This window comes from Mycobacterium sp. IS-1496 (assembly GCF_001499995.1).
Taxonomy (GTDB): Bacteria; Actinomycetota; Actinomycetes; order Mycobacteriales; family Mycobacteriaceae; genus Mycobacterium.
The window spans coordinates 55,267-108,610 of record NZ_LQIU01000009.1 but is presented as its reverse complement, the minus strand read 5'-3'; the positions used below and the strand labels follow the sequence as shown (position 1 = coordinate 108,610).

Below are 53,344 nucleotides of genomic sequence, written 5' to 3'. Positions count from 1 at the left end.
GTGGACGGCCGGTAGCGGGGTTCGGGTGGGGCGTCGCCGGGGTGGATGATGGGGCGGATCGTGGCGCGGTCGAGGAAAGCGGCGAGCACGGTGGGGTTGGTGACGCCGGCGCCGAAGACGAATGCCGGTGCCGGGCAGGCTGATTGCCGCGGCGCGGACGCCGACTTCGGAGCGGTGTTGTCGGTCGCGGCCTCCGGCTCGGGTTCGGGCTGGACCTCGTGCTCGGGCTCCGGCTCGGCGTCAGACTCCGGCGCATCGTCACCCGCAGCCTCGGCCGTTGAATCTCCAGCGGCGCTGAGGTCTTGAGCTTGGGAGAGGGTGTCTTGGGTGGTGATGACGTGCATGACGACGTCTTTGGTGGGGCGCGCGTCGGTGGTGGCGGCGGGGCAGTCGGGGTTGTCGCATTCGCAGCGCAGCGTGGTGCCCGTGGCAATGGCGGCGAGGGCGTCGTTGCGGCGTTCTTTGGGGCTGCGGGGGTCGTCGGGGCACAGGGTGCGGGCTGCGTCGTGGACGCGTTGTTCGAAGGCGGCGCCGTCGGGGGCGTACATGCGGGCCCAGACGGTCATGAAGCCGGCGGCGTCGCCCATGAACCCGAATTCGATGTCGCGGTCTTGTTCGGCGGCCTGGGTGCGGCGCAGTGCTGCGGGGTCGTGGGATTCGACGACGGCGTCGATGGCGGCAGCGGTCTTCTTCTTAGATTTAGGGCCCCAGGTGGTGATCTGGTCGGCCAGGGCGGTGTCGACAGCGGCGATGGTGGCGGGGTCGGTGATCAGGGCGGTGCGGGTGACGATGGCGCGCACGAGCAGGTCGTTGATCTGGCCGGCCTCGAAGAGGGCAGCGACCTTGGGGAGCCGGTCGCCGAGCATGACGGCGCGGTGGGTTTGGAACATCGCCAGGGTTTCAGTGATGTTCTGGGTGGCGGCCAGTTCGCTGATGACGCTGGTTTCGGGGTCGACGAACCAGTTGTTGCGGTCGTCGGCGTGGTCGAGGCCGGTGCGGCGGCGGAACACTTCGGCCATGGCGGCCAGTTTGCGGGCTGCGGCGGCGGATTCGACGCGTCCCCATCCCGCGGCGGCTGCGACCAGTTCGGCGTCGCTGAGCGCAGGCATATCGCCGGTCTCGGGAAGCGAACCATCGAACATGTATTCGATTGTGTCACGCGGCGCCGACAGGAAACGCCGAGAAAGCCTGCCCTGTGGATGAATTCGCCGTTGTGGATGAATCCCGGCAGAAGTCAGCGATTACGTCTGGCGTCGACGAATACCGTGTCCTTGGCCGTGTCGGTGTCGCCGTGGTCGCCGCACCGTCCGTACCGCGTCATCAGTTCCTGCGCGCCGATCGTCGTGACCTGCCAGCCCCGTGCGGTCAACCAGTCGGCCACGCCCGGCCCGACCGCCTCGACGGCCAACCGGCTCCCGGGTGGGCTCATCTCGTGGATGCGGTCGAACAACAGGTGTGGGCCGTCCGCCATGTACGGAAGTAGTCCCTCGACCGCCCACGCCGTCGGTTCCGAAGCGTCGAATCCGGCCTCGATCAACGTGTTCGTCCACTCGTCGAACAGATCAGCAGGTACCGGAACGTAGCGGGACACCGAAGGACTGTCGCCGTGTTCACGCAGGGCCTCGTTCTTGAACTTCAACACCCCGGGGTGGTCGATCTCGTAGACCGCGGTGCCGTCGACCCAGGGCAGTCGCCACGCTCGTGCGTCGAGTCCGGCGGCGACGATCACCATCTGCTCGAGCCCGTGCGCGCCTGCGGCGATGAAGAACTCGTCGAACCACTTGGTGCGCGACGACGCGTAGTTGGCGATGCCGTTTATCCGTTCGGCCGTCTCGTCGCTGGGGAGCTGACACCCCCGGTTCAACGCGGCGTCGATGAACACCTGCGCGTACGGGTCGTCGAACAACGGACAGTCGGCGTGCGACTCACTTTGTCTGGCCAGCGCGACGGCCAGTGCGTTCACGATGCCGTCAGGAGTCGTCATGGCCGCGGTGTTCCCTTTCCGCGGCGACTTCAAGCATCTCGTCCCTGGTCAACAGGTCGTCACGGATGTTCTGCTCGTGGTAGGCGAGTTGGCCCACGCGATTGGCGATCACCGGCGCGGTGATGACCGTGAAAAGTCCGGTCAGAATGAGCATCCCGACGTCGACGTTCCCGCGCAGCCGGATGGCCGCACCCGCCAGCACGAGGAGCAGACCGAGCACCTGCGGCTTGGTCGCGGCGTGCATCCGCGAGAGCGTGTCCGGGAACCGGACGACGCCGATCGCGGCGGTCAGAGCCAGCGTCGATCCGCCCAGCACCAGGACGCTGGCGACGATGTCGAAGGCGCTCACGATGTCCTCCGTGACCTGTCGGGCCTACGGACATCAGGTACGCGGAAGCGCGCCACGCTGACCGACCCGACGAAACTGATCAGAGCCAGAGCGGTCAGGCTGTAGGTCACGGTGGTGTTGAGGCTGAACGCGGCCCACGTGCCGATCGCGCACATGGTGACTGCGACGAGCGTGTCCAGCGCGACCAGCCGGTCCAGCGTGCTCGGTCCGGCCAGCAGCCGGAACATCGTCGCGGCCGCGGCGGCGCTGAGCATCACCCCCGCGATGATCCACACCCAGTTCATGCGCGATCCGCCTTCGCTTCTCGCTCGGCGTTCATGCTCGATCCGCCTTCGCTTCTCGCTCGGCGTTCATGCTCGATCCGCCTTCGCTTCTCGCTCGGCGTTCATTCGGGATCGGCCTCCCTCTCCGTCGATGGCCGCCAGTCCGATTCCCGTTCGAACGCGGCGATCAGCAACCGCTCGAACTGTCCGATCTGGCGGTAGAAGCGACTCAGTGCGCGGTCGGAGCCGACGTCGATGACATGGACGTAGACCACGCGCCTGGTCTGGTCGATCTCCAGCGCGATGGTGCCCGGCGTCAGATTCACGATGTTCACCGCGAGCGCGAGCACCAGGTCCGACTTCACCGCGAAATGCGCCCGCAGCACCGCGGTCAGCGGCGGCGGGCCCGGTTTGACCGCCAGCCACGCCACCTGCACCGAGGACACCACCAGGTAGTACGCCACGGTGGCGATCAGGCGCAGCAGCGACAGCAGGTGGACCCGGCCCTCCACAGGCACCGGCGGCAGGGGCAGCAGCAGCGTGATCATCAGCGCGATGGCCAGGCCGCTGACGATGTTGGCCGCAGACAGCGTGCCCCACAACAGGATCCACACCAGTGTCAGCCAGCACAGCACCCATGCCCGCAGCGCCAGCCGACGTGGCGACCACCGCGTACCCTCGAGAACCTTCATGGCCGCTCACCCACCACCGCGGTGATGTAGTGATCGCGGTTGATCACCTCGTCGGCCGCTCGGCCGCTGTAGGCGAAGATCGGCCCCGCCGCCACGGTCAGCGCCAGACCGACCGCGATCAACGCACCCGTCGGCGCCAGCATGCCGACGGGCATGCGGCCGACGTGATCGCGGTCCACGAACTGAATGTCCTCCGATTCCGCGGTGTCGTCCAGCAGCGCCGCCGGGGCGGTCGAGGACAGGTGCCCCTCCGGTGCGTCGTCACGCGACCGCCAGAAGGCCTTCGTCCACACCCGGGCCACCACGTAGAGGGTCAGCAGGCTCGTCACCACACCGCCGGCCACCAGCGCCCAGGCCAGCGGTGTGCCGTTGGACGCGCCCGCCTCGAGCAGCGCCACCTTGCCGATGAAGCCCGAGAACGGCGGTATGCCACCGAGATTCAGCGCGGGCACGACGAAGACGAAGGCGAGTAGCGGGCTGGCGGCGGCCAGCCCGCCCAGGCGCGTCATCGTCGACGCCCCGGCCTGGCGCTCGATCAGGCCCACCACGAGGAACAGGGTGGTCTGCACGACGATGTGGTGCGCGACGTAGTAGATGGCGCCGGCCATGCCGAGGTCGTTGGACAGCGCGATACCGAAGACCATGTACCCGATGTGGCTGACGAGCGTGAACGACAACAGTCGTTTGATGTCGCTCTGCGCGATGGCGCCGAGGATGCCGACCACCATGGTCAGCAGCGCCGCCCAGAGCAGCACCTGGTCCAGCCCGCCGCCGGGGAACAGCAGCGAATGCGCGCGGATGATCGCGTAAACACCGACTTTCGTCAGCAGGCCGGCGAACACCGCGGTGACCGGCGCCGGTGCGGTCGGGTAGGAGTCGGGCAACCACGTCGAGAGCGGGAACACCGCCGCCTTGATGCCGAACGCCACCAGCAGCACCGCGAACAGCGCCATCCGCGTGCCCTCGGAGACGTCGTCGAGACGCACGGCCAGTTCGGCCATGTTGAGCGTGCCGGTGGCCGCGTACACGAGGCCGATGCCGAGCAGGAAGATCAGCGACGACACCATCGACACCATCACGTACGAGATGCCCGCCCGCACCCGCTCGGCGCTCGCGCCGATGGTGAGCAGCACGAAGCTCGCGGACAGCAACACCTCGAACCCGACGTACAGGTTGAACAGGTCACCGGCCAGGAAGGCGGTGCACACACCGGCCGACAGCACCAGGTAGGTGGGCAGGAAGATCGACACCGGCTGACGGCCGTCGCCGTCGCGGATGCCCTGCCCGATGGCGTAGGCGACCACCGCCAACAGCACGATGGACGACACCATCAGCATCAGCGCCGACAGCCGGTCCACGACCAGGGTGATGCCGAGCGGCCCCATGCCGGGGACGCTCTGGCCCCACCCGCCCACGTGCACCGCCAACGTGCCGTCACGGTCGGTGAGGTAGACCAGCACCGCGCAGACCGCGACGACCGCGACGAGCGCCAGCTGGGCGAGCACCCGTTGCAGCACCGGGCGACGGCCCGCGAACAGCGTCAGCGCGGCGGCGATGGTCGGGATGAGTACGGGCAGCGGTGTGAGCACCGTGGCCAACGTCATGCGCGATCCGCCTTCGCTTCTCGCTGCGCGGTCACCGGGAACCCTCCCGACCCGGGAGCGCGTCGAGCTCGTCGGGCAGGTCGGTGTCGATCGCCAGATCCGGCTCCGGTGGCCGGTCCTCGTCGAGGGCGGCGGCCTCCTTGGCGGCCATCTCGGAGACGCGGGTGTCCTCGGGGTCGTTGCCGACCTCTTCGGCGGTGGTCAGTCGGTAGGACCGGTAGGTCAATGCCAGCACGAACGCCGCGATGCCCATGCTGATCACGATCGCGGTGAGGATCATGCCCTGCGCCAACGGATCAGCGGTGGACGTCTCGCCCGCGCTGGTGCGTCCGCGGACCGGCGGATTGCCGGACGGCCCGGCCACCGTGAGGACGAGCAGATTGATCGCATTGCCGATCAGCAACAGCCCCAACAACATTCGGGTCAGATTGCGCTCGAGCAGCAGGTAGACGCCCACGCTGGTGAGACCGCCGATCAGGATCAGGGGAACGAGGTAGGTGGTCACCGCGCACCCACCTTCGCCGCCGACCTGCCCGAACCGGGATTCGGCGCGGACATCTCCACGTCGACCTGAGCGCCCAGGCTGCGCAGTACGTCGAGAACCAGACCGACGACGATCAGATACACCCCCAAATCGAAGAACAGTGCGGTCACCAACTTGACGGTGCCGAGGACCGGCAGGTCGAATTCGATGACCGCCGAGGACAATGCGGGCGCGCCGAGGAACAGCGAGGCCACCGCCGTGCCCGCGGACAGCGCCAGCCCGACGCCGAGGATCTTGCCCGCATCCAGCGGCAGCGTCTCACCCAACTCGTAACGACCGCCGGCGAGATAGCGCAGCACCAGGGCCAGGCCCGCCGTCAGGCCGCCTGCGAACCCGCCGCCGGGCGTGTTGTGGCCGGCGAAGAAGAAGTACGCCGAGAGCACCATGATGAGCGGGAAGATGACGCGCGTCGCCACCTCCAGCACCAGCGAACGGTGTCGCGGATCGCGCAGTTCGCTGCCGCGCAGCCAGGTGATGTCGCCGACGGCCGGGCTGTTGGCGAAGGTGCCGATGCGTCCGATGTCGGGTTGTCCGGCGTCCGACACCCGCGGCGCGGTCCCGAAACGGCGGTTGCGGAACACCAGCGAGGCCACGCCGGTGGCCGCGACGAGCAGCACCGAGATCTCGCCCATGGTGTCCCAGGCGCGGATGTCGACAAGCAGGACGTTGACCGCGTTGGCTCCCTGGCCGCGGTAGTAGGCCGCGTCGGGGATCAGTTCGGCGATGCCCGCCCCGGTGCGGGCGGCCATCGCGTACACCGCCAGCGACGTGACCGTCACGCCGACCGCCAGCGACAGCACCGCGCGTGGCAGGCGCTTGTGGTTGATGTGGGCCTTTTCGGCCTCCGCGGGCAGGGTGCGCAGTACCAGCACGAAGATGACCAGCACCAGCGTCTCGACCAGGAACTGGGTGAGCGCCAGATCCGGCGCGCCGTGCAGCGCGAAGATCGCACCGCAGCCGTAACCGGTGACCCCGATCAGCAGGACCGCGGCCAGGCGGTTGCGCATCACGGCGGCGCCCACCGCGGCGGCGAGCATCAGCAGCCCGACCACGACCACCCACGGCGAATCCCACAGCGCGAAGTCCGGCCGGTCCCGCGCACCGAGCAGCAGCGCCACCGCGGGCACGACCACCAGGGTGCAGAGGATGACCGACTGGGTGGCCGGGATGGAGCCGCGCTGGGTGGTCGCGGTCAGCCGCACCGACACCATGTCGAGCCCGCGGATCAACGAGTCGTAGACGTGGTCGGCGTTGCCGAGCGGAAGGTAGGCCACCCGGGCCCGCCGCAGCTTGGACCGCTCGAAGAACGCGGCGACACCGGTCGCGATCACCAGCGCCGACAGCAGGAGCGGCAGGTTCAGGCCGTGCCACAACGCCAGGTGGTAATCCTCGCCGCCGGGCACGGTCTGCGCGTATTCGCCGAGCACGGCGTCCAGCGGGGCGGGCCACAGACCCGAGACCAGGCCGGCGGCGGCGAGGAACGCCGGCGCGGCCAGGAACGCCGCTGACGGACGGTGCATCTCGCGGACGCGCACGCTCGGCTCGTGTAGACCTTTGCGGCTGAACGCGCCCCACAGGAACCGCAGGCTGTAGATGGTGGTGAACACCGAACCGAAGACGATGCCGGCGAGCACCCAGGGGGCGAACGGGCCCAGTGCGGCGCTGTGCAGCACGGTCTCGAAGTCGGCCTCCTTGGCGACGAAGCCGAGGAACGGCGGGAGCGCCGCCATGCTGGCCGTCGCACCGACGGCGATGAACAGCAGCGGGTTGCTGCGGTCGCCGAGCCACGCCAGCCGACGGATGTCGCGCGTGCCGGTCGAGTGGTCGATGACACCGACCACCATGAACAGCGACGCCTTGAACATCGCGTGTGCGACCAGCATCGCCAGCCCGGCCAGCATCATGTCGCGCCCGCCGGTGCCGACCATGACGGTGATCAGCCCGAGCTGGCTGACCGTGCCGAACGCCAGGATGAGTTTGAGGTCGTACTCGCGCACCGCGCGCCAGCCGGCCAGCAGCATCGTCGCCAGGCCGAGGGTGATGATCATCGGCCGCCACACCGGGGAGTCGGCGAAGCCGGGCGTCATCCGCGCCACCAGGAACACCCCGGCCTTCACCATGGCCGCGGCGTGCAGGTACGCGCTGACGGGGGTGGGGGCGGCCATCGCCCCGGGCAGCCAGAAGTGCAGCGGCACGATCGCGGATTTCGACAGGGCGCCAACGAGGATGAGCGCCACCCCGACCGCGGCGGCCACCCCCGACGGCGGTGACGCGACCAGTTCGGAGAGCAGGTACGTGCCGGCGAGGTTGCCGAGGATGATGATGCCGACCAGCATCGCCAGCCCGCCGAACGTGGTGACCAGCAACGCCTGGGTGGCGGCGCGGCGGCTCGTCGCCCGTTCGGCGTAGTGGCCGACCAGCAGGAACGACAACACCGTCGTCGTTTCCCAGAAGACGTACAGGATCAGCATGTTGTCGCTGATGACGAGACCGAACATCGACCCGGCGAACGCCACCATCTCGGCCGCGAAGCTGGGCAGACGCTTCTCGACGTGCCCGTCGCGATGGTGGAAATACGTGCCGCAGTAGAACAGCACGAGCGCGCCGATACCCAGGATGAGCACGCTCATGATCGCGGCGAGCGTGTCGAACCGCAGCGTGATGTCCATCGACAGCTCGGGCAGCCAGACCAGGTTCACGGTCTGCGCGCTGCCCGGCTCCGGCCAGTTCAGCGCAACCCAGACCAGGGAGGCCAGCGGAACGACCGCCAACGGGTAGAACGCGATCCGTCCCCATCTGGCCACCATGAGGGGTGCCAACGCGGTCGCGACCGCATGGGCACAGAGGATGGCCAGCATGGCACTCCGATCTTGATTGGGGTCGGGGTGTCAGCGTGAGCTGCTTTGGATTGTGTCCATTCTACGTGGGTTGCTGGCGGCGTCACCGGCGCACTGCGAACGGTTTCCGTCAGAAGTACCTCAGCCAGACGTAGACCCAGGCCAGGGTGGTGCTGAGCAGCGTCACGACGATCCCGCACCGGGTGAACCGCCAGAAGCTGATCGGGTGGCCGGCTCGCGCGGCGATGCCGATGGCGACGACGTTCGCGCTGGCCGCGATGGCGGTGCCATTGCCGCTGAAGCAGGCGCCCAGCGCGAAGGCCCACCACAGCGCCTGGCCGGTGCCCGCGTCGGGAGTCTGAGCCACCATCGACTCGACGACCGGCGTCATCGTCGCGGTGTAGGGGATGTTGTCGACGAACGCGCCGACGATCGACGACCCGAACAGCAGTGCCGAGGCCGCCCCGAACCAGTTGTCGCCGAAGGCCGATTCGGCCACCGAACCGAGCGCGCCGATCACCCCGGTGTGCGTGAGGCCGGCCACCATCACGAACAGGCCCATGAAGAACACCAGCGTCGGCCACTCCACCTCCGGCAGCACCTCGCCCACGTCGATGTCGGTGACCAGCAGCATCGCCCCGGCGCCGAGCAGCGCCACCACCGACGGCGCCACGTGCAGCACGGAGTGCAGGGCGAACCCGGCGATGACCAGGTTCAGCACCACCAGGGAGCGGACCAGCAGCCTGGTGTCCTTGATCGCGCGGCGCTCCTGCAGTGCCATCACCTCGTCCATGTGGACGTCGTCCGCGCGCAGATCCTTGCGGAACAACACCCGGGTGAACCCCACGAACAGGACGAAGATGATCAACACGATCGGCGCCATGTGCACCAGGAAGTCGTTGAACGTGAGCCCGGCGCGGCTGCCGATGATGATGTTCGGCGGATCGCCGATCAGGGTGGCGGCACCGCCGATGTTGGACGCGAGCACCTCGGCGATGAGATAGGGCTGCGGCGCGATCCGCAGTCGGTCGCAGATCACCAGCGTGACGGGCGCGATCAACAGGATGATCGTGACGTTGTCGAGCACCGGTGAGGCGAACGCCGTGATCAGCATCAGCATGACCATCAGCCGGTACGGACTGCCGCGCGAACGCTTCGCCGCCCAGATCGCCAGGAAGTCGAACAGCCCGGTCTGCTTCACGACGCCGACGATGATCATCATGCCGAGCAGCAGAAAGATGACGTTCCAGTCGATGCCCTCGTGCTCGGAGTAGAAGACCCGCTCGCCGGGGATCAGCCCGAGCAGGGCCATCAGCCCCGCGGCGACGAGGACTGTTCTGACCTTGTCGGCCCGCTCGGTGGCGATGAACCAGAACGCGACGACGAAGATCGCCAGTGCCAGCACCGGGGCCAGCGACGACAACACGGCCGGAGCAGCTGACACGCGCTCGCCGTGACAGGGTCAGTCGCCCGGACCGGCGACAGCCAGACTGGTCAACAGCCGTTCGAGGGTCACCGCGCCGGTCAGCCGACCGGCGCTGTCGATGATGGCGATCAACGGGCTCCTCTTCGTCGCCATCACGGTCGCGACCTCGAGCAGGGTGGCGTCGGGCGCCACCGTCGCGGGTTTCGCGACAGGCGAGGGCAGGCAGTCACCGACGGTGAGGCGCCCCGGGCCGTGCCAGAACAGGTCGGCGTGAATCTCGTCGACGGTGCGGACGAGCGCCGGATCGTCGCGGTAGGTCTCGGGGATGGCCAGGCGCAGGACCTGCGTGCCGGGCAGCACCGCAATCGGGCGGTCCGCCTCGTCGACGACGACGAGCCCGGGCAGTCGGTTGACGACCATGAGCTGGACCGCCTTGGACACCGGATCGTCCATGCGGACGGTCGGGGGCGACACCGCGATCTCGTGTGCTTGCATGGCGACTTCATTCAATCGGGCGGTCCGTCGGGTTGCCGTAGTAACCGTCATGATCCTCGTTCTCCGATCAGCGCATCGACCCGGCGTTCCAGCGACCGGACCCGATCGGCGATGGGTCGGCTGTGCAGGATCTCGGCGAGCCCGTCGGCCTCGTCGGGGGCCAGCATGAGCTCCTCTGCTGGCTCGTCGCTGCCGTCGTCGTAGACGAACACCTGCCGGTCGCCGTCATGGGTGACCAGGACGCACAGCCGACCGCCGGCCCGGGTGACGATGTGATGCAGCGTCCCGCCGCCGGGCACCGTCGTCCGATCGATTCGCATCGCAGCTCCTTGCAGGTCACTGTCGAGCCTTCGCGCGAGAGGCGAGGGCCGCCATCGGGGCTGACACCCATTTCCGGGGGGTGGCGGCGTGTATGGACATCCGCTGACCGGGACGCCAGGCTGGTGGTATGAATCGGGCGCGTACCCCCGCGGCCGCACTGTTTCGCCGGGTCTTTCTGATCAACGGCCTCATCTTCACGCTCGGCACCCTCATCCTTGCCGTCTCGCCTGCCACGGTGTCGTCGCGCATCCGGCTCACCGAGATCCCGGTTCTGGTGGTCGGGCTGGCGATCATGTTGAGCGCCAACGCATTTCTGCTGCGGTCCAGTCTGGCCCCGCTCGACCGGCTGGCCGCGTCTATGCGGCGGGTCGATCCGCCGCGGCGCAGCGACCGCGTCGACGATCGGGGCAGCGGCGATCTGCACCACCTGATCGAATCGTTCAACGCGATGCTCGACCGGCTGGAGACCGAGCGGACCACGGCCAGCGCGTCGGCGCTCGCCGCGCAGGAGAACGAACGGCAGCGCATCGCGCGGGAACTGCACGACGAGATCGGGCAGACGTTGACCGTCGCCCTGCTCACGCTCAAACGCGCGGTGGACCGCGCGCCCACCGAGATCCGCGGCGAACTCGAGGAGACCCAGGAGACGGTGCGGGCGAGCCTCGACGAGGTGCGCGGCATCGCCCGCCGGTTGCGGCCCGACGCGCTCGAGGACCTCGGCCTGCAGAGCGCGCTGAACGCTCTGTGCAGCGAATTCGCCCAGGCCACCGGACTGCCGGTGGTCAAGCACATCGCGCTGCCCGCCGCGCGGCTGGCGCCCGATGTGGAGCTGGTCTGTTACCGCATCGCCCAGGAGTCGCTCACCAACATCGCCCGCCACGCCGAGGCCGGCAAGGCCTGGGTCGACCTGCACGTCGCCGCCGGACAGGTGACGCTGCGCATCGCCGACGACGGCAAGGGCGGCGCGGGTGAGGCGGGGGAGGGCGCCGGGATCAGCGGGATGCGGGAGCGGGCCCTGTTGATCGATGCGGCGCTGACGATCACCTCGCCGCCGCGCGACGGCACCGAGGTGCGGTTGGCGATTCCGTACCGCGGCGGTGAGGAGTGACGCCGACCGCACCGGCCCGGATCCTGCTCGCCGCCGACCACGCGCTGGTGCGCAGCGGGCTGCGGCGGATCATCGATGCCGAACCCGACCTGCGGGTGGTCGCCGAGGCGGCCGACGGGCACGAGGCGCTCGAAGCGCTGGAGCGGACGCCCACCGATCTGGCGATCCTCGACATCGCGATGCCGCGGATGACGGGTCTGCAGGCCGCCCGCGAGATCAGCCGCGTGCATCCGCACGTGCGGATCCTGATCCTGTCGATGCACGACAACGAGCAGTACTTCTTCGAAGCGCTCAAGGCCGGCGCATCGGGCTATGTGCTCAAGTCGGTCGCCGACCGTGACCTGCTCGCGGCATGCCGGGCCACGCTGCGCGGCGAACCGTTCCTGTACGCCGGTGCGGTGACCGCGCTGATCCGCGACTACCTGCACCGGGCGCGCAGCGGCGACGAATTGCCTGACACCATCCTCACCCCGCGGGAGGAGGAGGTGCTCAAGTTGATCGCCGAGGGTTACTCGACGCGCGAGATCGCGGCCACGCTGAGCATCAGCGCCAAGACCGTCGACCGGCACCGCGCGAACATCCTCGCCAAGCTGGGTCTGCGGGATCGCTTGGCGCTCACCCGATACGCCATCCGGGCGGGATTGATCGAGCCGTGATCCGCCCGCAGACCGAGCCGCCGACATGGCGCATCGGCAGCGCGTGGCCGAGCACCCCGATGCCGGCGCCGAGGATCGGCCAGATCGGCCAGAAGTACCAGGCGCCCGCGGTGAGCCCGACGGCCAGCCACACCGTGAGGACGATGACGACCATCGTCAGGTAGCCCGCGAGATGCCACCGCACGCCGCGACGGGCGGCGCGGCGGCGTTCGGCCTGCCGCGCGGGATCGTTGCGGCGCAGGGTGGCGACCGGCAGGTCGGCGGTGAGGCTGTGCAGTTCGGTTCCGGTCTGCGCGGCGAACGCGTGCTGCAGACGCTGTTCGTAGTCGGCCATGTCGAGGTAGCCCTGGGTCAGCGCCAGGCCGAGCAGGGTGGCCGTGCGGGTGCGGTCGTCGTCGCCGATGCGTACCGCGGTGGGGACGGTCATGGTGGCTCCCGAGACATCTAGACAGTGACTAGTTCGATGGGGTCCACTGTCCCACCACAACTTGGCACTGTCAAGATTTCCGGTGTCAGCGGCCTTCGGCGAAGGCGCGCAGCGTGTCGACCTGGACCGGGTCCAGCGACGGGCGCACGGTCTGCCGGGCGGCCACGGCGCCGGCTGCGGTGACGTCGGCGGCGTCGATCGACCGCCGCATCGCCGTCAGCGCCGCCTCGCGCAGCAGTGCGACGCAGTCCGCGGCGCTGTAGCCGTCGAGACCCTCGGCCAGTGCATCGAGGTCGACGTCGTCGGCCAGCGGGACGGATTTGCCTGCCGTGCGCAGGATCTCGCGTCGCGCCTCGGCGTCGGGCGGCTCGACGAACACGAGCCGCTCCAGGCGGCCCGGGCGCAGCAGGGCGGGGTCGATCAGATCGGGCCGGTTCGTGGCGCCCAGCACGACGACGTTGCGCATCGGTTCGATGCCGTCCAGCTCGGTCAGCAGCGACGCGACCACCCGGTCGGTCACCCCGGAGTCGAAGCTCTGCCCGCGCCGCGGCGCGAGCGCGTCGATCTCGTCGAGGAACACCAGCGACGGCGCCGAGTCGCGGGCCCTGCGGAAGAGTTCGCGCACCGCCTTCTCCGAGGCGCCCACCCATTTGTCCATGAGTTCGGCGCCCTTGACGGCGTGCACCGACAGCCGCCCGGAACTCGCGAGCGCGCGCACCACGAAGGTCTTGCCGCAACCCGGCGGCCCGTACAGCAGCACACCGCGCGGCGGTTCGATGCCGAGGCGTTCGAAGGTGTCCGGATGCTGCAGCGGCCACAGGACCGCCTCGGTCAGCGCCTGTTTGGTCTCGGCCATGTCGCCGACGTCCGCCAGCGTCACCGACCCGACCGACACCTCTTCGGTCGCCGACCGGGACAACGGCCGGATCACCGTGAGCGCGCCGGTGAGATCGGCCTGGGTGAGCTGCGGCGGCGCCCCGTCGGCGCTGGCGCGCGCCGCCGCCCGCAGCGCCGCCTCACGGACCAGCGCGCACAGGTCGGCGATCACGAAACCGGGTGTGCGCCCGGCGACCTCGTCGAGGTCCAGATCCTGCGCCGGGACGCCGCGCAGCAGCACCTCCAGCAGCGCCCTGCGGGTGGCGGCGTCGGGCAGGCTCAACCCGAGCTCACGGTCGCAGAGGTCGGGCTCGCGCAGGCGGGCGTCGAGGTTGTCCGGCCTGGCCGACGTCGCCACGAACGCGACGCCGGGCGTCGCGACGGCCGCGCGCAGCTCGTTGAGGATCAGCGTGCCCACCGGTTCCGGCGTCGCGGGCAGCAGCGCGTCGATGTCGGTGATCAGCAGCACGCCACCGCCGTCGCGCACCGTCGCGGCCGCCGACGACACCCGGTCGAGCCGGTCGGGGGCGTGCAGCGCGCCGACCTCGGGGCCGTCCAATTCGACGAGCCGGCGTTGCGCGCACACCGTGCGCACCATCGTGGCCTTGCCCACCCCGGCCGGACCGGACACCAGCACGCCCAGATGCGCTGTGGCGCCCAGGGTCTCGAGTAGTGACGGCTCGTCGAGGGAGAGTTTCAGCCATTCCGTGAGCCGGCCGGCCTGCGCGTGGCTGCCCTTGAGATCGTCGAAGGACACCGCGGGCCGCTGCGTCGGCGGCGCGGTCACGGTGGCCTCGCCGACCGTGGCGCCGACGGTCGGACCGGCGGGCCCGGCCTCCGGTGCGGGTCCCTCACCCCAGCTGACCGCCGAGTTCGGTTGGACGCTCACCGTGCCCCTGGGGTCGACGGCGGTGACCGTCAGCAGTTCCGAGGTCCAGGTGATGCCCACCGACGACGCGAGTGCGCTGGTCGCGCTCGATGTGGAGGTGCCGGGTCCCAGATCACGCGGCAGCAGCGAGACGGTGTCGCCGACCGTCATGACCTTGCCTAACAGCGCTTGGCGCAGGGTGGCCGGCGAGATCGAGTTGGTGGCGAGCCGCGACCCCGACACCGTCACCGAGCGCGCCCCGTAGACCGTCACCGGCGCCACGAGGACGCTGCTGTCCTCGCGCAGCCCCGCATTGGACAGCGTCACGTCGTCGAGCAGGGCCGTGCCCGTCGGGGTGCCCGGCGGGGCGACGCCGACCACCGCGGCCGTCGTCCGTGCGCCGATGAGCGACACCGCATCCCACTCCCGCACACCGAGCGCGGCGATCGCCTCCGGATGCAGCCGCACCACGCCACGACGGGAGTCCAGCGCCGAGGTGTTCAGCCGCGCCGTCAGCCGCAGGTGGCTCGGCGGGCCGTCCTCGGACAGTTCGGACCCCGTCATGTCACCTGCCGGGTTTGCGCAGGCCGAGCCGGGCCACGGAACGCCGGTGCGGTTGCGTGCGCCGGACCTCGCGGCGGGAGGCGCGGCGGATCGCACGGCGCTGCCGCGGTTTGTCGTCCCACGTCTCGGGGTGCGCGGCCAGCCACCGCTCGGTGCGCACCGCGAACGGGATGTGGATGACGTAGGCCAGGATGATCACCAGGATCACCAGGTAGCCGTAGAGGATCGAGGCGGTCACGCCGATCGCCAGCAGCGCGAGCAGTGGCGCCACCATGTTCGGCGGCACCGAGAACGTGTGGATCTTGCGCATCGGGATCGTGCTGACCACCAGCAGCGAGACACCGACCATCCAGATGACGACCGCGGCCTCCGATGTCCACCAGCCCTCACCGAACTGCATCTTCGCCGCCAGCGGGCCGATCGCGCCGATCGCCCCGGCCGGCGCGGGCATCCCGACGAAGAACTCCTTGGTGTAAGCGGGCAGGTCCTCGGCCAGCATCGCGTTGAACCGGGCCAACCGCAGGACGATGCACACCGCGTAGAGCAGCACCACGATCCAGCCGATGCGCGACTGCGACAGCAGCGTGCCGTAGACGATGAACGCCGGCGCCACACCGAAGTTCACCGCGTCGGCCAGGGAGTCGATCTCCTCGCCCATCTTCGACGTGGCGTTGAGCATGCGGGCGATCCGGCCGTCGAGGGCGTCCAGGATGGCCGCGACGGCGAGGAACGCCATCGCCTCGGTGGGCCGGTCATCGAGTGCGAACTTCACCGAGGACAGGCCGAGACAGATCGCGGCGACGGTCATCGCGCTCGGCAGGATGCGCAGGCTGACGACGCGTTTGGAGATGCGGGGCTGGATCACGGCAGCTCCGCCAGGATCGTCTCGCCGCCGACCGCGCGCTGGCCGGGCAGCACCTTGATCTCGGTGCCCTCGGGAAGGTAGGTGTCCAGTCGCGAGCCGTAGCGGATGAGCCCGTAGGTGTCGCCGATGGTCACCTTGTCGCCGGGGGTGAGGTCGCAGACGATGCGGCGGGCGACCAGGCCCGCGATCTGCACGGCGATCACCTGGGCGCCGGTGTCGGTGCGGATCACCACGCTGTTGCGTTCGTTGTCCTCGCTGGCCGCCGCCAACTCGGCGGATCCGAACAGGCCGGGCCGGTGTTCGACGGCGACCACCTCACCGCTGATCGGGATCCGCTGCACGTGGGCGTCGAAGATCGACAGGAAGATGCTCACCCGGGGCACCGGCCGGGCAGGCAGGTTGAGCTCGGCGGGCGGTTCGGCCTCCTCGACCAGGCAGATCAGCCCGTCGGCGGGGGCTACCACCACACCCGGCCGGGTCGGTGGCACGCGCGGCGGATGCCGGAAGAAGGCGGCGTTCGCGCCGGCGGCGACCAGGCCCGCGCCCCGCACCCACCTGTTGCGGCGGCCTGCGGCGGCCACCGCGAGGCCGGCGCCGATGAACGGCAGGCCGGCCGGGTGAACCGGCGGAACGGTGGTCTTCACCAGCGCCATGAACCGCTCTGGGCCGGATCTCAGGTCATCGGTGCGGGGGCGTCTGGCCATCGGCTGGATTCTACGTGCGTGGGGTGTCGGCCTGGCTAACTCAGGTCCCATAGATCCACCCGCGATCCGGCGGGCAGCTCGCCCACGTCCTCGGGGATCTCGAGCAGACAGTTGGCCGACGCCAGCCAGCGCAGGTGGTGCGACGCGGGCGGGCCGTAGCTCATCACCTCGCCGGTGTGCTGGTCGAATACCCCGCGGCGGAACTGGCGCTTACCGCGCGGCGACGTCAGATCCTCGGTCAGTACCGCGCTGCGGCGGGGGCGTTCGGGCGCCGCTGCGCCCATCGCCGCGCGCAGCGGCGCCCGCAGGAACACCTCGAACGAGACCAGCGCGCTGACCGGGTTGCCGGGCAGCGTGATGATGGGCGTCCCGCCGACGCGGCCCGCGCCCTGCGGCATTCCGGGTTGCATGGCCACCTTCGTGAACTCGACCTCACCGGCGCCCAGGGTGTCCTTGACGACCTCGTACGCACCGGCGCTCACGCCGCCGGTGGTGACGATCAGATCGGCCTGTCCGGCGTACCGCTCCAGGGTGGCCCGGAACGCGTCGACATCGTCGCCGGTCATCGGCGAGGCGATCACCTCACCGCCCGCCTCCCGCACGGCCGCGGCGAGCATGACGGCGTTGGACTCGTAGATCTGCCCGGGCAGCAGCGGGGTGCCGGGGGAGACCAGTTCGGTCCCCGTCGACATGACCAACACCCGCTGCGGCGGAATGACCGACAGTTCGCCGAGACCGAGCGCCGCCGCGAGACCCAGGGCCGCCGGGGTGAGCGCGACTCCGGTCCGCAGCACCGTGGTGCCCGCGGTGACGTCCTCACCGGCGGTGCGGACGTGCTGGCCGGGCCGGACGGCGGAACGGATCTCGACGGTGTCGGTGGCGGCGTTCGTCGCCTCGACCGGGACCACCGCGGTCGCCCCGCGAGGCAGTGGCGCGCCCGTCATGATGCGGTGCGCGCTGCCCGGTTGCAGCACCAGCGGATCGGTGCGCCCGGCCGGGATGTCCTCGGCGACCGGCAGACGCACCGGCCGGTCGTCGGTCGCGTCCGCGACGTCTTCGGCGACGACGGCGTATCCGTCCATCGCGGAGTTGTCGAAACCGGGCAGCGACAGCGGCGCGACGATGTCCTCGGCCAGCGTGAGGCCGAGCGTGGCGGCGATCGGCAGCCGGACCGGAGGACGCCTTTCGATCAGCCCCGCGACGACCCGCTGGTGCTCTTCGACGGTCCGCATGGTCAGACGGGGAAGGTGACGCCGGTGAGTTCCTCGGACACGCTCCACAGCCGCCGCTGTGCGGCCTCGTCGTACGAGCGGGCGTTGGACTGCACGAGTTTCGGGTGGCCGCGCTGTTCGCCGATACCGTCGGGACCGAAATACTGCCCGCCGCGCACGTCGGGGTCGGTCGCCGCGCGCAGCGTCGGCAGCGCACCCATCTCGGCGCTCTGCGCCAGCAGGCCCCAGACCAGCTGAACGGGTTTGCGCACCACGGGCCAGAGGTTCCGCGTCAGCTCGGTGTCGGATCCACCGGGATGCGCCGCGACGGCGATGGTCGGGGCGCCCTTGGCCGACAGCCGGCGGTTGAGCTCGTAGGTGAACAGCAGATTGGCGAGCTTGCTCTGCCCGTAGGCGGTGACGCGGTTGTAGCCGCGTTCGGACTGCAGATCGTCGAAATTCATGCGGCCGAAGCGATGCGCGCCGCTGCTGACGGTCACGACGCGCGAGCCCTCGACGGGGAGCAGGTTGTCGAGCAGTTGGCCGGTGAGTGCGAAGTGCCCGAGGTGGTTGGTGCCGAGCTGGAGCTCGAAACCGTCCTTGGTGGTGCCCTTCTCGGTCATCATCACGCCCGCGTTGTTGATCAGCAGGTCGATCCGTGAGTAGTCGGCGCGCAACTGGTCCGCCGCCGCGCGGATGCTGTCCAGTGAGGTGAGATCGAGTTCGCGCACCGTCACGTCGGCATGCGGCAGCCCCGCACGGATGCGCTCGGCGGCAGCGCGGCCCTTCTCGGTGTTGCGCACGGCCAGCACCACGTGCGCGCCCTTACCGGCCAGCACCGCGGCCGCCTCGTAACCGATGCCCGTATTGGCGCCGGTGATGACGGCGACACGGCCTTCCTGGTCGGGCACGCGCGCCGCGGTCCATTTGGTCGCCGCTGTCTCTTGGGTCATGCCGAAACCCTACCCAGATGCGCCATGCTCGACCCATGGACGAAGTCGTTCTCGCCGATCCGGAGAACCGGCCGAGCGCCAAGGCGCCCCTGCTGTGGGCGACGTCGGCGGCGCTGCCGTGGTCGGTGCTCGTGGTGGCGCAGGTGGTCTGGTGGGCGACGGACCCGGTGACGGGGTGGCCGCACGCCGTCGCGGCGGTGGGCACCGTCCTCGGCATCGTCGTGTTCGTCGGCGTCGTGCCGGTGTGGCGGTATCGGGTGCACCGCTGGGCCATCGACGCGCGGGCGGTGTACACGCGCACCGGTTGGCTCGTGCAGGAACGCCGGATCGCCCCGATCTCCCGCGTGCAGACCGTCGACACCCAGCGCGGTCCGCTGGACCGGTTGTTCGGGTTAGCCAGCGTGACGGTGACGACGGCGTCGTCGGCCGGGGCGGTGCGCATCGTCGCGCTCGATGCCCCGGTGGCCGAACGGATCGTCGCGCAGTTGACCGACATCGCGGCGCTCGGGGAACAGGACGCGACGTGACGGCCCCGGCTTCGGAACCGTCGTGGCTACGGCTGAGCCCGCGCATGCTGCTGGTCCACCCGGTGCACGAGGTGTTGCGCCAGGTCCCGGTGCTGATCGGGTCGGTGGTGCTCGGATCGGCGACCGGGAATCCGTTGTGGGCGGTTGCCGCGCTGGTCGCGACGGTCGCCGTCGGGGTGGCGCGGTGGTTCACGACGACCTACCGGATCGACGCCGAGGAGGTCCAGCTGCGCGCCGGTGTGCTGCAGCGCCGGGTGCTCTCGGTGCCGCGCAACAGGATTCGGTCGGTGTCCACCGATGCCCGGCTGCTGCACCGGTTGCTCGGCCTGACCGTGCTGCGGGTGAGCACCGGGCAGGAGGCGCGCGGGGACGCCGCGTTCGCGCTCGACGCCGTCGAGGCGGGCCAGGTGCCGCATCTGCGGGCCGAGCTGCTCGCCGGCTCGCTGACCGTCGCCGCCGATGCCGGACCACAGGGCCGGGTGCTGGCGCGCTGGCAGCCGGCATGGCTGCGGTACAGCCCACTCAGCTTCACGGGTCTGGCGATGATCGCCGCCGCGGCCGGTCTGCTGTATCAGGCGGGAGTCGGTGCGCTGCTGCGTGATTCGGACCTCGCCGAGGACGGCCGCGATGTCGCGCAGCGCTTCGGCGTTGCGGCGACCGTGGCCGCCGTCGTGCTCGCCGTGCTGATCGGGTCCGTGGTGCTGTCGGTGCTGCGGTCCCTGGTGACGTACGGGAATCTGCTGCTGCGGCGGGATGCGGATGTCCTGCACCTCGAACACGGCATGCTGCGCCGGCAGGAACACACCTACGACATGCGCCGGCTCCGCGGCGGCACGCTGCGCGAACCGCTGCTGGTCAGGGCATTCGGCGGTGCGCGGCTGGACGCGGTGATGACCGGGGTGGGCGGTGAGGGCGAGGCGTCGTTGCTGTTGCCGCCCTGCCCGGCGGTGACCGCACGCGCGGTGCTGAGCGATCTGATCGCCCGCGACCAGGAGGTCACCGGACCGCTGCGCAGCCACGGGGCGGCCGCGGCGCGGCGGCGGTGGACCCGAGCGCTCGTCGTGCCCACGGCGCTGGGTGTCGCGCTGACGGTGGCGACCGTGCTGACGGCCCCGCCGGTCTGGCTCTGGGTGGTGTGGGCGGTGCTCGCGGTGAGCTGCGCGCTGGTCGCCGCCGACCGGGTCCGCGCGCTCGGGCACCGGGTCGGCGACGGCTGGCTGGTGGCGCGCACCGGCAGCCTCGAGCGGCGCCGCGACTGCATCGCCGGGCCCGGCATCATCGGGTGGACGGTGCGGCAGACGTTCTTTCAGCGGCGGTCCGGCGTGGCGACGCTGATCGCCGCCACCGCCGCGGGCGAGAAGGCCTACCGCGTCATCGACGTACCCGCCGATGCGGCGTGGTCGATCGTGGCGGCGGCCTCGCCGTGGGTGGGGGACGTCCCCTGGGTGCGTCATTGACCGGGTCCGAGTTGCGCGCCGTCGGTGGCGGTTTACTGTCGGCGCATGGCGATCGGTGGGGTGCTCTTCGACATCGATGGCGTGCTGGTGACCTCGTGGCGGCCGATCGACGGGGCCGCCGAGACCCTGGGGGTGCTCGCCGAGCACCAGGTCGCGCGGTCCTATCTGACGAACACCACCACCAAGACGCGCAGGCAGATCGCCGACCTGCTCGTCGATGCCGGGATGCATGTCACCCTCGATGAGGTGATCACCGCCGCGGTGCTCACCGCCGAGTACGTCCGCGACCGTTACCCCGGCGCCCGGTGCTTCCTGGTGAACAGCGGCAGGATCGGCGAGGACATGCCCGGCGTCGACCTGGTGTACGCCGGTGAGTACGGCCCCGGCCACGTCCCCGAGCAACCGGATGTGGTGCTGCTCGGCGGCGCGGGCCCGGAGTACGACCATCTGACGCTGAGCTGGGTCTACGACTGGATGGCCCGCGGCGTGCCGGTGGTCGCCATGCACCGCAGCACATCGTGGAACACCGCCGACGGTCTGCGCATCGACACCGGGATGTACCTCATCGGGATGGAGGAGACGTCGGGCCGCAAGGCGACGGCGGTCGGCAAACCCGCACCCGAGGGATTCCTGGCCGCCGCGGGGGCCCTCGGTGTGGACCCCGACGAGATGTACATGGTTGGTGACGATCTCAACAACGACGTGCTGGCGGCGCAGGTGGTGGGGATGACGGGGGTGCTGGTGCGCACCGGCAAGTTCCGGCAGGACACGCTGGACCGTTGGGCCGCCGACGAATTCGCGATGCAGCCGAACCACGTGATCGACTCCGTTGCCGATCTGCCCGGACTGCTCGGCCTGTGAAGCCGCAATCGGTTGCCCGCTGCGCCAGCGCATCTCAACCGTTCGGCTGAGGCGCGACACCCTGCGGGGTGGTTGGGTCGACCTCGACACCTATCACGGGGAGGGATCACCCATGCCCAGAATCGGCGAGCACGCTGTGGTGTGCGGGGCGAGCATGGCGGGGCTCCTGGCCGCCCGGGTGCTCACCGAACACTACGACCGGGTCACGGTGGTCGAACGGGACCGGCTGATCGACGAGCCGGTGGCCCGCCGCGGCGTACCGCAGGGCTGCCAACCGCACGCCTTGCTCGCGCGGTGCGCGCAGATCCTCGACGAACTGTTCCCGGGATACCTCGACGAGCTGGTCGCCGCGGGAGCCCACCGCTGGGACGACGGCGACATGTCGAAGTTCGACATCAGCTTCGGCGGCCACGTCATCCTGAACAACTGCCGGCTGCCGAGGCCGGAGAGCCTGGTACAGCACTACGCGAGCCGGCCGATGCTCGAGCACCAGGTGTGGCGCCGGGTGCGCGCCCTGCCCCAGGTGAACATCCTCGACGGGCATCGAGTCGAGACACTGCTGCGCTCAGGGTCCCGCATCACCGGGGTACGGGTGAGCCAGACCGACGGGCCCACAACGGATCTGCCCGCCGATCTGGTGGTCGACGCGTCCGGACGCGGTTCCCGGACCCCCGCGTTGCTGGCCGAACTCGGCTACGAGCGACCCGAGGTCGAGGAGCTGGTCATCCGCGTCGCGTATGCCAGCATGCCGGTGCGCATCCCGCCGGATACGCTGCGGCAGAACATGATCATCCGGATGTTCGAGCCGGGACGCCCGCGTGGCTTCGTGATGTTCCGGTGCGAGCGGGACGTCTGGCTGGTCGCCGCCGGCACGCTCGGACCGGTCCGCCCGCCGAGCACCCCGGCCGAACTCCTCGACTTCGGCGAGGGGATCGCTCCGGCGTACGCGCTCGCCGCGGCGCGGGCGGCCGAACCGCTGGGCGGTGTCCGGGTGCACCAGTATCCGAGTAACCGGTGGCGGCGCTACGACAAGCTCAAGCGGTTCCCCGCGGGCTTCATCGTCCTCGGCGACGCAGCCTGCAGCTTCAACCCCATCTACGGTCAGGGCATGACGGTCGCCGCGATCGAGGCGACGGTCCTGCGGGACTGCCTGCGTGCCGGCGATGCCGACCTGCCGCGCCGCTTCCACCGCACGGCGGCCAAAACGATCCGGGTGGCCTGGCAGACTGCCGTCGGCAGCGATCTGGCATTGCCTGAGGTACAGGGCAGGCCGTCGATGTCGATGCGGCTCACCAACGCCTACACCGACCGCGTGTTGCGGGCCGCCGAGACAGACGCGGTGGTGGCCCTGGACTTCCTCCGTGTCGTGGGAATGGTCGCGCCGCCCGCACAGTTGGTGCATCCGGCGACGCTGGCCAGGGTGGCACGGGGTCAGCGCCGCCGCGCGCCCGCGGCGGGAGGCAGTGAGTCGGCCCTCACGGCAGCAGCGCGGTGAGGAGACGGACCAGCTCGGCCTGACGGTGAGTGTCGGTCTTGTCGAAGACGTGCTGCAGGTGGGTCTTGACCGTGGCCAGCGAGACCGACAACTCCTCGGAGATCGGCGTGAGCCCCTGTCCGCCCGCGACCCGCAGCGCCACGTCGCATTCACCGTTCGTGAGTCCGAAGAGGTTGCGCAACATCTCCTTCGGCGGCTGCGGCCGGTTGTCGGGATCGGCGATGACGACCAGGGCGCGCGGCTCGGCCCACCCGCGCTCTTCGCCGGCCGGGAACGGGAACGTGTGAGCGACGAAGGCATGTCCGCCCGACGGGCGCGGGCACAGCACTGACGCACCGCTGCGCGCACCGCCGTCGCCCATCCCCAGCGCGTCGTACACCGCATGGGCGAGGGCGGCGTCCACATCCGAGCGCAAGGCGCGGAGCCGACCGGACCGGACCGCCAGGCCGTCGGCGCGGCGCAGCAGCATCGATGCCGACGAATTGCAGTACAGCACAACGCTGTTGGCGGTGACGACCAGAACTGCCTGCCGCATGCTGTCGATCGCCCCGGCGAGGTCACCGGCGTCACGCCTGAGCTCCGCGAGGTGCTTCTCGGTGCGCAACGCCTGCTGGAAGTGGGGGATCAGGGCCGTGACGAGTGCCGCGCGCTCGGCGGTGACGAACGGTTCGTCGCGCCGCCGGTCGGCCACGATGAAACAGGCGGGATGGCCGTCTGCGGTCAACCGGACGAACAGGCCGTCGTCCATGTGATTGGGCTGAATCCAGTCACCGTTGAACTCGGAGCGCTCGTCGAGGTCGACCAGCACCCGCCCGCTGTGGATCAGGCCGACGGGACCTCGTTCCACCGCCTCGAGCACGTAGTCGATCCGGTGGTAGTACTCGCGGTAGGTGCGGTGGGCGTCGGGGGGCAGGCTGGCCCGCTCGGCACTGCGCCCGACGTCGTCGGCGATCAGCATCGCCCCGGTGACCGCGCCGAGCGAGTGCCGGATGTCGGCCATCGCGTCCACCCAGTGCTCGGGCGTGACGGCGGCGTCGTGGATCGCCGAGACTAGGCGCGAGAACTCATCCAGCGTGACCATCGCCGGTACCCCGTGCGGACAACCGTGTTCATCGCAGACCCCCGAATTGTGCGTACCCCGACTGTAGTTCTCGATCAGACCGGTCACAGCCACCGCTGAGCGGACTGCTTACATCGTCAACGGACGCCGCGCTGGTCAGGCCTTGAGTGTGCGCACCGCGGCGATGCGGGCCTGCAACTGATCCGACGTCGCTGCGGCCACCGGCGGTCCACCGCAGATGCGGCGCAGTTCGTTGTGGATCCACCCGTGCGGTTTGTTGAGCCGGTGATGCGCCAACGACACCAGCGTGTTCAGTTCCTGACGCAGCTCGCGCAGCTGGCCGTAGGGGGTGACCGGCGGCGGCTCGCCCGAGGCGGTGCGTCTGGTCAGCTGCTCTTCCTGCCTGCGCCGCAGCAGATCTCGCATCTGATCGGAGTCGAGCAGACCGGGAATTCCGAGGTAGTCGGCCTCTTCGTCGCTGCCCGCAGGCGTGGCGGTGCCGAAGGACGCGCCGTCGAAGATGACCTGGTCCAGTTCCGCGCTGGCGCCCAGCGATTCGAACCCGCGATCCTCTTCGGTGGGCTCGGTGCGGCGGCGTTCGATCAGTTCCTCGTCACCCATCGACTCGCGGTGGGGTTTGCCGAGCACATGGTCGCGCTGCGCTTCCATCTGGCTGGCCAGCTCGAGGAGCGTCGGCACCGACGGCACGAAAATGCTGGCGGTCTCGCCGGGGCGTCGCGACCGCACGAAACGCCCGATCGCCTGGGCGAAGAACAACGGGGTCGATGCGCTGGTGGCGTAGACGCCCACCGCCAGCCGCGGCACGTCGACCCCCTCGGACACCATTCGGACCGCCACCAGCCACGGCGTGTCACCGGCCGCGTACTCCGCGATCCGCGCCGACGAGCCGGGGTCGTCGGACAGCACCAGGGTCGGCGCCCGGCCGGTCATCTTCGTCAGCAGCGCCGCGTACTGGCGGGCGGCGGTCTGATCGGTGGCGATGATCATCGCGCCGGCGTCCGGTATGCCCCCCTCGCGCAGCTGGCGCAGTCTGGTGTCCGCGGCCTTGAGCACCGCCGGGATCCACTCCCCGTTCGCGTCCAGCACGGTGCGCCACGCCCGCGCGGTCTGCTCGGCGCTCAGCGGTTCGCCGAGGCGGGCGGCGTGTTCCTCGCCGGCACTGCTGCGCCACCGCGCCTCACCGGAGTAGGCCAGGAAGATCACCGGTCGCACCACCCCGTCGGCCAGCGCGTCGGCGTATCCGTAGGTGTGGTCGGACTCCGAGCGCAGCAAACCTTCGGCGTCCGGGACGTAGGTCACGAACGGGATCGGGCTGTCGTCGCTGCGGAACGGGGTCCCGGTCAGCGACAGGCGGCGGGTGGCGTCGCTGAACGCCTCGCGCATCGCCTCACCCCACGTCTTGGCGTCCCCGCCGTGGTGGATCTCGTCGAAGATGACCAGGGTGCGGTAGTTCTCCGTCCGCACCCGGTGCCGGGTCGGGTGGCTGGCCACCTGTGCGTAGGTCACGACGACGCCGTGGTACTCCGACGACGTCTGCGCCGAGGAGTTGCTGAACTTCGGGTCCAGCGCGATGCCCACCCGGGACGCGGCCAGCGCCCACTGGATCTTCAGGTGCTCGGTCGGCACCACCACGGTGACGCGTTCGACGGTGCCGTCGGCGAGCAGCTCACCCGCGATGCGCAGGGCAAACGTGGTCTTACCTGCACCGGGGGTGGCGACGGCCAGGAAGTCGCGCGGCTTGGCGGCAAGATACCGCACCAATGCCCGACGCTGCCAGCCACGCAAAGCCTGGGTGTCGGGCGCTGCATAAGCCCGCACCCAAAGACTCCTCACTGATCGGACAGCAGCCTAACGCAACGGATTCCGGGCGCGCACATCTGCTTGGCGCGCCGCCGGACACACGGTGTGTCGCCCTGCGCCCGCGGCCGGGTCCGCACGGTGCGCCTCCGTCGACCCGGTCCGACGTCCGTCCGGACCCGCCGCAAGGTGGCAGCAAACGCGCTGCCGGGCGAGCCCGTCGTGGGTACTCTTCTGCGCACGATGACGGCGACCGGTGAGCAGGCGGACGAGCACGATCCGTGCGTGCGCGTGTTCGGGACGCGCGTGCACAACCTCAAAGGTGTCGACGTTGCCGCTCCGCGCGACGCGCTGGTCGCGTTCACCGGGATCTCCGGATCTGGCAAATCGTCCCTGGCGTTCGGGACGATCTACGCCGAGGCGCAGCGACGGTATTTCGAATCGGTGGCCCCGTACGCGCGGCGGCTGCTGTTGCCGAGCGGTGCGCCGAAGGTGGACGACATCACCGGGTTGCCGCCCGCGGTGGCGCTGCAGCAGCGGCGGGGGACCGCGACGTCGCGATCGACCGTGGGTACCGTCACAACGCTGTCCAACCTGCTGAGGATGCTGTTCTCCCGCGCGGGTACCTACCCGCGCGGGGCCACCGAACGCCTGGACTCCGACGCGTTCTCCCCGAACACCGCGGTCGGCGCCTGTCCGGAGTGCCACGGCCTAGGCCGGATCCATCAGGTGACGGAGCAGACGTTGGTCCCCGACCCGTCGCTGACCATCCGGGAGGGCGCCGTCGCGGCGTGGCCGGGGGCGTGGCAGGGCCAGAACCTGCGCGACATCCTCATCACGCTGGGCTACGACATCGACAGACCATGGCGCAAACTGCCGAAGCGTCAACGTGATTGGATCCTGTTCACCGACGATCAGCCGACCGTCGAGATCGATCCGGGCCGGCACCCCGTCATCGCCGACTACTACTACAACGGGACGTTCTCGAGCGCCGAACGCCACGTCCGGCACACCCTGGCCAACTCGCAGAGCGCGACGATGCGCCGCCGGGTGCTGCAATACGTCAACACCGTCGAATGCGGGACGTGCGGCGGGTCCGGACTGCGCCCGGAGGCGTTGAAGGTGACCTTCGCCGGCCGCACCATCGCCGACTACGTGGCGATGCCGCTGGCCCGACTCGCCGACGCGCTCCGCCCGGTCGCCGCGCGCACCGATGCGGCGCCGGCGTTCGAGTCGACGGAGTCCGGTGAAATGACCGAGGTGGCCACGATGATCGCCGCCGACCTCGTCGCGCGAATCCAGGTGCTCATCGACCTGGGGCTGGGCTACCTGACGCTGAACCGCCGCACCCCCACCGTCTCGCCCGGAGAACTGCAGCGGCTCCGGCTGGCCACCCAACTCCGCGCGGGACTGTTCGGGGTGCTCTACGTCCTCGACGAACCGTCCGCGGGTCTGCACCCCGCCGACGCGGAGCCCCTCCTCGAGGTCCTGGATCGGCTTCGCCGGGCCGGGAACTCGGTGTTCGTCGTCGAGCACGACATGGATGTGGTGCGGCGCGCCGATTGGATCGTCGACGTCGGCCCCGGCGCGGGCGAACTCGGCGGCCGGGTGATCTACAGCGGACCCGTCGACGGTCTCGCCGAGGTGGGCGAATCGGTCACCGGCAGGTACCTTTTCGGCTCTGCGCCGACCGCGACACGGTCACCGCGCACGCCGTCGGGCTGGCTGCGCATGCGCGGCATCTCGTCGCACAATCTGCGTGGCCTCGACGTCGACCTGCCGCTCGGCGTCCTCGCCGCGGTCACCGGGGTGTCGGGTTCGGGCAAGTCGACGCTGGTGGTGAAGGTGCTGGGCGACGTGGTCAACCGTCATCTGGGTCGCGCTGCGTATCAAACGGATTCGGACACGGACGGCGAGGACCCGGATGCCGAGATCGTCGACCTCGACCACGACGCGTCCATCGGGGTGAGCGCCGAGGGCGTCGAGACGATCACCCGGCTGGTGGCGGTCGACCAGCGGCCGATCGGCCGGACCCCCCGCTCGACGCTGGCCACCTACACCGGGCTTTTCGACGCCGTCCGGCGCGAGTTCGCGGCGACGCCCACCGCGCGCCGACGGGGCTGGACGGCGGGCCGCTTCTCGTTCAACGTCGCCGAAGGCCGCTGTCCGACCTGTCAGGGTGAGGGATTCGTCTCGGTCGAATTGCTATTCCTCCCAGGGACATACGCCACCTGCCCGACGTGCGGCGGCGCCCGCTACAACGAGGCCACGTTGGCGGTGCGGTATCGCGGCCGCACGATCGCCGACGTCCTGGCGATGACCGTCGACGAGGCGCTGGAGTTCTTCGCCGACATCGCGGGCGCCGCGCGCAGCCTGGCGACGCTGCGCGAGGTCGGGCTGGGCTACCTACGGCTGGGGCAGCCCGCCACCGAACTGTCCGGCGGTGAGGCGCAACGCATCAAGCTGGCGTCGGAGCTGCAGCGGCCCAAACGCGGCCACACGCTCTACGTGCTGGACGAACCGACCACCGGCCTGCACCCGGCCGACGTGGACCTCCTCGACGCGCAGCTGCACCGCCTCGTCGATGCGGGCAACACGGTCGTGGTGGCCGAACACGACATGCGGATGGTCGCGGGATCCGACTGGGTGGTCGACCTCGGGCCGGGTGCGGGCGCCGACGGCGGGCGGGTGGTCGCCGCGGGCACCCCACACGAGGTGAGCCGGGCCGAGCGCAGCCGTACCGCACCGTATCTGGCCGCGCGGCTTGGTCAGTCCACGAAATAGTTGTCGTTCTTGACGAACCACTCCCGGCGTTCCTCGTCGGTGAGTTCGCCGAGCTGAGCGAGCCCCTCGAAGTAGTGCTCGCGCGGCGCCCCCGGCGCGAACAGCATGAGAATGGACGCCGGCTCGTCGGCCTCGTTGCGGAAACCGTGGATGCCGCCGGGCGGCACGTAGAGGAAGTCGCCGGCGCGCCCGTCGACCCACTCGGTGCCGTTGTAGAGCGACAGCACACCCGACAGGACGTAGAACGCCTCCGACATCCCGCGGTGGTAGTGCGGGCCGGGGCCGCCACCCTTCGGCGCGATCTGCACCCGGTACAGGCCGTAGTCGCCGCCGGTGTCCTGCTGGTTCGCCAGGTAGTGGTACTGGACGTGACCGAAGGCGTCGTAGTCCGGCGGTTCGTCACCCCGTTTGAGCCACGCACTCACCTCCGGTTCGTCGGCGGTGTAGCGCGGCGGCGGATAGGGCGGGACGACCAGCGACACAGGACCGAGACTAGGCCGGGAACGTCACCCCGGTGAGCTCTTCGGAGACCGCCCACAGCCGGCGCGCCAACTCTTCGTCGTGCGACTGGCCGCTGGAGTCCACGAGCTTCGGGTAGCCACGCGTCTGGCCGAGCCCGCCGGGACCGTAGTACTGGCCGCCGCGCACCCCGGGGTCGGTGGCGGCGCGCAGCGTGGGCAGCGCACCCATTGCGGGGCTCTGGGTCACCAGGCCGATCAGCGGGTTGAAGACGGACGGCACATGCAGGTGGCGCAACAACTCGGTGTTCGACACCCCCGGGTGGGCGGCGACCGCGATCGTGTTGCCACCGCCGAGCCGTCGCTGCAGCTCGTAGGTGAACAGCAGATTCGCCAGTTTCGACTGTCCGTACGCACCCACGCGGTTGTAACTGCGCTCCCACTGCAGGTCGTCGAAGTGGATCTCGGCCAGGATGCGGTGCCCGACGCTGCTGACCGTCACGACGCGAGAGTTCGGAGTCGCCAGCAGATTCCCGAGCAGCAGGCCGGTCAGCGCGAAGTGGCCGAGGTGGTTGGTGCCGAAGGCGAGTTCGAAGCCGTCCTCGGTGGTCTGCTTCGGCGGGTACATCACCCCGGCGTTGTTGATCAGCAGGTCGATCCGCGGGAACTCCGCCCCGAGCGCCTCGGCCGCCGCGCGCACCGAGCGCAGCGACCCGAGGTCGAGGCTCTGCACGGTGACGGTGGCGTCGGGGTGGGCGGCGGTGATCTCGCCGGCGGCCTGCTCGCCCTTCTCGGTGTCCCGGACGGCGAGCACCACGTGCGCGCCGCGGCCGGCGAGGGCTTCGGCGGTGGCCAGCCCGAGGCCGGTGTTGGCGCCGGTGACGATCGCGGTGCGACCGGACTGGTCGGGGATCTCGTCGGCAGTCCACCGAGAGGATGACGTCATGGGGTCCTCCTACACTTGAAGCGGAGCGTGCGCTCCGGTTGGTTGTCACTATACGGAACGATCGCTCCGTTTCAATGATTCCCGAGAGAGCGGAGGGATATGGCCGGGAACGTCGCGAGGCCGCGACCGCTGCGGGCGGACGCCGCGCGCAACCGCGACCGCGTGCTGCGGGTCGCCTACGAGACGTTCGCGACCGAGGGCCTGACCGTCCCGGTCGACGAGATCGCCCGGCGAGCCGGCGTCGGCGCGGGAACGATCTACCGCCACTTCCCGACCAAGGAGGCGCTCTACACCGCCGTGGTGGAACACCGTCTGCAGGAGATGGCCGACCGCGGCAGGCGGCTGCTGGAGTCGGGCGACCCGGGCGAGGCGCTGTTCGCGTTCCTGCGCGCGATCGCGCTGGAGTGGGGTGCCTCCGACCGCGTGCTGATCGACGGGCTGGCGGGGTGGGGGATCGACGTGCGCACCGTCGCGCCGGAGGCGGACGCCGCCGCCCGGGCGCTGCTCGGCGAGCTGCTGGCGGCCGCGCAACGGGCGGGGACGGTCCGCGACGACATCGGCGTCGCCGAACTCAAGGCGATCCTGGTCGGGTGCCAGGCCATCGGGGCGTATGACTCCGATGTCGCCGCGCGGGCGACGACCGTGGTGACGGATGGTTTGCGGCCCGCGCGCTGACCCGCGGAACTGCCTTGCACTCTCCCTGGCCGAGTGCTAAGAATGCAATTGGCACTCGCGACCGGTGAGTGCTAGGTCGGGACGGTGAGGCGAGGGTCCGCACCTGCGGGGCACACCCAAGCCGTCCGTCGCGGGCACTGGATCCGACCGACGAGAACGTGCATCCGTTATCGGAGGAAACACTTCGCAATGGCCAAGACAATTGCGTACGACGAAGAGGCCCGTCGCGGCCTCGAGCGGGGCCTCAACGCCCTCGCTGACGCCGTGAAGGTGACGCTGGGCCCCAAGGGTCGCAACGTCGTTCTGGAGAAGAAGTGGGGCGCCCCCACGATCACCAACGATGGCGTGTCCATCGCCAAGGAGATCGAGCTGGAGGACCCGTACGAGAAGATCGGCGCCGAGCTGGTCAAAGAGGTCGCCAAGAAGACCGACGACGTCGCAGGCGACGGCACCACCACCGCCACCGTGCTGGCCCAGGCGCTCGTCCGCGAGGGTCTGCGCAACGTGGCCGCCGGTGCCAACCCGCTCGGTCTGAAGCGCGGCATCGAGAAGGCCGTCGAGAAGGTCACCGAGACGCTGCTGAAGTCGGCCAAGGAGGTCGAGACCAAGGAGCAGATCGCTGCCACCGCCGGTATCTCCGCCGGTGACCAGTCCATCGGCGACCTGATCGCCGAGGCCATGGACAAGGTCGGCAACGAGGGTGTCATCACCGTCGAGGAGTCCAACACCTTCGGCCTGCAGCTCGAGCTCACCGAGGGTATGCGCTTCGACAAGGGCTACATCTCGGGTTACTTCGTGACCGACGCCGAGCGTCAGGAAGCGGTCCTCGAGGATCCCTACATCCTGCTGGTGTCGTCGAAGATCTCGACCGTCAAGGATCTGCTCCCCCTGCTGGAGAAGGTCATCCAGTCCGGCAAGCCGCTGCTGATCATCGCCGAGGACGTCGAGGGCGAGGCCCTGTCGACCCTGGTCGTGAACAAGATCCGCGGCACCTTCAAGTCCGTCGCCGTCAAGGCCCCGGGCTTCGGTGACCGCCGCAAGGCGATGCTGCAGGACATGGCCATCCTCACCGGTGGTCAGGTCATCAGCGAAGAGGTCGGCCTCTCCCTGGAGACCGCCGACATCTCGCTGCTCGGCCAGGCCCGCAAGGTCGTCATCACCAAGGACGAGACCACCATCGTGGAAGGTGCCGGCGACGCCGAGGCCATCCAGGGCCGGGTGGCTCAGATCCGCGCCGAGATCGAGAACAGCGACTCGGACTACGACCGCGAGAAGCTGCAGGAGCGCCTGGCCAAGCTGGCCGGCGGTGTTGCGGTGATCAAGGCCGGCGCTGCCACCGAGGTGGAGCTCAAGGAGCGCAAGCACCGCATCGAGGACGCCGTCCGCAACGCGAAGGCGGCCGTCGAGGAGGGCATCGTCGCCGGTGGCGGCGTGGCGCTGCTGCAGTCCGCCCCGTCGCTCGAGGAGCTCAACCTCAGCGGTGACGAGGCGACCGGTGCCAACATCGTGCGCGTCGCGCTGTCGGCCCCGCTCAAGCAGATCGCCTTCAACGGTGGCCTCGAGCCCGGCGTCGTCGCCGAGAAGGTCACCAACTCGCCCGCCGGCACCGGCCTGAACGCCGCGACCGGTGAGTACGAGGATCTGCTCAAGGCCGGCGTGGCCGACCCGGTGAAGGTGACCCGCTCGGCGCTGCAGAACGCAGCCTCGATCGCGGCGCTCTTCCTCACCACCGAGGCCGTCGTCGCCGACAAGCCGGAGAAGGCCGCCGCACCCGCCGGCGACCCGACCGGTGGCATGGGCGGTATGGACTTCTAAGTCCTTTCTGGAGAAGGCCCGGTCCCGTTCGCGGGGCCGGGCTTTTCCGTGTCCGGGGCCGGTGCGGGTTCGGCGTGCTCGCGCTCGTCGGCGAGCAGGTGCCGGACGGCGCTGTTGAGGAACGCCAGCAGCGGGACGGCCAGCAGGGCGCCGACGATCCCGGCGAGTACCGCGCCCGCCGAGATCACCAGGAGCACCGCCAGCGGATGCAGTTGCACCGCCCGGCCCATCATCAGCGGCTGCAGGACGTTGCCCTCGAGTTGCTGCACCGCCAGCACGATCAGCAGCACGATCGCGGCGGTCACGAACCCCTTGGCCAGCAGTGCGACGATCACGGCGAGGAAGCCGGTGACCACCGCACCGATGACCGGGATGAACGCGCCCAGGAACACCAGCGAGGCGAGCGGCAGGGCCAGCGGCACACCCAGCACCACCAGGCCGACACCGATGCCGACGGCGTCGACGAGCGCGACCAGGAAGGTGGCCCGCACGAAGCCGGTCAGCGAACCGAGGCCGACGCGTCCGGCGTCCCTGACACGTTCCCGCGTGCCGGCCGGCACGATCTTGGTGACGAACTGCCAGACGTTCCGCCCGCCGTGCAGCAGGAAGATCACCGTGAACAACACGAGGAACGCGCCGCTGACGATCTGCGTCACGGTCGCCGCCGTGGACAGTGCACCGGTGGTCAACCGCTGCTGATTGTCCTGCACCGCCGTGATCGCCGAGTTGGCGAAGTTGTCGATCTGATCCCGGCTCAGGCCGAGCGGCCCGTCGGTGAGCCAGTCCGTCACCGCGTCGATGCTGCGCGTGACCTCACCGCCCAGCGCAGGCAGGCCCTTGATGAACTGGGTGACGACGAAGGTGAGGATGCCGCCGAGCAGGGCGATGCTGGCCAGCAGTACGGCGGCCACGGCGACGCCACGGGGAGCGCCCCACCGGACCAGCCGGTCGACGGGCGGCACCAGCAGCACCGTCAGGATGATCGCGATGGCGACCGAGACCACGATCATCTGGACCTGGGCGATCAGCCAGACCAGCGCCACGACCGCGGCGCCGATGACGAGCAGCCGCCACGACCACGCCGAGGCCTTGCGTACTAGTGGGGGAACCGCGTCGAGGACCGGGTCAGGGGAGGGGGCAGTGTGCATCGTCTGAGACTACCCATCTGGCCGAATCTCAGTTCAGCTGTCCCTCAGTGGGTTTCGTGGGCGTCAGGCCGCCGGTGCCGGTTGCCGTCCACGGATCAGCTTGCCGGGCCGCGCCTCGGTCGGCACCCCGCGTTCGGCGATCACCACGCCGCTGACCACCGTGGCGACGTAGCCGTCCGCGGTCTGGTCGAGGCGCTTACCCCCGGCGGGCAGATCGTGGACGACGACGGGCTTGTGCAGACGCAGGGCGGCATGGTCGATGACGTTCAGATCGGCCTTGTACCCGACGGCGATGCGGCCGCGGTCGGCCAGCCCCGCGACACCCGCGGGGATCGACGTCAGTTCGCGCACCGCCTCGGGGACCGACAACCGCCCGGCGGCCCGGTCCCGCGCCCAGTGCGCCAGCAGGAACGTGGGAAAGCTTGCGTCGCAGATCATCCCGTAATGCGCGCCGCCGTCGCCGAGGCCGAGCACCACGTCGTCGCGGCGCATCAGTTGCCCGACGGTGTCGAGCGAGTTGTTCTCGTAGTTGCCCAACGCGAGCAGCATCATGGCGTGCCCGTCGTCGTCGAGCAGCCGGTCGTAGGCCTCCTCGACGGGGCTCACCCCGCGCGCCGCGGCGCGGGCCGCGATGGACGTCGATGCGGCCGGCTCGTAGTCGGGGTCGTCGCCGAGCGGGAAGATCCAGTTCCACGCCTGCACCATGAACATCAGGGGATGCCCCGGATTCGACGGCTTGTCGTTCAGGATGCGTTCGCGCACTTCGGGTTTACGCATCTCGGCGACGCGTTCGGCCAGCGGCAGCCCGACGATCTCCTGATAGCTCGGGTACATGACGAACGGGTTGCCGCTCACCTCGAGGCCGATCACCATGCCGATCGGCCGGGGGAACATCTGCGCGGTGACGGATGCGCCCGCGGAGTTGAACTTCTCGACCAGGTTCATCGCCTGCGGCCAGACCGGATCGCCGGTGTTGCCCGTGAGAAGCGAGAACGTCACCGGCAGACCGACGTCCGCGGCGACCTCGAACACCTGCCGCAGCACCGTCTCGTACCCGCCGGCCGGGATGTCCGGGACGAACTGCAACAGCCCGCCGCCGCCGTCGGCGACTCCCGCCGCGATCGCCGCGATCTCGGCCTGCGCCGCGTCGTAGGTCGGGATCGGCGATCCGCTCGAGGTCTTGTGCAGTGCGAACCGCGACGAGGCGAACCCGAGTGCACCGGCCTCGACCGCCTCCCTGGCCAGCGACCGCATCCGCGCCAGGTCCTCCTCGGTGGCCGGTTCGCGGTCCGCCCCCCGCTGACCCATCGTGTACACCCGCAGTGGTGAATGCGGCAGGTACGCCGCCACGTCGATGTCGCGGGCGCGCGCGTCGACCGCGTCGAGGTACTGCGGGAACGTCTCCCAGTCCCACGGCAACCCGTCGACCATCACCACCCCGGGGATGTCCTCGACGCCTGCCATCACGTCGACGAGCACGTCGTGGTCCTCCGGCCGGCACGGCGCGAAACCCACACCGCAGTTGCCCATCACCGCGGTGGTCACCCCGTGCGCCGACGACGGCGTCATCCGGTCCGACCAGATGGCCTGCCCGTCGTAGTGGGTGTGCAGATCGACGAAACCCGGCGTGACGAGCAGGCCGGTGGCGTCGATCTCCCGCTCGCCGCGCTCCTCGACGGCGCCGACCGAGGTGATCACCCCGCCGCTCACCGCGACGTCGCCGACGTACGGTTCACCGCCCAGGCCGTCGACGATCGTGCCGTTGCGGATGACGAGATCCAATGTCATACCCCGAATGTACGGTGACAGGGTGATCGATCACTTCGGAATCAACTGCGCCGACTTCGACAGGTCAAAAGAGTTCTACGACAAGGTGCTCGGCGTCCTGGGCTACACGCGCCAGATGGATTTCGGGGTGGCCGTCGGTTACGGCACCGAGGGCCATCCCGATTTCTGGATCGCCGATATGAACGCAGGCAACGTGCCCGGGCCGAACCGCGAGATCCACGTCGGGTTCGCGGCCAAGGACCCCGAGAGCGTGCAGGCGTTCTACCGCACCGCGCTGGCGCTCGGCGCCGAACCCCTGCACGAGCCGCGGCTGTGGCCGGAGTATCACGAGAACTACTACGGTGCGTTCGTCCGCGACCCGGACGGCAACAACGTCGAGGCCGTCTTCCACGGCGGTGGGCCGCGCACCTGACGTTCGCTGGGTAGGTTGGCGGTATGCCTGACTCGGATGCGGCCGCCGCCCGCGAACTGCTGCGTGACTCGTTCACCCGCTTGATCGAGCACGTCGAGGCTCTCACCGACGACCTGACCGACGAGGTGGCGCTCTACCGTCCGACCGCGACGGCCAACAGCATCGCGTGGTTGCTGTGGCACAGCGCCCGGGTACAGGACGCCCAGCTCTGCGAGATCGCCGGCGTCGAACAGGTGTGGACCAGGGAGGGCTGGGTCGACCAGTTCGCCCTCGATCTGCCGCGCGACGACACCGGCTACGGCCACCGCCCCGACGATGTCGGCAAGGTGCGGGTCTCGGCCGACCTGCTGGCCGGCTACTACTCCGCGGTGCACAAGATGACGTTGGCCTACATCGCGTCCGTGACGCCCGACGACCTCGCCGAGATCATCGACCGCCGCTGGGACCCGCCGGTCACGGCCGGCGCCCGGTTGGTCAGCATCATCGACGACTGCGCCCAGCACCTCGGTCAGGCCGCCTACATCCAGGGCATCTCACGCTGAGATGAGGACTGCGCTGCATTGGTGGCCGGCGGCCGCCGTCACCGGGTTGTTCGCGCTCGGCTGGCTGGTGGGCAAGGGTTCGACGCCGCTCGACAGCCGGCTGCTGGCCGTCGACGCACCGGACCGGGTGCTGACGTTCGTCGAGGCGCCGGTCCAGGTGGCGGTCCTCGGCGCCGCGGTGGCCTACGCGCTGTGGCGGAAGCAGTGGCGGCTGGCCGTGGTGGCGGCGCTGTGCCCGCCGGTGGCCGTCGTCTCCGCGCAGTTGCTGAAGAGGGTCTTCGGCCGCACCCGCGACGGTGAGCTCGCCTACCCCAGCGGGCACATCACCGCGCTGGTGGTGGTCGCCGGGATGGTCGTGCTCGTGGCCGGCGGGCGGTTGTGGGCGGTGCTGTCCGCGGCGGTGGCGGTCATGGTCGGCATGGTCCTGGTCGGGATGTCGTTCCACTACTTCACCGACACGGTGGGCGCCCTGCTGCTCGGCAGCGCCTACGTCGCGGTGGCCGCCCGGCTGGTCGCGCGCACACCTCTCCGCATTACTTGACAGGTGTCAACCCCGGTGCGATCTGGGTCACAAAGGGTGGTTAACATAGCCCTATGACCGCGACGCCAGAAGTTGATGCGCTCGACAACAGCACCATCCGCAATCCGGCGACAGGTGCCGTCGCCGGGCAGGTGCGCTGGACCGATCCCGCCGACGTGCCCAGGATCGCCGCCGGCCTGCGTACCGCCCAGAAGGACTGGGAAGCCCGCGGGGCGAAGGGTCGCGCCAAGGTGCTGGCCCGCTACGCGGTGTGGCTGGGCGAGCACCGCGCCGAGATCGAGGATCTGCTGATCAAGGAGACCGGCAAGTCGGCCGTGGACGCGGCCCAGGAAGTGCCGCTGATCCTCATGATCACCTCGTACTACATCCGCACGATGGAGAAGGCGCTGGCCCCGGATTCGCGTCCGGCGGCCCTGCCGTTCCTGTCGATCAAGAAGATCACCGTGCACTACCGGCCGCGGTCGGTGGTCGGGATCATCGCGCCGTGGAACTACCCCGTCGCCAACGCGCTGATGGACGCGATCGGCGCCCTGGCCGCCGGGTGTGCGGTGCTGCTCAAGCCGTCCGAGCGCACCCCGTTGACCGCCGAACTGCTGTTGCGCGGCTGGCAGGACTCCGGCGCCCCCGAGGTCCTCGCGCTCGCGCAGGGCGCCCGCGAGGTGTCCGAGGCCGTCATCGACAACTCCGAGTTCATCCAGTTCACCGGTTCCAGCGCCACGGGCGTCAAGGTGGCCGAACGCGCCGCGCGCCGCCTCACGCCGGTCAGCCTCGAACTCGGCGGCAAGGATCCGATGATCGTGCTCGAGGACGCCGACGTGGACCTCGCCGCGCACGCCGCGGTGTGGGGCGCGATGTTCAACGCCGGCCAGACGTGTGTCTCGGTGGAACGGGTGTACGTCCTCGAGTCGGTCTACGACCAGTTCGTCGACGCCGTGGTGCGCGACGTCAAGAACCTCAAGGTGGGCGCCGGTGAGGGCAACGACTTGGGGGCGCTCATCGACGACGGTCAGGTGTCCATCACCGAACGGCACGTCGAGGACGCGATCGCCAAGGGCGCCAAGGCGCTCACCGGCGGCAAGCGGCGCACCGGCCCGGGCAGCTTCTACGAGCCGACGGTGCTCGTCGACGTCGACCACTCGATGGCGTGTATGACCGAGGAGACCTTCGGCCCCACGCTGCCGATCATGAAGGTCGCGTCGGTGGAGGAGGCCGTCCGCCTGGCCAACGACAGCCCCTACGGCCTGTCGGCCGCGGTGTTCTCGAAGGACATCGAGCGAGCGAAAGCCGTTGCGCTGCAGCTGGATTGTGGCGGGGTCAATGTCAACGACGTGATCTCCAACCTGATGTGCACCACCGCGCCGATGGGCGGCTGGAAGACCTCGGGCATCGGTGCGCGCTTCGGCGGGCCCGAAGGGTTGCGCAAGTACTGCCGGATCGAGACGGTGGTCGCACCGCGGACCAACGTCGGCGCCGGTGGCAACTACTACAACAACTCGCCCAAGGCGCTCAAGCGGATGAACACGATGATGACCAAGCTCGCGTTGATCCGCCCGCGCCGCGTGGCCAAGTAGGGCGCCGGTCCCGCCGCGTGCGGTTCGTCCTGACAGCCCTGCTGTGGCTGCTGACGACGGTGCTGCTGGCTGCCGCCGTGCCCGCGGTGTGGGCGCAGCAGCACCTCGTCAGTGAACAGGGGTACGCCGAACTCGCCGAGTCCGCGGCCACCGAGACGCGCCTGCGGGACGCGATGGCCGACGAGCTCACCGACCAGATCACCGAGCTCGCGGCCGACCGCGGGTACGGCCTCAACGAGATGCTGGTGCACCAGGTGACGTCGGCGTACACCGGCAACTCCGGCTTCCCCGGGCAGTTCGCGCAGGCCAACCGCATCGCGCACCGCTGGATGTTCTCCGACGACATCCCGCAGGCCAACAATGACGATCAGTGGCTGATCGACATCGCACCGATGCTGTCGGATCCGTCGCTGGCCGCCACGCTGGGAAACCTCGACCTCGACGTGCCCGACACGCTGATGGTGCCGGTCACCGTGCCGTCGCCCGAACTGCGGCCGGGCCGTCTGCAGGCCGTGGCGACGTGGGGGCCGTGGGTCAGCGTCGGGTTGGCGGTGCTGGCCGCGGTGTGCGCCCTGCTCACCCTGGCGGTTTCACGCCGGCGTGGGAAAGGGCTGGCGGCACTTGGCGTTTCGGCGCTCCTGGTCGGCGCGGCCGGATGGGCCGGGCTGGAGGTGGCCGACGGCTACCTCGACGCGGCGCTCAACCGCACCGAGGGCAACGTCCGCCGGATCGCCGACGAGATGGTCCTGCACGCCGAGGACAGCCTGCACCACTGGCTCAACCTGACGCTGGCCGCCGGAGCGGCGCTCGTGGTCGTCGGTGTGGTGGTCTCGATGCTCGGGGGTCTTCGGCGCACCCCGTCAGGGTTCGATGACGTGTGAGGGATCCGGGCGCCGGTGCGGGGGAGCCTGGCTGTAGTCACCCCACGGACCGTCGCGGCGTTCGACCGCGGCACGTACGCCCTGTGACTCGGCCGTCGCGACGAACTCCAGCGCCTCGGGGGTGTTGCGCATCAATCCGTCGAGGACGCCGCCGAGGGTCTGCGTGGAGGCCAGCCCCATGTTCTCGTAGGCCTGGTTGACGATCAGCTTCTGGGCCTGCAACTGGGACAACGGGATCCGGCACAGGTGCGCGGCCACCTCGGCCACCCGCGCCTCGAGCCGCTCGAACGGCACCGACTCGTTGATCAGTTCGACCGCCGCGGCCTCCACGCCGGTCAGCGGTTCACCGGTCAGCGAATGCCACTTCACCTTGGCCAGGCTCAGCCGGTAGAGCCACATGCCGGTCAAATAGGCGCCCCACATCCGGGCGTACGGCGTGCCGATGACCGCGTCGTCGCTGGCGATCACGATGTCGGCGCACAGCGCGTAGTCGCTCGCGCCGCCGACACACCATCCGTGCACCTGCGCGATCACGGGTTTCGACGCCCGCCAGATCGCCATGAACTTCCCGGTGGGTGCGGTCGCGCGGCCGGTGACGAACGCGAAGTCCTTTCCCGGGTCCCAGCGCCCGTCGCTGGTCATCGACTCGTCCCAGTGCGCGAAGCCGCCGCCGAAGTCGTAGCCACCCGAGAACGCCCGGCCTGCACCGCGTAGCACGATGACCTTGACGTGGGGATCCCGCTCGGCGAGTGCGATCGCGGCCTCGATCTCGTCGGGCATCGGCGGCACGATCGTGTTCAGGTGATCGGGCCGGTTCAGCGTGATCGTCGCGACGGCGGCATCGGTGCGGTACAGCAGCGTCTCGAACTCGGACATGCCTGCAGTTTGGCAGGGTGCGGCCCGGGGAAATGCGAGTTCATGGGAGCGAGTGCGCATCGACTGACCGGGGCGAGGGCCGCCGCGACGCTGGCCGACCTGGGCTCGGCGTCGATCGCCGCCGGGGTGATCGCACGGCGCAAACCCGCGGTCCGGGCACTGGAAACCGTGCAGGCCGACGCCAGGGCGGTCCGCCGGATGCAGCAGTTGCGGGAGGAGTTCGGCGCGGGGCCCGTCGAGCTGGTGCTTCCGGGCCGGCGCATGGTGGTGGTGCTCGACCCCGACGACGTCGACCGGGTGCTCGCCGGAGCGCCCGACCCGTTCCACCCGGCCAACCGCGAGAAGCGCAAGGCCCTCGAGTGGTTCCAGCCCCACGGCGTGCTGATCTCGCAGGGCCCGATCCGTCAGCAGCGCCGCGCCCTCAACGACTCCGCACTCGACTCGGGTGCCGAGATGCATCGGCTCGCCGGCGCGTTCGCGGACGTGATCACCGCGGAGGCGCAGGAACTGGTGGAGGCGGTGACGGCGCGCGGGACCATGGACGCCGATCAGTTCATGGCCGCGTGGTGGCGGATCGTGCGCCGGGTCGCGCTGGGTGACCGCGCCCGCGACGACGAAGAGATCACCGACGCCCTGCTCCGCCTGCGCAGGGCGGGGAACTGGTCGTTCCTGTCGCTCCCGCACTACCGCAAGCGCGCGAAGTTCCTCGAGCGGCTCTACGAGTACGTCGAGGATCCCCAGATCGGCACGCTGGCGGCCGCGGTGGCCGAGGTGCCCACCTGCGGTGCGGTGGACCCGGTGGGCCAGTTGCCGCAGTGGTTGTTCGCCTTCGACGCAGCGGGGATGGCGCAGGTGCGCGCGCTGGCCGCACTGGCCACCCATTCCGTGGCCATGGTCCGGGCGATCGAGGACGCCGCCGAACCCGATCAGCTGCGGCTGCGGCCGTTCCTGCGGGCATGCGTGCTGGAGTCGGTGCGGTTGTGGCCGACCACGCCGACGATTCTGCGGGATACGACCGAGGACACCACGTGGCGTGACGGTGCGATCACCATCGAGAAGGGCGCCGGAGTGATGATCGTGACACCCGCGTTCCACCGCGACCCCGACCTGCTGCCGTTCGCGCACGACTTCGTGCCCGACATCTGGCTCGACGGACGCGCCCGCTCCTATCCGCAGTTGGTGCCGTTCTCCGCCGGACCCGCCGAGTGTCCCGGACGCAACCTGGTCCTGTTCACGACGAGCACGCTGTTGGCGAAGCTGTTGAGCGCCTTGGACTTCCGGTTGTCGTCGACGCCGCAGCTGTCGGCGGACGAGCCGCTGCCGGTGACGCTGAACCAGTACGGGGTGGAGTTCACCGCTGCGCCGGTCACCGCACCAGAGTCGCGCCCCCATCGAGCCGAATCTGCTGGCCGGTCATGAACCGCGATTCGTCGGCGAGCAGATACACCGCCGCGTAAGCGCTCTCCCACACGCTGCCCCGGCCCATCTTGAGCTTGACCACCTCGTTGTGCCGCGCGGTCGCCTCGTCTGCGTCCAAGCCGAACAACGACTGGGAATCTCGGTTCGCCAAGACAGAATTGATCGGTCCCAGCATCAACGTGTTGGCGCGAATGCCCGCCTCCGCGTACTGCACGGCGGTGAGTTCGGTGATCTGGTTGAGCCCGGCCTTGCCGAGGGCGTAGGGCATGATGCCGATGTTCAGGCCGAGCTCGTTCTTCACGCTGGCGATCGACGAGATGTTGACGATGCTGCCGGTCGTGTCACCGTCGTTACGCTCCATGCACTGTGCGGCAAAGAGATTGCAGTAGTAGCAGCCCAGCATGTTGACGTTGATGCCGAGGTTGAAGTTCGCGACGGTCATCGAGTTCGTCTCGAAGTCGAACGGCGGGTTGGTCGCCACGCTGTAGACCATGCCGTCGATCCGGCCGCTCGTCTCCATCGCCGTGTCGAAGATGCGTCGACAGTCGTCCTTGTCGGCGACGTTCGCTTCGACGGCGTAGGCACTGCCGCCTTCGGCGATGATCATCTCGACGGTCTCCTTCACTGCCGCGGCGTTCAGGTCGACGGCCACGACCTCTGCGCCGTGGCGCGCGGCCAGCAGCGAGATGGCCCGTCCGTTGCCCATGCCGGGGCCGGGGCTCTGCCCCGCTCCGACCACGACGACGACCTTGCCGGACAGGTCGAACGCCCTGTGGTCCCTCGAGCCGAAGTCAGTTGACATGGTCCTCCTCAGTGATGTGGCCTCGGCCTGGCCGCCGTCTCCCGACCAGACATACAGGCGTCACCTGACCAAACGTACAGCACATTGCTGTACGAATGGTCAGGTAAAGTGCACGGTGTGAGCGGTCAGACACCCGGGGGGCCGACCCGGCAGCGTCTCATCGACACAGCGATCGGGTTGTTCCAACAGCACAGCGTGGCCGGCACGTCTCTGCAGATGATCTCCGATGAGCTCGGTCTGACGAAGTCCGCCATCTACCACCACTTCCGCACCCGCGACGAGCTGCTGAGCGCTGTGATGGAACCGCTCATCGCCGAGGTGACCGCGCTCGTCAACGCTGCGGAAGCCCGTACCGGACCCCGTGCCCGCGCCGAACACCTGCTCGCCGGCTACGCCGCGCTCGCCGCGTCGCACCGCGAGTTGATCCCCCTGCTCACCGGCGACCCCGGCGTGGTCGCCCTGCTGAGGATCCGCACCGACTGGGGTGCGGTCGTCGACCGCCAGATGGCAGTGTTCGCCGCCGTCGAACCCGGGTTGGGCGGGCAGGTGAAAGCCGCGCTGGTCATGTCCGGGATCGCATCGGCCGCGGGCGTCGACTACGGCGGCGTCGACGAGGCGGAACTGCGCGACGCGTTGCTCGCGGCCGGGCGGCGCACGCTGGGATTGCGCACGCCGCACGGCCGAGACATCCGGTCCGAACGATGAGCCGGTGAACGCACCTGCTGGTGAACACTGCGTCGGGGCGGCTCAGTCCCATTCCCTGAATGCGTCGAGAAGGCGGTTCCGGAACGCGGGGTCGAGGTCGTCGTCCTGGATCCGGCCCACCGTCCGGACGGTGGTGCGGAACTGTTGCAGGTAGTTCGTGCAGCCGTCGCAGTCGAGCAGGTGCACGTCGAACCGGGCCCGTGTCTCGAGATCGAGCGACTCGTCGAGGTAGGCCGTCACGAGCTCGACGAGTTCGTTGCAATTCATCGCTCCGGTCATCAGGTCACGTCTTTCATGTAGTCCTCGAGCACCTGCCGCACGGCTGACCGGCCGCGATGGAGCAGCACTCGCTGGTTGGCCACGCTCAGGTCGAGGAGGTCGCGAACTTCCTCGGATTCGAAGCCGAGCATGTCGCGCAGCGTCACAACCATCCGTTGCCGTTCCGGCAGCCGGTCGAGCGCTCGGCGGGCCACGTCGGTCAGTTCGTGTCCCAGCGCCGAACCTTCGGGGGTGTCGGGGAACGGTGCGGGGGTCTCGGCGTCACGCCAATGACCGGCCCATTCGTCGCCGGCAGGGCGAAAGCGTGCCGGATCGACCGCCGCGCTGCCATACGCGCGGGCCACCGCTTCGCCATCGCGGTGCTCACGGGTGCCCCGCGCCTTCGCAATGTTGATCAGCACAGTGAAAAGCCATGTGCGCAGGGATGATCGGCCCTCGAACCTGTCGATGCCCTTGAGTAGCGCCATCCAGGTGTCCTGGACGACTTCCTCGGCGGTCTCGTGTGTGCGGACGTATCCGCGGGCCACCCGCAGCATCGAGGGTGAGTGGCGGTCGACCAGTTCGGCGAACGCGGCCTCATCGCGGTGTCGTAGCGCCGCGATGAGGTCGCTCTCGTCGAGTCTCTGCCGGGTCATCTGGGGCCGAGCGTATGCGCTCAACAGGCGGTCTACCGGCGCTTCAGCGCATCGGCCAAGGTCCATACCGAGACACCCAGCAGCGCGACGTCCTTGATCAGGAACTGGCCGGTGGCCGACAGCAGCGGGAAGCCGCCCGCGGAGGCCTCGAAGACGCCGGGCGTGGTGAACAGGAAGCTCAGGGTCGCGACGAACAGGCCGATCGCGATGACGCTGCCGATCGCCGAGAGACGCGGCCACCAGGGCTTGACCGCCAGCAGAACCGCGGCCGCGACCTCGACGACGCCAAGCAGCGCCGAGAACGTGGTGGCCGAGAAGATGCCGTACGCCCAGCTCATGAACGGGCTGTTCGCGACGAGTGGCTGGATGCCGTTGGCTTCGAAGGCCGTGAACTTCATCAACCCGATCCAGGCGATGACGACCACGAGGCCGTAGCGGGGGAGTGCGGTCCCCAACCGGTCGATGACCGGCAGGACCCTGGTGGACAACGTGGTGGGTGCGGTGAAGGTCGACATGATCGTTCCTCTCGAATGGCGGTGCAGTACACGCTGTAGTGCACTGCCACCCGCCATCCGTTACACCGCGCCGCTACCCACCCAACTTGCGCCACAGGAACTCGTAGATCAGCGCCGCGCGGAACGCCGCCTGCGAGTTGTCCGCGGCGCCGCCGTGGCCGCCCTCGATGTTCTCGTAGTACTGCACCGGTTGCCCGGCGTCTTCGAGTGCCGCGGTCATCTTCCGCGCATGCCCGGGGTGCACCCGGTCGTCGCGCGTCGACGTCGTGATCAACACCGGCGGATACCGGCGGTCGGCCGAGATATTCTGGTAGGGAGAGTATTTCGAGATGAACTCCCAGTCTTCCGCGTCGTCGGGGTTGCCGTACTCGGCCACCCACGACGCTCCGGCCAGCAGCAGGTGGAACCGGCGCATGTCCAGCAGCGGCACGCTGCACACCAGACCGCCGAACAACTCCGGGTACTGCGTGAGCATGATCCCCATGAGTAGACCGCCGTTGCTGCCGCCCTGGGCGCCCAGCTGCTCGACCGTGGTGATGCCGCGGTCCACGAGATCCGCCGCCACGGCCGCGAAATCCTCACCGACGAGGTGCCGGCCCTCCCGCATGGCCTGGGTGTGCCACGTCGGTCCGTACTCCCCGCCGCCGCGGATGTTCGCCAGTACGTAGGTGCCCCCGCGTGACAACCACAGCCGGCCCAGCACGCCGTCATAGCCGGGTGTCCGCGCCACCTCGAAGCCGCCATACCCACCCAGCAGCGTCGGCCCGGGGGCCTGTTTGTGCCGGTGGTCGACCACGAAGTACGGGATCTTGGTGCCGTCGGCCGACGTGGCGAAGTGCTGGTCGACCTTGAGGTCGGCGGCGTCGAAGAACGATGGGGCGCGCTTGATCTCGGCGAGCTCGCCACCCGCGGTGCCGTGCAGCAACCGCGACGGGGTGTCGAATCCGCTGGAGTCCAGGAAGATCTCGTCGCCGAGGTCGTCGGCGGCCACGATCACGGTGTTGGTGTTGTCGGGCAGTCCGGGGACGGGCAGCGACGTCCACTCGCCCGGGGTGTACACCTCGACGCGGCTCGCCACGTCGGCGAGGGTGACGACGACGAGTCGGTCGCGCGTCCACGCGTAGTGGTGCAGGCACGTGTGCTCGTCGGGCTCGAACACCACCTGTAGTTCCCCTGTGCCGCTGCGGTATTCGTCGTACTTCGCGGCGAGCAGCGAGCCGGCCCGGTAGTCCCGCCAGTCGCTGCGCAACTCGATCAGCAGCCACTCGCGGTGCACCGACACCGTCGCGTCGGTCGGGGCGTCGATGCGGCTCAGTTCGCCGTCGCGCAGCTCGTGGACCTCGTCGTTGAAGAAGTCGACAGCGCGGCGCACCATGGTGCGCTCGAACCCCGGGGTCCGGTCCACCGACGCGGTGACGATGACGTCGGTCGGCTCACCGCTGTAGACCGTCTCGGCCTCGGCCAGCGGTGTGCCGCGGCGCCACCGCTTGACCAGTCGCGGATACCCGGAGTCGGTCAGCGCACCGTCCCCGAAATCGGTGCCCACCAGCACGGTGTCGGGGTCTTCCCAGGAGATCGCCGTCTTGGCCTCGGGAAGCTCGAACCCGTCGGCGACGAACTGCATTGCCTCCATGTCGAATTCGCGCACGATCGCGGCATCCGCACCGCCGCGCGAGAGGCTGACCAACGCGCGCGTGTGGTCGGGTTCGAGGACATCGGCCCCGGCCCACACCCAGTTCTCGTCGTCGGCGCGGGCGAGCTCGTCGACGTCGATGACCACCTCCCAGGCCGGTTCCTCGGTGCGGTAGCTCTCCAGCGTGGTGCGCCGCCACAAGCCCCGCGGGTTCGCCGCATCGCGCCAGAAGTTGTAGAGGTGCTCCCCGCGCCGTCGGACGTAGGGGATGCGGGCGTCGGTGTCGAGCACCTCGAGCGCCTCGCTGCGCATCTGCTCGAAGCGCTCACCACCGAGGTCGGCCAGGGTCGGCTCGTTGTGCCGTCGCACCCAGTCCAGGGCGTCGTCGCCGGTGATGTCCTCGAGCCACAGGTACGCGTCGTCAGTCACGCCCCCATTCTGCGCGAACGCCGGCCGTCAGCTCAGGTGGTGCACCTCCTGCAGTCCGTACACCGGTGTCGGGATGCCTTCGTGGCGGGCCTTGAGTTGCAGCGCCAGATACAGCGAGTAGTGCCGGGACTGGTGCAGGTTGCCGCCGTGGAACCACAGGTTCTCCTGCTGCGTGGGCTTCCACATGTTGCGTTGTTCGCCTTCCCACGGCCCGGGGTCCTTGGTGGTCGACGAGCCCAGCCCCCACACCTTGCCCACCTTGTCGGCGACGTCCTGGCCGATCAGGTCGGCGGCCCAGCCGTTCATCGAGCCGTAGCCCGTCGCGTAGACCACGACGTCGGCAGGCAGCTCTGTCCCGTCCGCGAGCACCACCGAGTCCTCCGTCAGGTGGGAGACCTCGCCGTGGGCGAGCCTGATCGTGCCGTCGGCCACCAGATCGCACGCCCCGACGTCGATGTAGTAACCCGAACCGCGGCGCAGGTACTTCATGAATAGCCCGGAACCGTCGTCGCCCCAGTCCAATTCGAAGCCCGCGGCGGCCAGCCGCTCGTAGAAGTCCTTGTCCCGCTCGCGGATCGCGTCATAGATGGGCGTCTGGAACTCGTGCATGATCCGGTAGGGCAGCGAGGCGAACGTGAGGTCGGCCTTCTCCGTCGTCATCCCCGCCGCCAGCGCGCGCTCGGAGTACAGGTCGCCGAGCCCGAGGTCCATCAGGGAATCCGATTTGACGATGTGCGTCGAGGACCGCTGCACCATCGTGGTGTCGACACCGTTCTCCACGAGGGCCTTGCAGATGTCGTGGGCGGAGTTGTTCGACCCGATCACCACGGCCCGCTTGCCGACATAGCGATCCGGGCCCGGGTGTGCGCTGCTGTGGTGTTGCTCGCCGCGGAACACATCCTGGCCGGGCAGCGTCGGCACGTGCGGCTTACCGGACATGCCGGTGGCCAGGATCAACTGCGTCGGACGGAGGGTGAGCCGCTCACCGTCGCGGTCGACCTCGACCGTCCACGTCCCGGACGCCTCGTCGAAGGATGCCGACAGGCACGTCGTCTTCGACCAGTACGGCACCTCCATCACCCGGGTGTAGAACTCGAGCCAGTCACCGATCTTGTCTTTCGGCGCGAACACCGGCCAGTTCGGCGGGAACGGCAGGTAGGGCAGGTGGTCGTACCAGACCGGGTCGTGCAGACACAGCGACTTGTAGCGCTTGCGCCACTGGTCTCCCGGGCGCTCGTGGCGGTCCACGACGATGGCGGGCACCCCGAGCTGGCGCAACCGCGCGCCGAGCGCGATACCGCCTTGGCCGCCGCCGATCACTAGTGCGTACGGCTGGACGGTCCGCCCCAGCGCCGCGTCCTCCGCGGCCCGCTTCTCCGCCCACGACCGGGGATCGGGATCCGACCCGTGCACCGCGCCGAGCACCCGCGACGGACCTTTGCGCTCTTCGTGACCCTTGATCTCCTGCATGGTGGTCAGCAGCGTCCAGGCCACATCATTTCCCGCGGAGTCGCCGCGCAACCGCAGGTGCCCGACACCGCGGCCGACGGCGGTCTCGAACTCGATGAACGCGGTGGTGACGTCACCGTCGACCGTGGGCGCCTCGCGAGTGCGGAAGTGTGCGGGATCCGTCTCGGCGAGGCGGGCGGTCAGCATGTCCGCGATGCCGTCGCGGCCCTCGAGGGTCTTGAGGTTCCACGTGAACGCGACGAGGTCGCGCCAGAAGCTGTCGATCGCGAACTTCGCGACCACCCGTTCGATGTCACGCACCGCCAGGGCGGCCTCGAAGTCGGCGAGCCAGGCGTCGACGCGCTGCTGCGGCGTCACGTCGGTGGTCGGTTCCAAAGTCTGTGTCATGTGACCCAGGGCACACCGCGGGCCGGTGCCGGCACAAGGGTTGCACGCCGTTGCACGCCGGCGTGCAACCCGATGCAACTCTTTCGGCGTGTGGTCGCCGTCACATAGAACTGCGGCATGGCAACGCAGATTCCCGCCCCGCTGGCGGGCAAGGTCGCCCTGGTCACCGGCGCCGGCCGCGGCATCGGCCGCGGCATCGCCGTCGAACTCGCCCGGCAGGGTGCCGACGTGGCGCTGGTCGACGTCTCCGAGGGCGGACTGACCGAGGTGGCCGACGAGGTGACCGGGATCGGTTCGAAGGCAACGACATTCGTGGCCGACGTGAGCGACCGCGACGCGGTGTTCGCCGCAGTCGACCATGCGGCCTCCGCGCTCGGCGGCTTCGACGTGATGGTGAACAACGCCGGGATCGCGCTCGTCGGCCCCATCGCCGAGGTGACCCCACAGGACCTCGCGCGACTCTGGGCGATCAACGTCGACGGCGTGCTCTGGGGGATCCAGGCGGCCGTCGCGAAATTCAAGGAACTCTCGCGGCCCGGCAAGATCATCAATGCCTCGTCGATCGCCGGCCACGAAGGTTTCGCGATGCTCGGCCCGTACAGCGCCACCAAGTTCGCGGTGCGCGCGCTGACCCAGGCCGCCGCCAAGGAGCACGCCGCCGACGGCATCACCGTCAACGCCTACTGCCCCGGGGTGGTCGGCACCGACATGTGGGTGGAGATCGACAAGCGGTTCGCCCAACTCACCGGCGCCGCCGAGGGCGAGACCTTCGCCAAGTTCTCCGAGACCATCGCACTGGGCCGACCGGAGACGCCGCAGGACGTCGCCGGATTCGTGGCCTACCTGGCCGGACCCGGCGCCGACTACATGACCGGACAGGCCGGCCTCATCGACGGCGGCATGGTCTACCGGTGACCTCGTTGCCGCGTCGTTGTGACGGGGAGCACAATCGGCTGTGATGCCCCGTCCGCCCGTCCCCGAACCCGCCGTCGCGGCGGGCGAGGATCCACGTCAGTACGCCCGGCTGATGTCGGCGGTCTACGACGCCACCATGGCGGGCGACCGCGCCCCGGCACGGCCCCGCAAGGTCATCGAGGAGTCCTGGCACCGGTTGATGGCGCGCGGTATCGACCCCGACACGCTGCCCGAACCGGAAGTGCAGGGCACCACCCTCGAGGAGTTGCGGCAGGCGTCCGGGCTGATGTCGGTGCTCGAGGACCTCTCGCGGGGACTGGAATCGCTGATCGTCGAGGGTGACAACATCCTCGTCGTCGCCGATGCGCGCGGGCGGGTGCTGTGGCGGGCCGGATCGCGCGCGGTGCTCGGATCCGCGGACCGGCTGGGTTTCGTCGAGGGCGCGCACTGGGGTGAGAACGCCGTCGGCACCAACGGGATCGGCACCGCGCTGATGTCGAACAGTGCGGTGCAGGTGTTCTCCGCCGAGCACTACTCCCGCAGCCATCACCCGTGGACCTGCGCGGGCGCCCCGATCAAGGATCCGCGGACGGGCCACGTCATCGGTGTGGTCGACGTGTCCGGTCCCGCGGCGACCGTGCACCCCACGACGGTGGCTCTGGTCGACGCGGTCGCGCGGCTGGCCGAATCACATCTGCGCGAACAGCACAACCGCACCCTCAACAGCCTGCGGATGGTCGCGGCGCCCATCCTCGCGCGCATCGGCAGCCCCGCCCTCGCAGTCGACCCCGACGGATGGGTCGCGGCGGTGGATTCGCTTCCGCCGCACAACCGGATCGCGCTTCCCCGCGGGGTCACACCCGGACGGCTGCTGGTGCCGGCGCTGGGGCTGTGCGATGTCGACCCGCTGCCGGGCGGGTGGCTGGTCCGGTTGGCCGACGACCCCGAGGCCGCATCCGGGGTCGGAGCGCAGTTGGCGCTGGATCTGCGCAACCCCGATGCGCCGGCGCTCGAGATGGTCGGCGAGGCCGGTGGCTGGCGCCGCACTCTGAGTCTTCGGCACGCGGAAATCCTTCTCGCGCTGTCGTTTCGGCGTGCCGGCCGGTCCGCGCCGGAGTTGGCCCTCGATCTCTACGGAGATGCCTCGCGCGTGGTGACGGTGCGCGCCGAGGTGTCACGAATGCGCAAGCAGTTCGTCGGGCTGCTCGCCGCGCAGCCGTACCGCATCGTCCACTCCGTGCGTCTCGACGTGCAGTACCCCGTCGATAGGATGCGACTCCTGCCGACCTCGACCGCCCCCGTCGTCCACGCCGCACGGCTCGAACCACCCGAACCCCCATCCCATCAAGGAGGAAACGCATGACTGTTTACGCCCGACCCGGTGCTGCCGACGCACTGATGGCTTATGAGTCGCGGTACGGCAACTTCATCGGTGGTGAGTGGGTGGCGCCCGTCGGCGGGGAGTACTTCGAGAACCTGACACCGGTGACGGGGCAGGCGTTCTGCGAGATCCCGCGCTCGACGGAGGCCGACATCGACAAGGCCCTCGACGCCGCGCACGGTGCGGCCACGGCGTGGGGCAAGACCCCGCCGGGGGAGCGGGCCCAGGTGCTGCTCAAGATCGCCGACCGCATCGAGGCGAACCTCGAATCGCTGGCGCTGGCGGAGTCGTGGGACAACGGCAAGCCGATCCGCGAGACGCTCAATGCCGACATCCCGTTGGCGGTGGACCACTTCCGCTACTTCGCCGGGGCGATCCGCGCGCAGGAGGGGGCGCTGAGCCAGATCGACGACGACACCGTGGCCTACCACTTCCACGAACCGCTCGGCGTGGTCGGCCAGATCATCCCGTGGAACTTCCCGATCCTGATGGCGACCTGGAAGCTGGCGCCGGCCCTGGCGGCGGGCAACGCCGTGGTGCTCAAGCCGGCCGAGCAGACGCCGGCGTCGATCCTCTACCTGATGTCGTTGATCGGCGACCTGCTGCCCGCGGGAGTCCTCAACGTGGTCAACGGATTCGGCGTCGAGGCAGGCAAGCCGCTGGCGTCGTCGAACCGGATCGCCAAGATCGCGTTCACCGGGGAGACCACCACCGGCCGGCTGATCATGCAGTACGCGTCGCAGAACCTGATCCCCGTCACGCTGGAATTGGGCGGCAAGAGCCCGAACATCTTCTTCTCCGATGTGATGGCCGCCAACGACGACTACCAGGACAAGGCTCTCGAGGGGTTCACGATGTTCGCCCTCAACCAGGGTGAGGTGTGCACGTGCCCGTCGCGCAGCCTGGTCCAGGCAGACATCTACGACGAGTTCCTCGAATTGGCGGCGATCCGCACCAAGGCCGTGCGCCAGGGCGATCCGCTCGACACCGAGACGATGATCGGGTCGCAGGCGTCCAACGATCAGCTCGAGAAGGTGCTGTCCTACATCGAGATCGGCAAGGACGAGGGCGCGCGTGTGGTCACCGGCGGTGAACGCGCCGAACTGGGCGGCGATCTCAACGGCGGTTTCTACGTACAGCCCACGATCTTCGAGGGCAGCAACACGATGCGGGTGTTCCAGGAGGAGATCTTCGGCCCGGTCGTCGCGGTCACCTCGTTCAAGGACTACGACGATGCGATCGCCCAAGCCAACGACACCCTCTACGGGCTCGGTGCGGGGGTGTGGTCGCGCGACGGCAACACCGCCTACCGCGCCGGACGCGACATCAAGGCCGGCCGGGTGTGGACGAACTGCTACCACATGTATCCGGCGCACGCGGCGTTCGGCGGCTACAAGCAGTCCGGCATCGGCCGCGAGACCCACAAGATGATGCTCGACCACTACCAGCAGACCAAGAACCTGTTGGTGAGCTACAGCAACAAGGCGCAGGGATTCTTCTGACGAGCGCTTGCGCGAGGAAGCGACAACACTGACGAGCGCTTGCGCGAGGAAGCGACAACACTGACGAGCGCTGACGCGAGGAAGCGACAACACTGATGGATGCCGAACGTGAGCCTGTGCGCGACGATTCGCCCGGATCTCGCGCGCAAGCTCACGTTCGCCCGCCCAGGGCGCTGATCACCCGCGCCGCCGCCGACCTGCTCGCCACACTGCAGGGTCGCCACGGTGCGCTGATGTTCCATCAGTCCGGCGGCTGCTGCGACGGGTCGTCGCCGATGTGCTACCCCGACGGCGAGTTCATCGTCGGCGACCGCGACGTGCTGCTCGCCGTGCTCGACGTCGGGGCCGACGGTGTGCCGGTGTGGATCTCCGGCCCCCAGTTCGACACCTGGAAACACACCCAGCTCGTCATCGACGTGGTCCCCGGCCGCGGCGGCGGGTTCAGCCTCGAGGCGCCCGAGGGGATGCGGTTCCTCAGCCGCGCCCGGGCGTTCACCGATGCGGAGAACGCGGCGTTGGCCGAGGATTCCCCGGTGACCGGTGCCCGCTACGCCGACGGGGACCGCCCGGCCGACCGCGCACCGGTCGTCGCGGAAGCCGAGGACGCATGCCCGATACCTGCGAGGCGCGCCGCGCGCATGCAGGGCTGACGCGCCCGGCGGCGTTATCGTCGAATGCGTGATTCCGCTGCCCCGCCCCTGGCTGCTGTCCAGTGCGATGCTGGTCGGCGCCGCGGTCGGACTGGTCGCCGCCGTCACATCGACGCTGCTCATCACGGCGACCGTCCGTCCCGACGTCGTCATCGGGCTCGTCGTCGGTGTGCCCGCCGTCCTCGGCGTGGTCATGATCCTGTGCTCGGGCCGGCGCTGG

51 protein-coding genes (1 of these 51 cut by a window edge) are annotated in these 53,344 nt (G+C 69.6%); 21 read left to right on the top strand and 30 right to left on the bottom strand.

Annotation, left to right across the window (positions count from 1 at the left end):
* The 11 genes from AU195_RS06520 to AU195_RS06470 form a co-directional block, all read right to left on the bottom strand.
* Positions 1-1,142, bottom strand: a 1,142-nt coding sequence (locus AU195_RS06520) for a DUF222 domain-containing protein (protein WP_157531046.1), incomplete at its 3' end; no start/stop codon positions are given.
* A gap of 92 nt (positions 1,143-1,234) precedes the next feature.
* On the bottom strand, positions 1,235-1,984 hold the full coding sequence (locus AU195_RS06515) for an SAM-dependent methyltransferase (RefSeq protein ID WP_059158248.1): 750 nt from the start codon (positions 1,982-1,984) through the stop codon (positions 1,235-1,237).
* Complete coding sequence (gene mnhG, locus AU195_RS06510) at positions 1,971-2,333, bottom strand: monovalent cation/H(+) antiporter subunit G (RefSeq protein ID WP_059158247.1); 363 nt, start codon at positions 2,331-2,333, stop codon at positions 1,971-1,973. Before mnhG ends, AU195_RS06515 begins: the two co-directional genes overlap by 14 nt.
* Entirely contained in the window at positions 2,330-2,617 is a 288-nt protein-coding gene (locus AU195_RS06505) for a monovalent cation/H+ antiporter complex subunit F (RefSeq protein ID WP_059158246.1), read from the bottom strand. The genes mnhG and AU195_RS06505 overlap by 4 nt, the downstream gene beginning before the upstream one ends.
* Before the next feature lie 101 nt (positions 2,618-2,718).
* Entirely contained in the window at positions 2,719-3,288 is a 570-nt protein-coding gene (locus AU195_RS06500; RefSeq protein WP_059158245.1) for a Na+/H+ antiporter subunit E, read from the bottom strand.
* A complete protein-coding gene (locus AU195_RS06495; RefSeq protein WP_059158244.1) occupies positions 3,285-4,892 on the bottom strand; it encodes a Na+/H+ antiporter subunit D in 1,608 nt (535 codons plus the stop codon). Before AU195_RS06495 ends, AU195_RS06500 begins: the two co-directional genes overlap by 4 nt.
* 31 nt (positions 4,893-4,923) lie before the next feature.
* Positions 4,924-5,397, bottom strand: a complete 474-nt coding sequence (locus tag AU195_RS06490) for a Na(+)/H(+) antiporter subunit C (RefSeq protein WP_059158243.1) — start codon at positions 5,395-5,397, stop codon at positions 4,924-4,926.
* Positions 5,394-8,294 (bottom strand): Na+/H+ antiporter subunit A, encoded by a 2,901-nt coding sequence (locus AU195_RS06485; RefSeq protein WP_059158242.1) that lies wholly within the window; start codon positions 8,292-8,294, stop codon positions 5,394-5,396. The genes AU195_RS06490 and AU195_RS06485 overlap by 4 nt, the downstream gene beginning before the upstream one ends.
* 109 nt (positions 8,295-8,403) lie before the next feature.
* Complete coding sequence (locus AU195_RS06480) at positions 8,404-9,717, bottom strand: ArsB/NhaD family transporter (protein ID WP_059158241.1); 1,314 nt, start codon at positions 9,715-9,717, stop codon at positions 8,404-8,406.
* Between the two features lie 18 nt (positions 9,718-9,735).
* Positions 9,736-10,194, bottom strand: coding sequence for a CBS domain-containing protein (locus AU195_RS06475; protein ID WP_059158240.1), 459 nt, complete (start codon positions 10,192-10,194; stop codon positions 9,736-9,738).
* 47 nt (positions 10,195-10,241) lie between these two features.
* A complete protein-coding gene (locus AU195_RS06470; RefSeq protein WP_059158239.1) occupies positions 10,242-10,514 on the bottom strand; it encodes a cation:proton antiporter regulatory subunit in 273 nt (90 codons plus the stop codon).
* A gap of 128 nt (positions 10,515-10,642) precedes the next feature.
* On the opposite strand from AU195_RS06470, the gene AU195_RS06465 reads away from it, so the two are divergent.
* The gene (locus AU195_RS06465) at positions 10,643-11,623 is read left to right on the top strand and encodes a sensor histidine kinase (RefSeq protein ID WP_059158238.1); all 981 of its coding nucleotides are present in this window, start codon (positions 10,643-10,645) and stop codon (positions 11,621-11,623) included.
* Positions 11,620-12,279, top strand: coding sequence for a response regulator (locus AU195_RS06460; protein ID WP_059158237.1), 660 nt, complete (start codon positions 11,620-11,622; stop codon positions 12,277-12,279). Before AU195_RS06465 ends, AU195_RS06460 begins: the two co-directional genes overlap by 4 nt.
* Here AU195_RS06460 and AU195_RS06455 read toward each other — a convergent pair.
* From AU195_RS06455 to AU195_RS06430, 6 genes are all read right to left on the bottom strand, one after another.
* A complete protein-coding gene (locus AU195_RS06455) occupies positions 12,239-12,706 on the bottom strand; it encodes a DUF1707 domain-containing protein (protein WP_059158236.1) in 468 nt (155 codons plus the stop codon). The two genes, AU195_RS06460 and AU195_RS06455, sit on opposite strands and share 41 nt — an antisense overlap.
* 85 nt (positions 12,707-12,791) lie before the next feature.
* Positions 12,792-15,014 carry an AAA family ATPase gene (locus AU195_RS06450; protein WP_059158235.1) on the bottom strand — a complete coding sequence of 741 codons (2,223 nt, stop codon included), beginning with the start codon at positions 15,012-15,014 and terminating at the stop codon, positions 12,792-12,794.
* Between the two features lies 1 nt (position 15,015).
* Positions 15,016-15,876, bottom strand: coding sequence for a CDP-diacylglycerol--serine O-phosphatidyltransferase (gene pssA, locus AU195_RS06445; protein ID WP_502687318.1), 861 nt, complete (start codon positions 15,874-15,876; stop codon positions 15,016-15,018).
* Positions 15,876-16,583, bottom strand: coding sequence for a phosphatidylserine decarboxylase (locus tag AU195_RS06440; protein WP_059094599.1), 708 nt, complete (start codon positions 16,581-16,583; stop codon positions 15,876-15,878). The genes pssA and AU195_RS06440 overlap by 1 nt, the downstream gene beginning before the upstream one ends.
* A gap of 35 nt (positions 16,584-16,618) precedes the next feature.
* Positions 16,619-17,815: a molybdopterin molybdotransferase MoeA gene (moeA, locus tag AU195_RS06435; protein WP_059158233.1), complete on the bottom strand. Its 1,197-nt coding sequence runs from the start codon at positions 17,813-17,815 to the stop codon at positions 16,619-16,621.
* A 2-nt stretch (positions 17,816-17,817) separates the two neighbouring features.
* Complete coding sequence (locus AU195_RS06430; protein WP_059158232.1) at positions 17,818-18,747, bottom strand: SDR family NAD(P)-dependent oxidoreductase; 930 nt, start codon at positions 18,745-18,747, stop codon at positions 17,818-17,820.
* Positions 18,748-18,782: 35 nt separating this feature from the next.
* Between AU195_RS06430 and AU195_RS06425 the strand changes: the two genes are divergently transcribed.
* From AU195_RS06425 to AU195_RS06410, 4 genes are all read left to right on the top strand, one after another.
* Positions 18,783-19,274 carry a PH domain-containing protein gene (locus AU195_RS06425; protein WP_157531045.1) on the top strand — a complete coding sequence of 164 codons (492 nt, stop codon included), beginning with the start codon at positions 18,783-18,785 and terminating at the stop codon, positions 19,272-19,274.
* The gene (locus AU195_RS06420) at positions 19,271-20,731 is read left to right on the top strand and encodes a PH domain-containing protein (RefSeq protein ID WP_059158230.1); all 1,461 of its coding nucleotides are present in this window, start codon (positions 19,271-19,273) and stop codon (positions 20,729-20,731) included. Before AU195_RS06425 ends, AU195_RS06420 begins: the two co-directional genes overlap by 4 nt.
* Positions 20,732-20,776: 45 nt before the next feature.
* Positions 20,777-21,592 carry an HAD-IIA family hydrolase gene (locus AU195_RS06415; RefSeq protein ID WP_059158229.1) on the top strand — a complete coding sequence of 272 codons (816 nt, stop codon included), beginning with the start codon at positions 20,777-20,779 and terminating at the stop codon, positions 21,590-21,592.
* 112 nt (positions 21,593-21,704) lie between these two features.
* Entirely contained in the window at positions 21,705-23,087 is a 1,383-nt protein-coding gene (locus AU195_RS06410) for an FAD-dependent oxidoreductase (protein ID WP_059158228.1), read from the top strand.
* On the opposite strand, the gene AU195_RS06405 is transcribed toward AU195_RS06410, so the two are convergent.
* Together AU195_RS06405 and AU195_RS06400 are read right to left on the bottom strand one after the other, a co-directional pair.
* On the bottom strand, positions 23,068-24,168 hold the full coding sequence (locus AU195_RS06405; protein ID WP_059158258.1) for a helix-turn-helix transcriptional regulator: 1,101 nt from the start codon (positions 24,166-24,168) through the stop codon (positions 23,068-23,070). The two genes, AU195_RS06410 and AU195_RS06405, sit on opposite strands and share 20 nt — an antisense overlap.
* A 135-nt stretch (positions 24,169-24,303) precedes the next feature.
* Entirely contained in the window at positions 24,304-25,986 is a 1,683-nt protein-coding gene (locus AU195_RS06400; RefSeq protein ID WP_059158227.1) for a DEAD/DEAH box helicase, read from the bottom strand.
* Between the two features lie 222 nt (positions 25,987-26,208).
* Here AU195_RS06400 and AU195_RS06395 point away from each other — a divergent pair, with 222 nt between their 5' ends.
* The gene (locus AU195_RS06395) at positions 26,209-28,749 is read left to right on the top strand and encodes an excinuclease ABC subunit UvrA (RefSeq protein WP_059158257.1); all 2,541 of its coding nucleotides are present in this window, start codon (positions 26,209-26,211) and stop codon (positions 28,747-28,749) included.
* Here AU195_RS06395 and AU195_RS06390 read toward each other — a convergent pair.
* Positions 28,734-29,231: a cupin domain-containing protein gene (locus tag AU195_RS06390; protein WP_059158226.1), complete on the bottom strand. Its 498-nt coding sequence runs from the start codon at positions 29,229-29,231 to the stop codon at positions 28,734-28,736. The genes AU195_RS06395 and AU195_RS06390 overlap by 16 nt on opposite strands.
* A 10-nt stretch (positions 29,232-29,241) precedes the next feature.
* Positions 29,242-30,153 (bottom strand): SDR family NAD(P)-dependent oxidoreductase, encoded by a 912-nt coding sequence (locus tag AU195_RS06385; RefSeq protein ID WP_059158225.1) that lies wholly within the window; start codon positions 30,151-30,153, stop codon positions 29,242-29,244.
* A gap of 99 nt (positions 30,154-30,252) precedes the next feature.
* Here AU195_RS06385 and AU195_RS06380 point away from each other — a divergent pair, with 99 nt between their 5' ends.
* The gene (locus tag AU195_RS06380; protein WP_059158224.1) at positions 30,253-30,828 is read left to right on the top strand and encodes a TetR/AcrR family transcriptional regulator; all 576 of its coding nucleotides are present in this window, start codon (positions 30,253-30,255) and stop codon (positions 30,826-30,828) included.
* Between the two features lie 189 nt (positions 30,829-31,017).
* Entirely contained in the window at positions 31,018-32,643 is a 1,626-nt protein-coding gene (gene groL / locus AU195_RS06375; protein WP_059094611.1) for a chaperonin GroEL, read from the top strand.
* Here the strand turns inward: groL and AU195_RS06370 are convergent.
* Both AU195_RS06370 and AU195_RS06365 read right to left on the bottom strand, forming a co-directional pair.
* Positions 32,640-33,791: an AI-2E family transporter gene (locus AU195_RS06370; protein ID WP_082702981.1), complete on the bottom strand. Its 1,152-nt coding sequence runs from the start codon at positions 33,789-33,791 to the stop codon at positions 32,640-32,642. The genes groL and AU195_RS06370 overlap by 4 nt on opposite strands.
* 63 nt (positions 33,792-33,854) lie before the next feature.
* Entirely contained in the window at positions 33,855-35,579 is a 1,725-nt protein-coding gene (locus AU195_RS06365; RefSeq protein ID WP_059158222.1) for an N-acyl-D-amino-acid deacylase family protein, read from the bottom strand.
* Positions 35,580-35,601: 22 nt separating this feature from the next.
* On the opposite strand from AU195_RS06365, the gene AU195_RS06360 reads away from it, so the two are divergent.
* The 5 genes from AU195_RS06360 to AU195_RS06340 are packed head-to-tail and all read left to right on the top strand — an operon-like array spanning position 35,602 to position 39,526.
* Complete coding sequence (locus tag AU195_RS06360) at positions 35,602-35,991, top strand: VOC family protein (RefSeq protein ID WP_059094689.1); 390 nt, start codon at positions 35,602-35,604, stop codon at positions 35,989-35,991.
* A 23-nt stretch (positions 35,992-36,014) separates the two neighbouring features.
* Positions 36,015-36,533, top strand: coding sequence for a mycothiol transferase (locus tag AU195_RS06355; protein ID WP_059158221.1), 519 nt, complete (start codon positions 36,015-36,017; stop codon positions 36,531-36,533).
* A gap of 1 nt (position 36,534) precedes the next feature.
* Positions 36,535-37,074 carry a phosphatase PAP2 family protein gene (locus tag AU195_RS06350; protein WP_059158220.1) on the top strand — a complete coding sequence of 180 codons (540 nt, stop codon included), beginning with the start codon at positions 36,535-36,537 and terminating at the stop codon, positions 37,072-37,074.
* A gap of 53 nt (positions 37,075-37,127) precedes the next feature.
* Positions 37,128-38,645 carry an aldehyde dehydrogenase family protein gene (locus AU195_RS06345; protein WP_059158219.1) on the top strand — a complete coding sequence of 506 codons (1,518 nt, stop codon included), beginning with the start codon at positions 37,128-37,130 and terminating at the stop codon, positions 38,643-38,645.
* Positions 38,646-38,662: 17 nt separating this feature from the next.
* Positions 38,663-39,526, top strand: a complete 864-nt coding sequence (locus AU195_RS06340; protein ID WP_059158218.1) for a hypothetical protein — start codon at positions 38,663-38,665, stop codon at positions 39,524-39,526.
* Here AU195_RS06340 and AU195_RS06335 read toward each other — a convergent pair.
* A complete protein-coding gene (locus tag AU195_RS06335) occupies positions 39,506-40,402 on the bottom strand; it encodes a crotonase/enoyl-CoA hydratase family protein (protein WP_059158217.1) in 897 nt (298 codons plus the stop codon). The genes AU195_RS06340 and AU195_RS06335 overlap by 21 nt on opposite strands.
* Before the next feature lie 42 nt (positions 40,403-40,444).
* Here AU195_RS06335 and AU195_RS06330 point away from each other — a divergent pair, with 42 nt between their 5' ends.
* On the top strand, positions 40,445-41,821 hold the full coding sequence (locus AU195_RS06330; protein ID WP_059158216.1) for a cytochrome P450: 1,377 nt from the start codon (positions 40,445-40,447) through the stop codon (positions 41,819-41,821).
* Here AU195_RS06330 and AU195_RS06325 read toward each other — a convergent pair.
* The gene (locus tag AU195_RS06325; protein WP_059158215.1) at positions 41,769-42,623 is read right to left on the bottom strand and encodes an SDR family NAD(P)-dependent oxidoreductase; all 855 of its coding nucleotides are present in this window, start codon (positions 42,621-42,623) and stop codon (positions 41,769-41,771) included. The two genes, AU195_RS06330 and AU195_RS06325, sit on opposite strands and share 53 nt — an antisense overlap.
* A 117-nt stretch (positions 42,624-42,740) precedes the next feature.
* Between AU195_RS06325 and AU195_RS06320 the strand changes: the two genes are divergently transcribed.
* Positions 42,741-43,328, top strand: a complete 588-nt coding sequence (locus AU195_RS06320; RefSeq protein WP_059158256.1) for a TetR/AcrR family transcriptional regulator — start codon at positions 42,741-42,743, stop codon at positions 43,326-43,328.
* A gap of 42 nt (positions 43,329-43,370) precedes the next feature.
* Here AU195_RS06320 and AU195_RS06315 read toward each other — a convergent pair whose 3' ends face one another.
* From AU195_RS06315 to AU195_RS06295, 5 genes are all read right to left on the bottom strand, one after another.
* Complete coding sequence (locus tag AU195_RS06315) at positions 43,371-43,607, bottom strand: anti-sigma factor family protein (protein WP_286149147.1); 237 nt, start codon at positions 43,605-43,607, stop codon at positions 43,371-43,373.
* Positions 43,607-44,242: an RNA polymerase sigma factor gene (locus tag AU195_RS06310; protein ID WP_059158214.1), complete on the bottom strand. Its 636-nt coding sequence runs from the start codon at positions 44,240-44,242 to the stop codon at positions 43,607-43,609. The genes AU195_RS06315 and AU195_RS06310 overlap by 1 nt, the downstream gene beginning before the upstream one ends.
* 32 nt (positions 44,243-44,274) lie before the next feature.
* Positions 44,275-44,757 (bottom strand): YkgB family protein, encoded by a 483-nt coding sequence (locus AU195_RS06305; RefSeq protein WP_059158213.1) that lies wholly within the window; start codon positions 44,755-44,757, stop codon positions 44,275-44,277.
* 73 nt (positions 44,758-44,830) lie between these two features.
* Positions 44,831-46,819 (bottom strand): prolyl oligopeptidase family serine peptidase, encoded by a 1,989-nt coding sequence (locus AU195_RS06300; protein WP_059158212.1) that lies wholly within the window; start codon positions 46,817-46,819, stop codon positions 44,831-44,833.
* 27 nt (positions 46,820-46,846) lie between these two features.
* On the bottom strand, positions 46,847-48,676 hold the full coding sequence (locus tag AU195_RS06295) for an NAD(P)/FAD-dependent oxidoreductase (RefSeq protein ID WP_059158211.1): 1,830 nt from the start codon (positions 48,674-48,676) through the stop codon (positions 46,847-46,849).
* Between the two features lie 117 nt (positions 48,677-48,793).
* On the opposite strand from AU195_RS06295, the gene AU195_RS06290 reads away from it, so the two are divergent.
* The 5 genes from AU195_RS06290 to AU195_RS06270 form a co-directional block, all read left to right on the top strand.
* The gene (locus tag AU195_RS06290; RefSeq protein WP_059158210.1) at positions 48,794-49,591 is read left to right on the top strand and encodes an acetoin reductase; all 798 of its coding nucleotides are present in this window, start codon (positions 48,794-48,796) and stop codon (positions 49,589-49,591) included.
* Positions 49,592-49,634: 43 nt separating this feature from the next.
* Positions 49,635-50,954 (top strand): GAF domain-containing protein, encoded by a 1,320-nt coding sequence (locus AU195_RS06285; RefSeq protein WP_059158209.1) that lies wholly within the window; start codon positions 49,635-49,637, stop codon positions 50,952-50,954.
* The gene (gene adh / locus AU195_RS06280) at positions 50,951-52,474 is read left to right on the top strand and encodes an aldehyde dehydrogenase (RefSeq protein WP_059158208.1); all 1,524 of its coding nucleotides are present in this window, start codon (positions 50,951-50,953) and stop codon (positions 52,472-52,474) included. The genes AU195_RS06285 and adh overlap by 4 nt, the downstream gene beginning before the upstream one ends.
* A 116-nt stretch (positions 52,475-52,590) precedes the next feature.
* Positions 52,591-53,124 (top strand): DUF779 domain-containing protein, encoded by a 534-nt coding sequence (locus AU195_RS06275; RefSeq protein WP_059158254.1) that lies wholly within the window; start codon positions 52,591-52,593, stop codon positions 53,122-53,124.
* Positions 53,125-53,152: 28 nt separating this feature from the next.
* Positions 53,153-53,344: the 5' portion of a putative holin gene (locus AU195_RS06270; RefSeq protein WP_059158207.1), read on the top strand. It continues 87 nt past the right edge of the window; the window shows 192 of its 279 coding nt (coding positions 1-192); the start codon lies at positions 53,153-53,155; the stop codon falls past the right edge of the window.

Coding starts and splice junctions, on each gene's coding strand:
- AU195_RS06515 (WP_059158248.1), bottom strand. CDS start 1,984: ATGACGACTCCTGACGGCATCGTGAACGCACTGGCCGTCGCGCTGGCC.
- AU195_RS06505 (WP_059158246.1), bottom strand. CDS start 2,617: ATGAACTGGGTGTGGATCATCGCGGGGGTGATGCTCAGCGCCGCCGCG.
- AU195_RS06500 (WP_059158245.1), bottom strand. CDS start 3,288: ATGAAGGTTCTCGAGGGTACGCGGTGGTCGCCACGTCGGCTGGCGCTG.
- AU195_RS06495 (WP_059158244.1), bottom strand. CDS start 4,892: ATGACGTTGGCCACGGTGCTCACACCGCTGCCCGTACTCATCCCGACC.
- AU195_RS06485 (WP_059158242.1), bottom strand. CDS start 8,294: ATGCTGGCCATCCTCTGTGCCCATGCGGTCGCGACCGCGTTGGCACCC.
- AU195_RS06475 (WP_059158240.1), bottom strand. CDS start 10,194: ATGCAAGCACACGAGATCGCGGTGTCGCCCCCGACCGTCCGCATGGAC.
- AU195_RS06470 (WP_059158239.1), bottom strand. CDS start 10,514: ATGCGAATCGATCGGACGACGGTGCCCGGCGGCGGGACGCTGCATCAC.
- AU195_RS06465 (WP_059158238.1), top strand. CDS start 10,643: ATGAATCGGGCGCGTACCCCCGCGGCCGCACTGTTTCGCCGGGTCTTT.
- AU195_RS06455 (WP_059158236.1), bottom strand. CDS start 12,706: ATGACCGTCCCCACCGCGGTACGCATCGGCGACGACGACCGCACCCGC.
- AU195_RS06450 (WP_059158235.1), bottom strand. CDS start 15,014: ATGACGGGGTCCGAACTGTCCGAGGACGGCCCGCCGAGCCACCTGCGG.
- AU195_RS06440 (WP_059094599.1), bottom strand. CDS start 16,583: ATGGCCAGACGCCCCCGCACCGATGACCTGAGATCCGGCCCAGAGCGG.
- moeA (WP_059158233.1), bottom strand. CDS start 17,815: ATGCGGACCGTCGAAGAGCACCAGCGGGTCGTCGCGGGGCTGATCGAA.
- AU195_RS06430 (WP_059158232.1), bottom strand. CDS start 18,747: ATGACCCAAGAGACAGCGGCGACCAAATGGACCGCGGCGCGCGTGCCC.
- AU195_RS06425 (WP_157531045.1), top strand. CDS start 18,783: ATGGACGAAGTCGTTCTCGCCGATCCGGAGAACCGGCCGAGCGCCAAG.
- AU195_RS06415 (WP_059158229.1), top strand. CDS start 20,777: ATGGCGATCGGTGGGGTGCTCTTCGACATCGATGGCGTGCTGGTGACC.
- AU195_RS06410 (WP_059158228.1), top strand. CDS start 21,705: ATGCCCAGAATCGGCGAGCACGCTGTGGTGTGCGGGGCGAGCATGGCG.
- AU195_RS06405 (WP_059158258.1), bottom strand. CDS start 24,168: ATGGTCACGCTGGATGAGTTCTCGCGCCTAGTCTCGGCGATCCACGAC.
- AU195_RS06395 (WP_059158257.1), top strand. CDS start 26,209: ATGACGGCGACCGGTGAGCAGGCGGACGAGCACGATCCGTGCGTGCGC.
- AU195_RS06385 (WP_059158225.1), bottom strand. CDS start 30,153: ATGACGTCATCCTCTCGGTGGACTGCCGACGAGATCCCCGACCAGTCC.
- AU195_RS06380 (WP_059158224.1), top strand. CDS start 30,253: ATGGCCGGGAACGTCGCGAGGCCGCGACCGCTGCGGGCGGACGCCGCG.
- groL (WP_059094611.1), top strand. CDS start 31,018: ATGGCCAAGACAATTGCGTACGACGAAGAGGCCCGTCGCGGCCTCGAG.
- AU195_RS06370 (WP_082702981.1), bottom strand. CDS start 33,791: ATGCACACTGCCCCCTCCCCTGACCCGGTCCTCGACGCGGTTCCCCCA.
- AU195_RS06365 (WP_059158222.1), bottom strand. CDS start 35,579: ATGACATTGGATCTCGTCATCCGCAACGGCACGATCGTCGACGGCCTG.
- AU195_RS06355 (WP_059158221.1), top strand. CDS start 36,015: ATGCCTGACTCGGATGCGGCCGCCGCCCGCGAACTGCTGCGTGACTCG.
- AU195_RS06350 (WP_059158220.1), top strand. CDS start 36,535: ATGAGGACTGCGCTGCATTGGTGGCCGGCGGCCGCCGTCACCGGGTTG.
- AU195_RS06345 (WP_059158219.1), top strand. CDS start 37,128: ATGACCGCGACGCCAGAAGTTGATGCGCTCGACAACAGCACCATCCGC.
- AU195_RS06335 (WP_059158217.1), bottom strand. CDS start 40,402: ATGTCCGAGTTCGAGACGCTGCTGTACCGCACCGATGCCGCCGTCGCG.
- AU195_RS06330 (WP_059158216.1), top strand. CDS start 40,445: ATGGGAGCGAGTGCGCATCGACTGACCGGGGCGAGGGCCGCCGCGACG.
- AU195_RS06325 (WP_059158215.1), bottom strand. CDS start 42,623: ATGTCAACTGACTTCGGCTCGAGGGACCACAGGGCGTTCGACCTGTCC.
- AU195_RS06315 (WP_286149147.1), bottom strand. CDS start 43,607: ATGACCGGAGCGATGAATTGCAACGAACTCGTCGAGCTCGTGACGGCC.
- AU195_RS06310 (WP_059158214.1), bottom strand. CDS start 44,242: ATGACCCGGCAGAGACTCGACGAGAGCGACCTCATCGCGGCGCTACGA.
- AU195_RS06305 (WP_059158213.1), bottom strand. CDS start 44,757: ATGTCGACCTTCACCGCACCCACCACGTTGTCCACCAGGGTCCTGCCG.
- AU195_RS06295 (WP_059158211.1), bottom strand. CDS start 48,676: ATGACACAGACTTTGGAACCGACCACCGACGTGACGCCGCAGCAGCGC.
- AU195_RS06290 (WP_059158210.1), top strand. CDS start 48,794: ATGGCAACGCAGATTCCCGCCCCGCTGGCGGGCAAGGTCGCCCTGGTC.
- AU195_RS06285 (WP_059158209.1), top strand. CDS start 49,635: ATGCCCCGTCCGCCCGTCCCCGAACCCGCCGTCGCGGCGGGCGAGGAT.
- adh (WP_059158208.1), top strand. CDS start 50,951: ATGACTGTTTACGCCCGACCCGGTGCTGCCGACGCACTGATGGCTTAT.